General features: G+C 66.8%; 55 protein-coding genes and 2 tRNA genes (1 of these 57 running past the window's edge). 15 read left to right on the top strand and 42 right to left on the bottom strand.

Annotated elements, in window-relative coordinates:
• Nucleotides 1-1,004, top strand: partial view of a mechanosensitive ion channel family protein gene (locus NQ036_RS08745; protein WP_257058376.1) — the 3' portion only. 97 nt of this gene lie to the left of the window's left edge; the window shows 1,004 of its 1,101 coding nt (coding positions 98-1,101); its start codon lies beyond the left edge, outside the window; it ends in the stop codon at nt 1,002-1,004.
• A gap of 10 nt (nt 1,005-1,014) precedes the next feature.
• A complete protein-coding gene (locus NQ036_RS08740; RefSeq protein ID WP_257047275.1) occupies nt 1,015-1,464 on the top strand; it encodes a globin in 450 nt (149 codons plus the stop codon).
• Here the strand turns inward: NQ036_RS08740 and NQ036_RS08735 are convergent.
• From NQ036_RS08735 to NQ036_RS08705, 7 genes are all read right to left on the bottom strand, one after another.
• A complete protein-coding gene (locus NQ036_RS08735) occupies nt 1,461-2,171 on the bottom strand; it encodes a hypothetical protein (RefSeq protein WP_257047273.1) in 711 nt (236 codons plus the stop codon). The two genes, NQ036_RS08740 and NQ036_RS08735, sit on opposite strands and share 4 nt — an antisense overlap.
• The gene (locus NQ036_RS08730; protein WP_257047272.1) at nt 2,168-2,710 is read right to left on the bottom strand and encodes a thioesterase family protein; all 543 of its coding nucleotides are present in this window, start codon (nt 2,708-2,710) and stop codon (nt 2,168-2,170) included. The genes NQ036_RS08735 and NQ036_RS08730 overlap by 4 nt, the downstream gene beginning before the upstream one ends.
• Before the next feature lie 48 nt (nt 2,711-2,758).
• The gene (gene ettA / locus NQ036_RS08725; protein ID WP_257047271.1) at nt 2,759-4,441 is read right to left on the bottom strand and encodes an energy-dependent translational throttle protein EttA; all 1,683 of its coding nucleotides are present in this window, start codon (nt 4,439-4,441) and stop codon (nt 2,759-2,761) included.
• A gap of 81 nt (nt 4,442-4,522) precedes the next feature.
• Nucleotides 4,523-5,035: a hypothetical protein gene (locus NQ036_RS08720; RefSeq protein WP_257047269.1), complete on the bottom strand. Its 513-nt coding sequence runs from the start codon at nt 5,033-5,035 to the stop codon at nt 4,523-4,525.
• Nucleotides 5,036-5,085: 50 nt separating this feature from the next.
• Nucleotides 5,086-5,709: a single-stranded DNA-binding protein gene (locus tag NQ036_RS08715; RefSeq protein WP_257058375.1), complete on the bottom strand. Its 624-nt coding sequence runs from the start codon at nt 5,707-5,709 to the stop codon at nt 5,086-5,088.
• Between the two features lie 172 nt (nt 5,710-5,881).
• Complete coding sequence (locus NQ036_RS08710; protein WP_257047265.1) at nt 5,882-7,465, bottom strand: GTPase; 1,584 nt, start codon at nt 7,463-7,465, stop codon at nt 5,882-5,884.
• Complete coding sequence (locus NQ036_RS08705) at nt 7,462-9,183, bottom strand: ABC transporter (RefSeq protein WP_257058374.1); 1,722 nt, start codon at nt 9,181-9,183, stop codon at nt 7,462-7,464. Before NQ036_RS08705 ends, NQ036_RS08710 begins: the two co-directional genes overlap by 4 nt.
• Nucleotides 9,184-9,333: 150 nt before the next feature.
• On the opposite strand from NQ036_RS08705, the gene NQ036_RS08700 reads away from it, so the two are divergent.
• Entirely contained in the window at nt 9,334-9,882 is a 549-nt protein-coding gene (locus tag NQ036_RS08700) for a TetR/AcrR family transcriptional regulator (protein WP_257047260.1), read from the top strand.
• A gap of 13 nt (nt 9,883-9,895) precedes the next feature.
• Here NQ036_RS08700 and NQ036_RS08695 read toward each other — a convergent pair whose 3' ends face one another.
• The 3 genes from NQ036_RS08695 to NQ036_RS08685 all read right to left on the bottom strand — a co-directional run bounded on the left by NQ036_RS08695 (nt 9,896) and on the right by NQ036_RS08685 (nt 12,622).
• Nucleotides 9,896-11,230 (bottom strand): S1C family serine protease, encoded by a 1,335-nt coding sequence (locus NQ036_RS08695; protein WP_257058373.1) that lies wholly within the window; start codon nt 11,228-11,230, stop codon nt 9,896-9,898.
• A gap of 106 nt (nt 11,231-11,336) precedes the next feature.
• On the bottom strand, nt 11,337-12,035 hold the full coding sequence (locus NQ036_RS08690) for a hypothetical protein (RefSeq protein WP_257058372.1): 699 nt from the start codon (nt 12,033-12,035) through the stop codon (nt 11,337-11,339).
• Nucleotides 12,032-12,622, bottom strand: coding sequence for a TetR/AcrR family transcriptional regulator (locus tag NQ036_RS08685; RefSeq protein ID WP_257058370.1), 591 nt, complete (start codon nt 12,620-12,622; stop codon nt 12,032-12,034). Before NQ036_RS08685 ends, NQ036_RS08690 begins: the two co-directional genes overlap by 4 nt.
• A 151-nt stretch (nt 12,623-12,773) precedes the next feature.
• On the opposite strand from NQ036_RS08685, the gene NQ036_RS08680 reads away from it, so the two are divergent.
• Together NQ036_RS08680 and NQ036_RS08675 are read left to right on the top strand one after the other, a co-directional pair.
• The gene (locus tag NQ036_RS08680; RefSeq protein WP_257058369.1) at nt 12,774-13,133 is read left to right on the top strand and encodes a DUF488 domain-containing protein; all 360 of its coding nucleotides are present in this window, start codon (nt 12,774-12,776) and stop codon (nt 13,131-13,133) included.
• A 214-nt stretch (nt 13,134-13,347) separates the two neighbouring features.
• Entirely contained in the window at nt 13,348-14,952 is a 1,605-nt protein-coding gene (locus NQ036_RS08675; protein WP_257058367.1) for an ABC-F family ATP-binding cassette domain-containing protein, read from the top strand.
• A 17-nt stretch (nt 14,953-14,969) separates the two neighbouring features.
• On the opposite strand, the gene NQ036_RS08670 is transcribed toward NQ036_RS08675, so the two are convergent.
• The 4 genes from NQ036_RS08670 to NQ036_RS08655 form a co-directional block, all read right to left on the bottom strand.
• Nucleotides 14,970-16,016 (bottom strand): aldo/keto reductase, encoded by a 1,047-nt coding sequence (locus tag NQ036_RS08670; RefSeq protein ID WP_257058366.1) that lies wholly within the window; start codon nt 16,014-16,016, stop codon nt 14,970-14,972.
• Between the two features lie 77 nt (nt 16,017-16,093).
• Nucleotides 16,094-16,166 (bottom strand) — tRNA-Arg (locus NQ036_RS08665).
• Between the two features lie 83 nt (nt 16,167-16,249).
• Nucleotides 16,250-16,579, bottom strand: a complete 330-nt coding sequence (locus tag NQ036_RS08660; protein WP_257058364.1) for a thiamine-binding protein — start codon at nt 16,577-16,579, stop codon at nt 16,250-16,252.
• A 3-nt stretch (nt 16,580-16,582) separates the two neighbouring features.
• On the bottom strand, nt 16,583-17,767 hold the full coding sequence (locus tag NQ036_RS08655; RefSeq protein ID WP_257058361.1) for an acetyl-CoA C-acetyltransferase: 1,185 nt from the start codon (nt 17,765-17,767) through the stop codon (nt 16,583-16,585).
• Between the two features lie 272 nt (nt 17,768-18,039).
• On the opposite strand from NQ036_RS08655, the gene NQ036_RS08650 reads away from it, so the two are divergent.
• Nucleotides 18,040-19,581, top strand: a complete 1,542-nt coding sequence (locus tag NQ036_RS08650) for a cell division protein (RefSeq protein ID WP_257058360.1) — start codon at nt 18,040-18,042, stop codon at nt 19,579-19,581.
• 40 nt (nt 19,582-19,621) lie between these two features.
• Here NQ036_RS08650 and NQ036_RS08645 read toward each other — a convergent pair whose 3' ends face one another.
• Entirely contained in the window at nt 19,622-19,927 is a 306-nt protein-coding gene (locus tag NQ036_RS08645) for a hypothetical protein (RefSeq protein ID WP_257047251.1), read from the bottom strand.
• Between the two features lie 35 nt (nt 19,928-19,962).
• Here NQ036_RS08645 and nucS point away from each other — a divergent pair, with 35 nt between their 5' ends.
• Complete coding sequence (nucS, locus tag NQ036_RS08640; RefSeq protein WP_257047250.1) at nt 19,963-20,658, top strand: endonuclease NucS; 696 nt, start codon at nt 19,963-19,965, stop codon at nt 20,656-20,658.
• Between the two features lie 59 nt (nt 20,659-20,717).
• On the opposite strand, the gene murA is transcribed toward nucS, so the two are convergent.
• The 25 genes from murA to NQ036_RS08515 all read right to left on the bottom strand — a co-directional run bounded on the left by murA (nt 20,718) and on the right by NQ036_RS08515 (nt 46,843).
• Nucleotides 20,718-22,010 (bottom strand): UDP-N-acetylglucosamine 1-carboxyvinyltransferase, encoded by a 1,293-nt coding sequence (gene murA / locus NQ036_RS08635; protein ID WP_257058358.1) that lies wholly within the window; start codon nt 22,008-22,010, stop codon nt 20,718-20,720.
• Nucleotides 22,011-22,475 carry a DUF2550 domain-containing protein gene (locus NQ036_RS08630; RefSeq protein WP_257058355.1) on the bottom strand — a complete coding sequence of 155 codons (465 nt, stop codon included), beginning with the start codon at nt 22,473-22,475 and terminating at the stop codon, nt 22,011-22,013.
• Between the two features lie 14 nt (nt 22,476-22,489).
• A complete protein-coding gene (locus NQ036_RS08625; RefSeq protein ID WP_257047247.1) occupies nt 22,490-22,750 on the bottom strand; it encodes a F0F1 ATP synthase subunit epsilon in 261 nt (86 codons plus the stop codon).
• 3 nt (nt 22,751-22,753) lie between these two features.
• The gene (gene atpD, locus NQ036_RS08620; protein WP_257047246.1) at nt 22,754-24,208 is read right to left on the bottom strand and encodes a F0F1 ATP synthase subunit beta; all 1,455 of its coding nucleotides are present in this window, start codon (nt 24,206-24,208) and stop codon (nt 22,754-22,756) included.
• Nucleotides 24,209-24,244: 36 nt separating this feature from the next.
• A complete protein-coding gene (locus tag NQ036_RS08615) occupies nt 24,245-25,171 on the bottom strand; it encodes a F0F1 ATP synthase subunit gamma (protein ID WP_257047245.1) in 927 nt (308 codons plus the stop codon).
• Between the two features lie 36 nt (nt 25,172-25,207).
• A complete protein-coding gene (atpA, locus tag NQ036_RS08610) occupies nt 25,208-26,842 on the bottom strand; it encodes a F0F1 ATP synthase subunit alpha (RefSeq protein WP_257047244.1) in 1,635 nt (544 codons plus the stop codon).
• A gap of 79 nt (nt 26,843-26,921) precedes the next feature.
• A complete protein-coding gene (locus NQ036_RS08605; protein ID WP_257058352.1) occupies nt 26,922-27,728 on the bottom strand; it encodes a F0F1 ATP synthase subunit delta in 807 nt (268 codons plus the stop codon).
• Nucleotides 27,728-28,282, bottom strand: coding sequence for a F0F1 ATP synthase subunit B (locus NQ036_RS08600; RefSeq protein ID WP_257047242.1), 555 nt, complete (start codon nt 28,280-28,282; stop codon nt 27,728-27,730). The genes NQ036_RS08605 and NQ036_RS08600 overlap by 1 nt, the downstream gene beginning before the upstream one ends.
• 22 nt (nt 28,283-28,304) lie before the next feature.
• Nucleotides 28,305-28,535, bottom strand: a complete 231-nt coding sequence (gene atpE, locus NQ036_RS08595; protein ID WP_257047241.1) for a F0F1 ATP synthase subunit C — start codon at nt 28,533-28,535, stop codon at nt 28,305-28,307.
• 121 nt (nt 28,536-28,656) lie between these two features.
• Complete coding sequence (gene atpB / locus NQ036_RS08590) at nt 28,657-29,460, bottom strand: F0F1 ATP synthase subunit A (protein WP_257058350.1); 804 nt, start codon at nt 29,458-29,460, stop codon at nt 28,657-28,659.
• A 195-nt stretch (nt 29,461-29,655) separates the two neighbouring features.
• The gene (locus NQ036_RS08585) at nt 29,656-30,102 is read right to left on the bottom strand and encodes a hypothetical protein (RefSeq protein ID WP_257058347.1); all 447 of its coding nucleotides are present in this window, start codon (nt 30,100-30,102) and stop codon (nt 29,656-29,658) included.
• Nucleotides 30,103-30,104: 2 nt separating this feature from the next.
• Entirely contained in the window at nt 30,105-31,226 is a 1,122-nt protein-coding gene (locus NQ036_RS08580; protein ID WP_257047238.1) for an MraY family glycosyltransferase, read from the bottom strand.
• A 3-nt stretch (nt 31,227-31,229) separates the two neighbouring features.
• On the bottom strand, nt 31,230-31,883 hold the full coding sequence (locus NQ036_RS08575; RefSeq protein ID WP_257047237.1) for an L-threonylcarbamoyladenylate synthase: 654 nt from the start codon (nt 31,881-31,883) through the stop codon (nt 31,230-31,232).
• An 81-nt stretch (nt 31,884-31,964) separates the two neighbouring features.
• Nucleotides 31,965-32,825: a peptide chain release factor N(5)-glutamine methyltransferase gene (prmC, locus tag NQ036_RS08570; protein WP_257058345.1), complete on the bottom strand. Its 861-nt coding sequence runs from the start codon at nt 32,823-32,825 to the stop codon at nt 31,965-31,967.
• A 2-nt stretch (nt 32,826-32,827) separates the two neighbouring features.
• Complete coding sequence (prfA, locus tag NQ036_RS08565; protein ID WP_257047235.1) at nt 32,828-33,916, bottom strand: peptide chain release factor 1; 1,089 nt, start codon at nt 33,914-33,916, stop codon at nt 32,828-32,830.
• Nucleotides 33,916-35,829 (bottom strand): transcription termination factor Rho, encoded by a 1,914-nt coding sequence (rho, locus tag NQ036_RS08560; protein ID WP_257058342.1) that lies wholly within the window; start codon nt 35,827-35,829, stop codon nt 33,916-33,918. The genes prfA and rho overlap by 1 nt, the downstream gene beginning before the upstream one ends.
• A gap of 303 nt (nt 35,830-36,132) precedes the next feature.
• Nucleotides 36,133-37,095: a homoserine kinase gene (gene thrB, locus NQ036_RS08555; RefSeq protein ID WP_257047233.1), complete on the bottom strand. Its 963-nt coding sequence runs from the start codon at nt 37,093-37,095 to the stop codon at nt 36,133-36,135.
• 20 nt (nt 37,096-37,115) lie between these two features.
• Nucleotides 37,116-38,435: a homoserine dehydrogenase gene (locus tag NQ036_RS08550; RefSeq protein WP_257058339.1), complete on the bottom strand. Its 1,320-nt coding sequence runs from the start codon at nt 38,433-38,435 to the stop codon at nt 37,116-37,118.
• Nucleotides 38,425-39,858, bottom strand: a complete 1,434-nt coding sequence (gene lysA / locus NQ036_RS08545) for a diaminopimelate decarboxylase (RefSeq protein WP_257047229.1) — start codon at nt 39,856-39,858, stop codon at nt 38,425-38,427. Before lysA ends, NQ036_RS08550 begins: the two co-directional genes overlap by 11 nt.
• Before the next feature lie 55 nt (nt 39,859-39,913).
• Nucleotides 39,914-41,554 carry an arginine--tRNA ligase gene (gene argS / locus NQ036_RS08540; protein ID WP_257047228.1) on the bottom strand — a complete coding sequence of 547 codons (1,641 nt, stop codon included), beginning with the start codon at nt 41,552-41,554 and terminating at the stop codon, nt 39,914-39,916.
• A 115-nt stretch (nt 41,555-41,669) separates the two neighbouring features.
• Nucleotides 41,670-41,742, bottom strand: a tRNA-Arg gene (locus tag NQ036_RS08535).
• Nucleotides 41,743-41,790: 48 nt separating this feature from the next.
• Nucleotides 41,791-42,720, bottom strand: coding sequence for a M15 family metallopeptidase (locus NQ036_RS08530; RefSeq protein ID WP_257047226.1), 930 nt, complete (start codon nt 42,718-42,720; stop codon nt 41,791-41,793).
• A gap of 111 nt (nt 42,721-42,831) precedes the next feature.
• Nucleotides 42,832-43,881, bottom strand: a complete 1,050-nt coding sequence (locus NQ036_RS08525) for a hemolysin family protein (RefSeq protein ID WP_257058338.1) — start codon at nt 43,879-43,881, stop codon at nt 42,832-42,834.
• A complete protein-coding gene (locus NQ036_RS08520) occupies nt 43,878-45,230 on the bottom strand; it encodes a hemolysin family protein (RefSeq protein ID WP_257047224.1) in 1,353 nt (450 codons plus the stop codon). The genes NQ036_RS08525 and NQ036_RS08520 overlap by 4 nt, the downstream gene beginning before the upstream one ends.
• A 155-nt stretch (nt 45,231-45,385) precedes the next feature.
• Nucleotides 45,386-46,843, bottom strand: a complete 1,458-nt coding sequence (locus NQ036_RS08515; RefSeq protein ID WP_257047223.1) for a GuaB1 family IMP dehydrogenase-related protein — start codon at nt 46,841-46,843, stop codon at nt 45,386-45,388.
• Nucleotides 46,844-46,953: 110 nt separating this feature from the next.
• Here NQ036_RS08515 and NQ036_RS08510 point away from each other — a divergent pair, with 110 nt between their 5' ends.
• The 3 genes from NQ036_RS08510 to NQ036_RS15810 all read left to right on the top strand — a co-directional run bounded on the left by NQ036_RS08510 (nt 46,954) and on the right by NQ036_RS15810 (nt 51,430).
• Complete coding sequence (locus tag NQ036_RS08510; protein ID WP_257058335.1) at nt 46,954-50,646, top strand: multifunctional oxoglutarate decarboxylase/oxoglutarate dehydrogenase thiamine pyrophosphate-binding subunit/dihydrolipoyllysine-residue succinyltransferase subunit; 3,693 nt, start codon at nt 46,954-46,956, stop codon at nt 50,644-50,646.
• Complete coding sequence (locus tag NQ036_RS08505; protein ID WP_257058333.1) at nt 50,643-51,257, top strand: GDSL-type esterase/lipase family protein; 615 nt, start codon at nt 50,643-50,645, stop codon at nt 51,255-51,257. Before NQ036_RS08510 ends, NQ036_RS08505 begins: the two co-directional genes overlap by 4 nt.
• Nucleotides 51,258-51,355: 98 nt before the next feature.
• On the top strand, nt 51,356-51,430 hold the full coding sequence (locus NQ036_RS15810) for a 50S ribosomal protein bL37 (protein WP_104061284.1): 75 nt from the start codon (nt 51,356-51,358) through the stop codon (nt 51,428-51,430).
• Between the two features lie 90 nt (nt 51,431-51,520).
• Here NQ036_RS15810 and rsrA read toward each other — a convergent pair whose 3' ends face one another.
• Together rsrA and NQ036_RS08495 are read right to left on the bottom strand one after the other, a co-directional pair.
• Nucleotides 51,521-51,847, bottom strand: a complete 327-nt coding sequence (gene rsrA, locus NQ036_RS08500; RefSeq protein WP_373456769.1) for a mycothiol system anti-sigma-R factor — start codon at nt 51,845-51,847, stop codon at nt 51,521-51,523.
• Nucleotides 51,844-52,518: a sigma-70 family RNA polymerase sigma factor gene (locus NQ036_RS08495; RefSeq protein ID WP_373456768.1), complete on the bottom strand. Its 675-nt coding sequence runs from the start codon at nt 52,516-52,518 to the stop codon at nt 51,844-51,846. The genes rsrA and NQ036_RS08495 overlap by 4 nt, the downstream gene beginning before the upstream one ends.
• A gap of 214 nt (nt 52,519-52,732) precedes the next feature.
• Here NQ036_RS08495 and NQ036_RS08490 point away from each other — a divergent pair, with 214 nt between their 5' ends.
• From NQ036_RS08490 to NQ036_RS08470, 5 genes are read left to right on the top strand one after another with little or no spacing between them, the layout of a single operon-like run.
• The gene (locus NQ036_RS08490) at nt 52,733-53,215 is read left to right on the top strand and encodes a DoxX family membrane protein (protein ID WP_257047219.1); all 483 of its coding nucleotides are present in this window, start codon (nt 52,733-52,735) and stop codon (nt 53,213-53,215) included.
• Nucleotides 53,212-54,501: a 3-phosphoshikimate 1-carboxyvinyltransferase gene (gene aroA, locus NQ036_RS08485; protein WP_257058415.1), complete on the top strand. Its 1,290-nt coding sequence runs from the start codon at nt 53,212-53,214 to the stop codon at nt 54,499-54,501. Before NQ036_RS08490 ends, aroA begins: the two co-directional genes overlap by 4 nt.
• Complete coding sequence (rsgA, locus tag NQ036_RS08480) at nt 54,498-55,583, top strand: ribosome small subunit-dependent GTPase A (protein ID WP_257047218.1); 1,086 nt, start codon at nt 54,498-54,500, stop codon at nt 55,581-55,583. The genes aroA and rsgA overlap by 4 nt, the downstream gene beginning before the upstream one ends.
• Nucleotides 55,584-55,610: 27 nt before the next feature.
• A complete protein-coding gene (gene hisN / locus NQ036_RS08475) occupies nt 55,611-56,375 on the top strand; it encodes a histidinol-phosphatase (protein WP_257058331.1) in 765 nt (254 codons plus the stop codon).
• A complete protein-coding gene (locus NQ036_RS08470; protein WP_257058328.1) occupies nt 56,376-57,608 on the top strand; it encodes an aminotransferase class I/II-fold pyridoxal phosphate-dependent enzyme in 1,233 nt (410 codons plus the stop codon).
• Nucleotides 57,609-57,671: the final 63 nt, after the last annotated feature.

Here is a 57,671-nt window from a genome sequence, read left to right as displayed (position 1 = left end):
CGTCAACCGGTTTCGAGCGCACGGTCGACGAGACGGTGCAGAAGGCGCGTGACTTCGACTACGCATTCTGGCTGGGCACACCGTTGAAGATCGCCGTGATCATCCTCGTCGCCCTGCTGATCGCGCTGATCCTGCGGCTCATCATCCGCCGCTTCACTCGGTCGATCGCAGCCGGCGCGAACGGCCGGCTGCGCATGGGCAAGTCATCGCGTTCCGTTGAGATGTTCGGACAGGACCCGATGACCAGGGCCAGGCGGGCCCAGCGGGCGCGCACAGTCGGTTCACTGTTGCAGTCCCTGACCGCCATTGTCGTGGCCGTCATCACGGGCATGATGGTGTTGACCGAATTGGGCTTCAATCTGGCGCCGGTGCTGGCATCGGCCGGGATCGTGGGCATCGCCCTGGGCTTCGGGGCCCAGACCCTGGTCAAGGACTATCTGTCCGGCTTCTTCATCGTCATCGAGGACCAGTTCGGCATCGGCGACTCAGTGGACCTGGGCGAAGTCCAGGGCAGCGTCGAAGAGGTCGGTCTGCGGATCACGAAGATCCGGGCCATGGACGGCACCCTGTGGCATATCCGCAACGGCGAGATCCTCAAGGTGGGGAATTCCTCCCAGGGATGGTCCGTGGCTGTGCTCGATCTGCCCTTCCCCTATGAGGCGGACGATGACGCGATCAACGCTGTGATCGCCGATACGATCACCCATCTGCAGGCACAGCCGGAGCTGAAGAAGTCGTTGTTGGAGGACCCAGAGGTCCTGGGCGTCCAGCAGATGACCGGCGAGGCGGTGACGGTCCGGGTCACAATCAAGACGCGACCGGGGCAGAACGGCTCCGTCTCACGCGAGTTCCGCAAGAACTTCCGCCACCAGCTTTCGCGACGGGACCTGGCCGTGCCCTTCGAGATGCAGACGGTGCTGCGCTCCATGGGGCCACTGGGCGCCGGTGCGGTAGAGTCGACCGAGGTCGAGACGGTGTCTGGGAAGGACGATGCGCGCAAATGACGGAACTCCGATGACAACACAGGACGCTGCCGAAGCGCCCCAGAGCATGTTCGCCCTGGTCGGCGGGCACCCCACTTTCACGAAGCTGGTCGACGCCTTCTACGCCGGGGTCGCCGATGACCCCTACCTGATCGCCATGTATCCAGACGGCCGGGAACTCGTCGGCGCCAAGCACCGGCTGCAGGGTTTCCTCGAACAGTACTTCGGTGGGCCCACCACCTATTCGCAGGAACGCGGGCACCCCCGTCTGCGGATGCGCCACATGCCCTTCACCGTCACTCCCCGCGGGCGCGAACACTGGCTGGCCCATATGCGCGCAGCACTCGACACACTGGAACTGGCACCCATGTACGACGCTGCGATGTGGGACTACTTCAACCGTGCGGCGACTGCCATGATCAACAGCTTCGAAGAGCCCGGCGCCCGGGATCGGACCCCGGGTTCCAACGACCGCTCCTAGAGGCTGCGCAGGGGCGTCAGCAGATGGCCGCCGCGAGTCGTCAGGCGCAACCAGCCGGAGACCCGGAACACCGTGACCCCGGAGTCTTCGAGCACGGGTCCATGCGGTAAGAACCCCAGGACCTCACCGGCGTAGGCCATTCCTGCGGGTACGGATGGCAGGCGCTCGGGCCCCATTGCAGCGGCCGGGGCGCCCGGCTCGAGTTCGACCTCCCGGCTCCACACCAGGCGGCGCAGCCTGCTCACCGCATGCCCACCGGAACCGGAGGGGCTGCCCTGGGCGACCTCGGCGATTCCGGCGCGGGCAACCTCGACCAGGTTCGCGGCCGGGACCTCGCCCACGTTGGTCCAGCCGGTCCGGGGCGGGGTGCGAGCCGTCCAGGCGACGGGCACCTCGGTCGGAGGCAGGGGCAGACGGGCGTCGCCGGTGGTTTCCGCTCGGGCGAACCTGTCGCCGAGCGCGCGAGCCGGCACCACCCGGTCCAGCCCGTCCAGCCCGGAGTCACTCAATCGCAGCATCCGCATCGCCAGCACCAGGGGCATCGTGTCGCCCAAGCCGGCCGGATACAGGGGAGCTGTAGTGAGCACCAGCACATCGCCGCCCACGCTCAAGCGCACGGCGGCGTCCGGATCGGCCCGCAGCAGGCGGGCGGTGAACAACTGCCAGTCGGCCAGCGCTCCCGAATCGGCCGGATGCAGGGACGTCACTTGCGCCTCTTCATCCGGATCGGGCCGACCACTGCCCCGCTCAGCTCCGCGTATTCGTGCTCGCTGAGCCGGCGCGCCCGGTGGGTGATGGAGTCGACGAAGACGACGTCGGTCTCGGCCACCGAGTACTGGGCCGAGCCGTCGGGTTCTCCGATAACGTAGCCCACGGTGATGAGCACCGGCGAGACCTTCGCCAGCACCAGGTCCACGGCGATGGGGCCCTCACGGTAAGGCACCGGCGTGCGATATTCAATCGCATGGCTCGAGACCAGGATGTCGGCGCCGTCGCTGGCGGCCCGGAACACCTGTGGCAGGGCCGTGCCGAACACCTGCCGAGCAGCACCGGCGGGACCGGCCACCGGCTGGACATCGCGCGCGGCGGTGGGGGAACCGAAGGCACGCACACGTGCCTCTTCCAGGATTTTCAGCTGGGTGACGTTGTTGACGTGCCCATAGGCGTCCATATCGCCCCAGCGCAACTCGATGAGCACACGCGTGAAGGGGCCGGAGATCAGGGGGTTGACCAATTCGAAACTCATTGGCTCATTCTTTCACCCCGGACCTCCGGCCCCGGTACCCGGCCGGTGTCAGCCGCGGGTCAGACGACGGTGCGTCACCCGGTGGGGCCGCGCGGCGTCCTCGCCCAGGCGCTCGACCTTGTTCTTCTCGTAGCCTTCGAAGTTGCCCTCGTACCAGTACCACTGGGCGGGGTCTTCCTCCGTGCCCTCCCACGCCAGGATGTGGGTGGCGATACGGTCGAGGAACCACCGGTCGTGGGATACCACCACAGCGCAACCGGGGAAGGCCAGCAGGGCGTCCTCGAGCGAGCTGAGCGTCTCCACGTCCAAGTCGTTGGTGGGCTCATCGAGCAGCAGCAGGTTACCGCCCTGCTTGAGGGTCAGCGCCAGGTTCAGCCGGTTGCGCTCACCGCCGGAGAGAACTCCGGCCTTCTTCTGCTGGTCAGGACCCTTGAAGCCGAACGCCGAGACATAGGCCCGTGAGGGCATTTCGACATTGCCGACCTGGATGTAGTCCAGTCCGTCGGAGACGACCTCCCACAGCGACTTCTCCGGATCGATTCCACCGCGGTTCTGGTCGACATAGCTGATCTTGACCGTTTCGCCGACCTTGAGTTCTCCACCATCGATCGGTTCGAGACCCACGATCGTCTTGAACAGAGTCGACTTGCCCACGCCGTTGGGACCGATCACGCCGACGATGCCGTTGCGCGGCAGATCGAACGACAGTCCGTCGATCAGGGTGCGCCCGTCGAAGCCCTTGACCAGGTTCTTCGCCTCGATGACGACATTGCCCAGCCGCGGGCCCGGCGGGATCTGGATCTCCTCGAAGTCCAGCTTGCGGGTCTTCTCCGCCTCAGCCGCCATTTCCTCATAGCGGTTCAGACGGGCCTTGGACTTCGTCTGCCTGGCCTTGGCGTTGGAACGAACCCAATCGAGTTCCTCCTTGAGCCGCTTGGCCATTTTGGCGTCCTTCTTGCCCTGCACCTGGAGGCGCTCTTCCTTCTTCTCCAGATAGGTCGAGTAGTTGCCCTCATAGGGATACAGGTGACCGCGGTCGACCTCCGCGATCCATTCGGCCACGTGGTCGAGGAAGTACCTATCGTGGGTCACGGCGATGACGGCGCCGGGGTAGGAGTGCAGGTGCTGCTCGAGCCACAGCACCGATTCCGCGTCCAGGTGGTTGGTCGGCTCGTCGAGCAACAGCAGATCGGGCTTCTCCAGCAGCAGCTTGCACAGGGCGACGCGGCGGCGTTCACCACCGGAGAGGACCTTGACGTCGGTTTCCGGCGGTGGGCAGCGCAGGGCGTCCATCGCCTGTTCCAGCTGGGAGTCCAGGTCCCAGGCGTCGGCGGCGTCGATGGCCTCCTGGAGTTTGCCCATCTCCTCCATCAGCGCGTCGAAGTCCGCGTCGGGGTTGGCCATCTCCTCGGAGATCTCGTTGTAGCGGTCGAGCTTGGCCTTGATCTCACCAACGCCCTCCTCGACATTACCCAGGACGGTCTTGTCGTCGTTCAGCGGCGGTTCCTGCAGCAGGATGCCCACCGTGAAGCCGGGGGCCAGCTTGGCCTCGCCGTTCGACGGCTGGTCGAGGCCCGCCATGATCTTGAGGATCGTCGACTTACCCGCGCCGTTGGGACCGACCATGCCGATCTTGGCACCGGGGTAGAACGACATCGACACATCGTCGAGGATGACCTTGTCACCGTGCGCCTTGCGCGCCTTGTACATGGTGTAAATGAACTCTGGCATAGTGCCCTTAGCCTATCCGGTCAGCCCACACCCGGGCCAGTCCCGGCACCGTTTACACTGCGTAGGACCTGTTCGACCGACTCAGCCGTCACCGGGCAGCAGTTCGTCCGGGCCAGTCTGCTCGGAACCCCGGGGCTCCCCCGAAGGCGTGGCGACTCCCGCCGGCCGTTGCACATCGCCCACCAGGCAGGTTCCCGTACTCTTGGTCCGCGGGACCTTCTTAGCCTCGACCTTGCCGCCGCGGATCTCGCCGATCACGCAGCCGCCGGACACCCGGACGCCGAACATCTTGGCCGGAATCCCCGTATCCAGGGGCGTGGCATCGATGGTGGCCTCCAGCGCGGACTTCTTGTAGCCCGCGGCGGTCATCGTCTGGAAGAAGTCCTTGGCGCTGGGCGCCTTGTCCTTCTGCGCCAGTGGCTTCAGGGTCTTGATCACCTTCTGCACATCCGCGGGAGTCTGCTTCTTCCCCGGCGTGGGATCATCGGCGGGAGCACTGCCCGAAGGACCGAACAGGCTGCAGGCGCTCAGGGCGAGCACCATGGCACTGCCACCGAGGACGGCGACGACACGGGACTGGATGTGGGCTCTCACAGGCCCCACTCTATCCCGGTGCCGCCGCTTGCCGCCACGGCGGCGGCACCTCAGAAGGGCGCGTCGTCATCGCCGACTGCGGCATCCACGTGAGTGCTCACGGTGGTGCGGGGCGTCGTCGCGGCACCGACGGCTTGGGTGTAGGACCCGGTCTGTCCGGCGCCGAAGCCCGCCGGCTCCGAGTCCGCACGCTGTTCGGCCTGGTCCGGGGGCGGTCTCATGCCCCAGGCATTGGTGTCCTGCCCGTCCGACCCCGGTGCGGTGTCCGCCTCGAGGCGGGCGTCGCGTTCCTCCTCCCCGCGCTGCTGCTTGGACCGGGTGGTGATCGCGCCCCTGCCGAATTGCAGATTCAGACCGACGGCCTCGGCGATGATGACGAGGCTGTTACGGACATTGCCCGCGGCATCCTTCCATTCGCGATCCGTCACCCTGCCCAGCACGATGACCGGGTCTCCCTTGTCGATCGACTTCCTGACGTTGTCCGCCAGCATCCCGTTGCAGCTGACGTCGAACCAGGTCGGATCACTGTTCTTCCACTGTCCTGATTCGCGATCGAACCAACTGTGGCCGACCGCCAGGCGGAACCGGACCCAGGGCCGGTCCTCCCTGTCCTGTCCCGCGGTGGGCGGGCCGCCCACGTGTCCGATGAAATGGTTGAGCATCTTGGTGTTCATCACTGCCTCCCACAGGTATTCGTGAACACCACCAGCGAACCCGGCACGGGACCTCGGGCACAAGGGAGACACGTGTGCCTGTGGACACCGTCGACGTGTCCCCAGGCAGCGGACGCGCCGGTCCCCGGTCGGTCCACAGGCGCGCGACGCCCGATCGCCGGATGTCGGGCGCCTAGCGCAGGGAGTCGAAGACGGCCTTGTGCTCGGCCAGCACCTCGGTCACCGGGGCCAGATACGATCCGGCTGCCGCCGCGAGCACGGCCTGTTCGAGGTCACGGTGGACCCGGGCCTCGGCCTCATCGGCCCCACGGTCGCGCCCGCCCTTGGCGCTGCGCGAGGTCACTAGGGACCCGATGAGGCCCACCAACAGGGCCACGGGGCCCGCAATCCACACAGGCCATGACACACCGGTCGTTCCCACAACCGCCAGGACGATCGCGGCGACTGTGCCGATGAGGCCCACCAGGGTCAAGATGAAGAACAGCCACTGGAAGAAGCGTGCAGTGGCCCACCACCCCGGGGGCGTTGTGGTGATCTGCACTCCGGTGACCGCCTGGTCGAGCGAATCGGTCAGCTCACTGGCGGTGCTCCGTTCGGCTTCGGACACCGCGGAACGCCAACTCGACGGCAGGCTCGCCGCGGCCTCGGCAACGACTTCGTGCGCGGCCAGACCCACCTGCGCGCTCTGCGTCGGAGTGGTCGCAGGCACCGAGGCCCTGATCAACGCTGCACGGTTGGCCCCGTGCCGCGATCCCAACGGGTCGGCCTTGCCCCGCTGCATCCAGACCAGTGGCGGATATCCTGTCGCCTGGTAGGACCTGCGAGTGTAGTCGTCGTGCACCGTCTGGCCCAGTGCGTCGACGCCCGCAGCATCGGTCATCGCAGAGACCAACCGGGCCGCACCCGGCAGCGCCTGCGGATCGGCGACCGGCTCGCCCAGCTCGGACTGGATCCGTCTGGCCACCGTCCGCAGATCGGCGACCAGACGCTGGGAGGCCGCGGCCCGCTCCGACACCCGACGGACCAGGCGCTCGCGGATCTCCTTGACCCCCTCGCGGGACTTCGCCGAGGCCAGGAGGACATCGGTCTGATCCAGCCCGTCATTGGTCAGCAGGCTGCGCAAATGGGTGGCCGCGATCTCCCGGTCCTCCGGTGCCAGACGATCGACCTGGTTGAGCACCACGACCATTGAGGAGTCCTGTTCGCTCATCTGCGAGAGATACCGCGAGTGCAGGGCGAAGTCTGCATACTTCTGGGGGTCGACGACCCAGACCAGCACGTCGACCAGGCCGACCATCCGGTCCGACTCCTCCCGGTGTTCCACCGCGGTCGAATCGTGATCCGGCAGGTCAAGCAGGACCAGGCCGTGCAGGGCCCGCTCGTCGTCGCCGTCGAGCGCGGATTCGCGCCACGTCCGGTTCTCCTGGGGAACCTCCAGCCAATCCAACAGGTCCTGCGCGCCATCGCCCCAGACACAGGCAGTGGGCTTTGAGGTGGTGGGGCGGCGCACCCCGACGCGGGCCAGCTCCAGACCGGACACCGCGTTGAACAGCGATGACTTGCCAGAACCGGTCGAACCGGCGAAGGCCACGACCGTGTAGTCCTCCCCCATGCCCATCCGGGCACTGGACTTCTTGAGCACGCTGCGGGCTTCCGCAACAGTCTCCGGGCTCAGGTGCCCCGCGGGCAGGGTCAGGGCCTGCCTGATGCCCTGTGCATAATGAGCGATCTGCTCCTTGATGCCCGGCTCACTCACAGCAGTTCCTCCAATCGGGCGCTCGCCGAGCGCAGTCCGCGTCCCTGCCTGGCCGGGACCTCGGCCACCGTCAGGGCTTGTTCGAAAGGACGCCGGCAGCTGCGCAGCAGCTCACCGGTCCCGGCCTCCAGGTCCGTGCGCAGCCCGCCGAGCAGGCCGGAGACGACATCGGGGCCGAAGATCGTGTCGAGCAGGTGCTCGGCGACCTCGGCGGTATTCGCGACGACCCTGGCACGCCCCGGGGTCTGCACATCTACCCCGCTAACCAGCGAGATGAGCACGACGGCGCCCACCGCCTCGACTCCGAAGGAGAGGATACGGGCCTTCGCCTTGCGTGTCTGCGATGCCTGGGAGACCTCGGCGAACACCTTGCCGACGAACTCACGGGTGAAGTCCTTGGCCGACTCCGTGAAACTGGCCGGCACCGCCGCCATATGCCGGTTGCGGTCCAGCAGGGCCGTTCCGGCAGGGGTCTGCTGCCAGGCCAGTGCCGTGCGCCCTACCGCTTCGACGGCGTGCAGTCGGATGATCTGGTTGATAGAACTCTGCAGGGAGGCGATGAGCGGGCCGGCGGTGTCCTGTTTGCCCACGACCCGGGCGGTCAGCCGATCACGCAGACGGGCGACGGACGGCTCGAGCCCTTTGAAGAACTGGCCGGTGCCGATGAAGTCCTGCCACCGGGCCTGGACCTCGCCGCGTACCGCATCGCCGCGCCGCAGTGCTGCGGACAGTTCGTCGATCTGGCCGGCGAATGCGCCCTCGACGGCCGTGCTGAGTTCGCGGTGCGCGTCCTCCTGCCTGGTTGCATCATCGGCCAGGGTCTCGATCTGCGCACCCACCGTGTGCAGGGCCCCCAGCAGGGTTCGGTTGATCACACGCAAGCGGGCGCGGTCGCCCGTGGCCAGGTTGAACAGCCAGGACTTCACGGGGTAAACGGCCGATTCGGGCAGCAATCCGTGTTCCAGGTCGATCTCCGGAATGGTGAACAGGGGCGCCTGGCCCAGGCCCGCGGCGTGCAACAGCCCGCCTAAATGGTGACGGACCTCGCGGTTGGCATCGGCGGGGACACGGTCGAGCACGACGGCAACCGAGGTCCCCCGGTCCGAGGCCCCCTTGAGCACCTCCCACGGCGCCGCGTCGGCGTACCGGGCGGAAGTGGTCACGAAGAGCCACAGGTCAGCGGCTCCCAACAGCTCACGGGAGACCTCGCGGTTGGTCGAGGCCACCGAATCGATATCGGGCGAGTCGATCAGCGCGATCCCGGCGGGGACCTCTGTGCTTTCGACCAGTTGCATCGAGGGCCTGCCGGCTGCCGTAGATCCCCCTGCGATGCGTTTGAGACCGGGGAAGATGCGGTTACCGGTGAAGAAGTCGGCATCGGCCGGATTGTGAATGAGCACGGGCCAGGTGGTGGTGGGTCGCAGTGCCCCCGCCCGGGTGGCCTCCGTGCGCAGGATCGAATTGACCAGGGTCGACTTGCCTGCGCCGGTCGAACCGCCCACGACGACCAGCAACGGTGCACGTGGATCGGCCGCTCTGGGAATCAGGTAGTCGCCGAGTTGGGCCCGGAGCCTGATCTGCAGTTCACGTCCCGCCTCCGCCCCGGAGGCCGCCAGGGGAAACCGCGCCGCCCCGACTCGGGCAACGAGGTCGCGCAGGGCAGGGCCCAGTGCGGTCGGTAGCTGTTGGTCGCTCGTCGCGATGGTAGTCACGCTCATACTCTGACTGTTTTCTCAGTCTCCCACCAGTCGGCGCGCCGTGGGAGGCGGCAATTCTTATACCGACACCCGTAGTGTCAGAACCCTCACCCTGCGTCGTGGGGCACCGCCGGGAACCTGTGTATACGGGGTCAGACGTAAGCTGACACCATGAGCTCGCATCCCCATGCAGACCCGACACCACGGAATCCCGACTCCATGGTGCGCATCGTCACGGCCGTGCGCGAACTGGCTCTATTGGACGATCCCGACAGGTTGACCATCACCGCGATCGTGAACCGCGCAGGCGTGTCCCGCCCCACGTTCTATGCGGCATTCCCCGATGTCCCCGCCTCCCTGGCCGCCGCTGCGGACGACCTGCTGCGAGAGGTCTTCTCGGGTATCCATCCGGCACCCCCTGGCACCGTCGACGACTCTGTGATCGCCGAGCACCTGGGCACCGTACTGACCAGACTGCGCATCCACACAGCCTTCTTCAGCCGAGTTCTACCCTCACGTGCCGGTTTCCGTGTGCTGCGCGGGGTCATCGAGTTCGTCGTCGAGCGCCTGCTGGGTACCCCCAGCGCGCACACCGATGTCGAGGCGGTCGAGGCGGTGGCCGCCGGAGCCGTCTGGCTGATCTACCGGTGGCTCGACTCCGGCTGTGAGGAATCCATCGCCCACGTGGTGACACGGGTGACCGGCTTCATCACGCGCTAGCGGCCGGGCACCCTCAGGACGCCGGACCCTGGGTCAGGGTGACCGTGGCGGCGTGGGATGCGCCGGCGGAGTCCGTCCATTCGATCTTCACCCGCTGTCCGGGATCGTAGCCGGACAGCGCCTTGGTCAGGGCCGTGGGCGATGCAATCCTCGTGCCTCCCACCGAGGTGACCAGGTCGCCCTCCTCCAGGCCGGCCTTGGCCGCGGCCGTGCCGGCGATGACACCGGCCACGGGCGCACCCGAAGCGACTCCGCCGGCACTCCCCTCGGCCCCCGCTGAGTCCTGGTCTGCAGCGGCGACCTGGACGCCCAGGAAGGCCGGATAGCCCAGGGACACCCCAGCGGATTCGTCCCCGGCGGTGATCCTGTCCGCGATCGACATCGCGTCTTCTATCGGGATGGCGTAGGCGGTGATCGTACTGCTGCCCGAGGACGCCGCCGTGTTCATCCCGACGACCTCGCCCTCATCGTCGAGCAGGGCCCCACCGGAGTCCCCGGAGACCACCCGGGCGGAGATCTCGATCATCCCGTCCAGTGACTCGGAGCCGACCGTGCCCTCGGATTCGGTCGTCACAGTGGAGTCCAGGGCGGTGATGGTGCCCCTGGCCGCAGCCAGCTCTCCCCTGCCCTGGGCGTTGCCGACCGCCGTGATCGCCTGTCCCACCTTCTCCTGGTCCTCGTCGAGGGCGACGGTGGCCAGGTCCTTCGCCCCGGTCAGCTTGAGCACCGCGACGTCGTCCTGCGCCTGTGTGCCGACCACAGTGGCCGTGTACGTCTTCTCACTTGCCGGCACGGTGACCTTGATCGAGGTGGCCCCGGCGATAACGTGGTTGTTCGTCAGCACAGTGCCGTCGGACTTGACGACCATGCCGGTGCCCGCCCCTGCTGCGCCCTCGTACTTCAGGTTCGTGTTGATGATGACGACCCCTGCCGCCTGCTTCGCGGTGGCCGAGGTCGCCGCTGCCTGGCCCGAAGCTGTACCGGTGCCCGCTTCGCCGGCGGAGTCTTGTCCGCCCGGAACCTGCCGTGCGCCCCCTGCCCCATCGCCGAGGCCGTCGGACGAGCCGGGACCGGCACTGCCATCGGCGCCCTGTACTCCGGATCGCCCGGTTCCGGGTTGCCCGGTTCCGACCCCCGCCTGATAACCCGGCGCCTGCTGGACCGTGCTTCCCTGCTCCGCCACGGCCGCGAGCGCGGACTCGATGCCGAAGGTCGCCGGCACCCCCAGGACCAGTCCGGTGGCCAGACCCAGGCCGGCGGCCAGGGCGCCGATGGGTCCCGGCTTCTGATACCAGTGCCGCGCGGCGGTGGCGTTCACCGGGTACTGCGGGTGCTGCTGCACGTTCATGATGTTCTCCTCGTCGTGTGCGTTGAGACCATCACATCGTTCCGGGTGAAGGGGGTGCTTTGTGCAGCCTGTGGCGCAGCTGTGGAACCTGGGACCCTGTGACGATTCAGCCCTGCCGGCCGATCATCCGGATCTGTTGACGGCCGTCACGGTCGCGGACCATGACACCTCTGTCCCGCAGTGCTTCCAGTGCGTCCTCGGCGGCGCCTCCACGTTTATCGGCCAGGGCCCGCCGGCGGCTCCGCAGCAGCTCTTCGAGGTCTCCTTCCACCAGGCCTGCGCCGTCCACCCAGGTCGTGAAGTCCGCTTCGTGGGGGTCCGCGGGGGCGAGTCCGGGGAGCCCGTGCGCGTCCAGCGCAGCTACCAGGCCGGGGACCATCTCGGCCTCCAGTCGGCTGCGGAGGAGTTCGCGCCCGCCCGTGCCCAGTACGAGGAGTTCCTTGTGCCCCGTGCGGGCCAGTCCGGAGATATCCTCGGCCGCTATGAACCGATCGGCGTCCTCCGTGTGCACGGTGATGCCCCGGGCGGAGACCTCGATCGCACCGGCCTCGTCCATCCACTTTCCGACGATGAGGAAGCCGCCGATCGCGCCGACGATGGTCAACACCGGGAGCGCCCAGGCCAGCGGTAATTCTGCTGCAAGGCGCAGCATTCCCGGCGCGTCTCCGATGCGTCCGACCAGCCAGGAGACCAGCGGGCCGACTACGAATGCCGCCAGGAGGCCGATGAGGCCTCCTCCGACGATGAAGGCCGGTCTGTACCCCGTGGGGATGGCGACGGTGCTCGTCGGGATGGGAGCGGTCATGTGCGGGGTCCTTTCAGGTAGCCCAGGGCGGTGCGCCGCACCTCCGGCGCCGGATTTCGTCCGGGTTCGGCGTTGAGATAGCAGGCGTCGACAATGGTCAGCAACCAGCCGGCAGCGGCTTCGGGTGCGATTCCCCGGTCGATCTGTCCAGCTGCGGCGGCCCGGGCGATCAGATCGATCAGCCCGGCGCGCTGCACTGCTGACACGGCCTCCGAGGCGGCGATGAGTTCCGGATCGTGGCCCATCCGCCGCAGCGATTCGATCAGCATCCCCTGTGCATAGGGGTAGGCGGCGTCCGCGGCCAGAGTTTCGAGGATGTCGAGGATCGCGGCCAGTGGGTCGCAGGTGTGGGCGTGTCCGGCGATGAGGTCCTCTGCGGCCGGCAGGTCCGCTTCGAAGGGCGCGCGGAACAGCGCGGCCTTGTCCGGATAGTAGTAGAAGACGCTGCCGGGGCTGATGCCGACCTCCTGTGCCACTTGGGCAACGCTGGTCGCCTCGAAGCCCTGGGTGGCGAACAGCCGGGCGGCGGCCTCGGCGATCTCCGCCTTCTTCTGCGCGACCCTCTCCGGATCAACTTTCCTGGCCACCTGCAGCCCTCCACATTTATTATCTGATTGGTCAATCAGATAATACCAGGCGGTACGGCCACTGCCCCTCGCGCAGACGCCTCCCCGACCCGACGATGTCCGGAGGCGTTACGGGCTCGCGCCTTGGACCCAGCGGGTCTAGCCTGGGGCCATGGACATCCGGACGGAACGTGTGTACGACTGGTCGCCGGACGCCGGCGAATACGCGACACTGGTGGACCGACTATGGCCACGCGGAGTCAAGAAGGCGCGCTTGGCCGGGGCTTCCTGGGACAAAGAGGTTGCGCCCAGCCCGGACCTGCGGAAACGGTTCCATGCCGGAACCGTCGACTTCCCCGACTTCGCAGGCGAATACCGCGCGGAGCTGGAGGGCTCGGACGCCCCCGCAGCACTCGTGAATCGTGCCACTGCAACCGGCGCCCACACGCTCGTGCTGCTGTTCGCGTCCAAGGACACCGCGCACAATCACGCCGAGGTCCTGGCCGACTATCTGCGCGGGATCGCCGCCTGACTCCCTGCCCGGAGGCCGTCGCCCCGGGTGACGCAGATCTCTGGAGGTTCCGGCGCGCGCCTGCTATCGTCGAGCCGTCCCCGTTTTCCACATGAGGATTCCCACAATGCTGATCGACGACCGTCTGGCCGCGTCCCCACCGCGCTGACCCTGTCGATCGCCCTGCACTGAGGGCTCCGGTGTCAGCGCTCGAACTGACAACCCGGGAGTCCTCATGCTATCCACTCAGAAGCCGGCTGTGACGCTGGCCGACCTTTCCTTCACCTGGCCCGACGGCACCACCGTGTTCCGTGACCTGTCCGCCACATTCCCGCTCGGCCGCACGGGCCTGATCGGATCCAACGGCACGGGCAAGACGACTCTGCTGCGCATCATCGCAGGCGAGCTGGTCCCCGGTGCCGGTTCCGTCACGGTCACCGGACACCTCGGTTATCTGCCCCAACACCTCGTCTTGGACACCGGCGCCGGCGTCGCCGGGCTGTTGGGCATCGAATCCAAGGTCAGCGCCCTGCGCGCAATCGAGTCGGGAGACGTCGACCCGGCGCATTTCGATGCCCTCGCCGACGACTGGGACGTCGAGGCCCGTGCCAGGGCGGCGCTGGATCGCGTCGGTTTGACCGACATCGAACTGGACCGCCCGGTCGGGAGCCTCTCCGGTGGGGAGACGGTCCTGGTCGCACTGACCGGTCTGGCACTGGCCGGCGACGAAATCGTGTTGCTCGACGAACCGACGAACAACCTGGACCGCGCCTCCCGCAGCCTGCTCTACGAGGCGATCGATTCCTGGCGGGGGTCGTTGCTCGTCGTCAGCCACGACGTCGAATTGTTGGATCTGATGGATTCGACGGCGGAGCTGCGCGACGGAGCACTTGAGGTGTTCGGCGGACCCTATCGGGCCTACCAGGAGTACCTGGAGGTCCAACAGGCCGCCGCCGAACAGACCCTGCGTTCGGCCGAACAGCGGCTGCGCACCGAGGAACGCCAGCGGATCCAGGCGCAGACCAAATTGGACCGGCGCCGGCGCTACGCGCGGACCGACTTCGAAAACAAGCGCAAGCCGAAGATGATCATGAACAACCGCAAGCAGGAGGCGCAGGTCTCCGCCGGCAAGCTGCAGGGCCGCCACGACGCCTCCGTCGACGCCGCCCGGCGGGTTGTGGCCGAGCAGGAGCAACGGATCCGCGGCGATGCCGGTATTTCGATCGACCTGCCCGACCCCGAGGTGCCTGCGGCTCGCAGGCTGGCGGCTCTGCGCGACGGGCGGGGCCGTGAGTTCATCGTGCAGGGCCCTGAACGCGTGGCGCTGACGGGGCGCAACGGGATCGGCAAGACCCGGCTGCTCGAGGAGCTAGTCCACCCGGAACGGGAGGCCGGCGCCGCGCGCGGTTGCCGGGCAGAGGCCCTCACCGACCGAATCGGCTACCTGCCCCAGCGCCTGGACCATCTCGACGATGATGCGACCCTGCTCCAGACCGTGCGAGCTGCGGCCCCGAGGGCCACGGAGCACCGCCTGCGTGCGGGCTTGGCGCGCTTCCTGTTCCGCGGCGACACAGTCCAACGGCGGGTCGGCGACCTGTCCGGCGGGGAGCGCTTCCGCATCGCGCTGGCGACCTTGCTCTTGGCCGATCCGCCCTGCCGGCTGTTGGTGCTGGACGAGCCGAGCAACAACCTCGACCTGCGCAGTATCGATGAGCTGGTCTCGGCGCTGAGCGATTATCGCGGCGGACTCATCGTCGTCAGCCATGATGAGCACTTCCTGGACAGGCTGGGCATCGACACCCGGATCACCATGGACGAAGCAGGACTGTCGCTCCGGTGATCAGGGGCGCCACGGCCTCACCGGAAAGTCACGGGTGATCCGTTGCGCGCATCGGCCCAGTTGTCGATCCCGCAGTCGACGGCGAACCGGTCGATCTCCCGCAGTTCCGCTTCTGTGAAGTCGAGGTGGTCCAGCGCGTCGAGGTTCTCCTCCAGCTGGGCCACGTTCGAGGCCCCGGCGACCAGGCTGGTCACGCGCGGGTCGCGCAGTGCCCAGGACAGTGCCAGTTGGGCCAGTGACTGGCCGCGTCCGGCGGCGATGTCGTGCAGGCCCTGCAGGCGAGCGCGCACCTCGTCTGTCAGCCAGTCGGGGTTGAGCGTGCCCCCTTGGGCTGCGCGGGCGCCGTCCGGGATGCCGCCGATGTACTTGTCGGTCAGCATGCCCTGGGCCAGCGGGCTGAAGCCGATGATGCCGAAGCCCTCATCGGCGGCCGCGTCAACCAGTCCCTCGGCTTCAATCCAGCGGTTGAACATCGAATAGGAGGGCTGGTGGATCGTCAGGGGTGTGCCCAGCCCGCGCAGCAGCCCGGCCATGGTGCGGCTGTCCTGGGGAGAGTAGGAGGAGATGCCGACGTAGTGGGCGCGGCCGGAGCGCACGATGTGGTCCAGCGCGGCGGCTGTCTCCTCCAGCGGGGTGTCCGGGTCGGGCCGGTGATGGTAGAAGATGTCGACTGCGTCCAGTCCCATGCGCTCGAGCGAGCGGTCCAGGCTGGATACGAGGTATTTGCGGCTGCCGCCGATCCCGAAGGGGCCGGGCCCCATGGTCCAGCCGGCCTTGGTGGAGATCACCAGTTCATCGCGGTGCGCGGCCAGATCCTGTTTGAGGATCCTGCCGAGGTTCGCCTCCGCGGCACCCGCCGGCGGGCCGTAGTTGTTGGCCAGGTCCAGATGGAAGACACCGCGGTCGAAGGCCGCGAGCACGATCTCCCGTTGCGTCTGGATGCTGCGGTCATCGCCGAAGCGCTGCCAGAGTCCCAGGGACAGGCCGGGCAACTGCAGGCCACTGCGGCCCGAACGGCGGACGGGAATGTGTGCATAACGGTCTGCTGCCGGCTGATAGCTCATGCTGCGATCCTATAGCCTGAGACGATCTGTGGCATCCGATCGAGCCGTAGCCGCGACCCGTGCCGCATACACCTCTGCGCCCCCGGCAGGATTCGAACCCGCGGCACATGGGGTAGAAACCCACTGCTCTATCCACTGAGCTACGGAGGCCAAGGACCCGCGGAAACCGCAGGTCCAGGACTAGGTTACCCTGTGGGACCCGGGGGTTTCACCTCGGGCCCCACAGGCGCCGATCATCCCCGGTGGGCGTCCAGGCGTTCGGCCAGCGCGGCCTCGACCCGTTCTACCTTGCCGGTGATCTCCCCGGTGTGGCCGGGACGGATATCGGCCTTCATGACCAGGGAAACGCGCGGACCGTAGGCGGCAACGGCCTGCGTCGCGGCCTTGACCACGGCGAAGACCTCGTCCCACTCCCCTTCGACCGTAGTGAACATCGAGGACGTTTCGTTGGGCAGGCCGGAGGCCCGCACGACCTCCAGGGCGGCGGCGACGGCATCGTGGACCGACCCGCTACCCGAGGGGTCTTCCCCTCCCGAGGGCGAAACCGAAAAGGCCAGGAGCACGTCTCAGCCCTCCACCTTGATCACCAGCGCGTCGCCCTGACCGCCGCCACCGCACAGCGCCGCCACACCCAGGCCACCGCCGCGGCGTTTCAGTTCGTGGGCCAGGGTCAACACGATGCGCGCACCCGAGGCCCCGATCGGGTGCCCCAGGGCGATCGCCCCGCCATTGACGTTGACCCGTTCGGCGTCGATGCCCAGGTCCTGCATACTGGCCAGTCCCACCTGGGCGAAGGCCTCGTTGATCTCGTACAGGTCGAAGGAGTTCGCCGCCACGCCCTCACGCGCCGCGGCCTGCTTGATCGCCTGCGACGGCTGGTGCTGCAGAGTCGAATCCGGCCCCGCCGTCCAGGCGTGGGAGCGGATCTCGGCCAGGATCGGCAGACCAGCTGCGACTGCCTTGTCCTTGTTCATCACGACCACGGCCGCCGCCCCGTCGGAGATCGGTGACGCATTGCCCGCGGTGATCGTGCCGTCGGGCCTGAACGACGGCCGCAGACCCGCCAGGGACTCCGCAGTGGAATCCGGGCGGACGCCCTCGTCCCGGTCGACGACGACCTCGCCCTTGCGGGTCCTGATCGTCACGGGCACGACCTCGTCGACCAGGCGGCCCGCCTCCCAGGCGGCACCGGCCCGCCGATGCGAGCGTGCGGCGAACTCATCCTGTGCCAGGCGGGAGAACTCCACGTCCCCGGCGTTCGCGTCCTCGGTCAGCGCACCCATCGCCTGGTCGGTGAAGGCGTCCCACAGCCCGTCGTAGTCCATGTGGTCGCGCAGCGGCACCGTGCCGTATTTGTAACCCTGACGGGACTTCTCCAGCATGTGCGGGGCATTCGTCATCGACTCCTGCCCACCGGCGACCACCACATCGTATTCGCCGGCGCGCACCAACATCGCCGCGTGCGTGATCGTGTTGATGCCCGAGAGGCACAGTTTGTTCAGGGTTACCGCGGGCACGTTCATCGGAATACCGGCTTTGGCAGCCGCCTGACGCCCGGGCCCCTGACTCAACCCGGCCTGCAGCACCTGGCCCATGAGCACGTACTCGACGGCTTCGCCGGCCACACCCGCTTTGTCAAGGGCGCCCTTGATGGCGATTGCGCCCAGGTCGACGGCGGACAGGCCGGACAGTCCGCCCAGCAGCTTTCCCTGCGGGGTACGGGCGCCCGCGACGATCACGGCTTCGGCCATATGTTCACTCCTGTTCTCCGGTCGCGGACCAGCTGCGGTCAACGACGTTGTCAATGCATTTCGGCGCGATCGAACGAGCATGCCGGTTGGGTTCGGGTGGCACCCACGGACCGTGTGACCACGCTCGCCCAGCTTAATGCACTTCCACCATCCCGGCACCCTCCCCCACCTCCGTGGGACACGACCCGACGAATGATGGAGGTCCCAGCAATCCTCAACTTCACTCACTAGAGTTAACGGCGAAGCCAGGCCCAGACACACTAGGAGCGAACGTGACACCCCCCGAAGAGTTCCGCACGTCGATGCGCGGTTATGAGAAGAACGAGGTCGATTCCCGCATCGCGCAATTGCGCGGTGAGATCGACTCCCTGCGCAAGGCGCTGACGGATGCGCGCAGCCAGGTCATCACGGCCGATCGCGCCAAGCTCCAGATCGCAGGGGAACTCTCGGAGGCCAAGGCCCAGCTGAAGAAGGCTGCGGAGTCCTCCCCGGAGTCGCAGGGTGCACCCGGCAGCCGGATCGACCATCTGCTCAAGATCGCTGAGTCGCAGGCGAGGGAGACCCTCGCCCAGGCCACTGCGGATGCGGAGACGATCCGCAACAAGGCCCGCGCGGACGCCGCCAGTTCGCGCGCGCGGATGCGCACGGAGTCCAATGACACCCTGAATTCGGCGCGCAACGAAGCCGAAGCGATCAAACAGGCCGCCGAACTGCGCGCCAAGGAGACCACAACCGCCGCGCAGACGAAGGCGGAGGAACTGGTGGCCGCGGCACAGCGCAAGGCGGCACAGCTGCGCAGCGAGGTCGAGCAGGAGGCCTCGCAGTCCCGTGAAGCGCTCAAACGGGAGCTGTCCACGACCAGGGCGGACGCCCAGAAGGAAGTCGCCGATCTGCGCACCACGGCCAAGACGGAGGCCCAGCAGTTGCGCACCTCCGCCGCCGAGGAGTCCCAGAAAGTCAGGTCCGAAGCCGAGGCCGCTGCCAGGAAGGTCACCGAACAGGCCGAGGCCAAGGCGAAAGAACTCACCACTCGAGCAGAGAAGACGGCCGAGGAAGCCCAGCAGCGCGCCGACGCACTGGACGTCGAGCTGGCCAACCGGCGCCAGGCGCACGAAAAGGACGAACAGGCCCGCTTCGCCAAGGCGGCACAGGACAACGACCGGCTGACGAACGAGGCCAAGGCGCGTGCCGCCGAAGCGGACGAGGCCGCCACGCAGGCCGCCGCCAGGGCCGAGGCCATCCGCAAGGAGGCGCTGGACAAGGCCGACCAGATCATCGCCGATGGGAAGAAGCGCTCCCAGGAGCTCATCTCCGAGGCCCGCGCCACTGCCGAGGCGACCATTGAGGAGTCCTCGGCGGAGGCCAAGCGCAATGTCTCGGCCGCCCAGGCCCAGGTCGATCTGTTGACCAAACAGCGGCGCACCATCACAGCACAGCTCGAGCAGTTGCGCTCCATGTTCGCAGCCCCCGGGCTGTTCGACGATATCGACCTGGCCGAGGACAAGTCCGATCAGGTCAAGGCCGCGGCCTTCCCGACCGAGCGCATCGCCTCGGGTGAGGAACTCGATCAGCTCAAGGCACAGGAAGCGCCCAAGGGCGCTGCGGCACGCCCGAAGGACGCTCCCAATACCCCGTCGCCTGCCCGGGGCACCGGCGGAGTCAAGGCGAAGGGGCGTCTGCAGTCCGACGGCGGTAGCGCCAAGGACGCGGCGCCTTCCGGCGGTACCGAGGCCAAGCAGCCCCAGACGAAGCCCCAGGAGCAAGCCGACGCACCCACCGAGTCGTTGCCCCGGAACAACAATCGGAACCGCTGAGGTCCGGGCTCTCCGAACCCGGTTCCGGCTTCAACACCCGTCACCGCCTGCGGTGGCGGGCGTTGAAGCACGAGGTGTGCCAGTGTCTGCGGTGGGCCAGCCCGACTCCCACGCCGAATTCGTCCTCGGAACGCCAGGCCACCGTGTGGGGTGTACCCGCCGGCAAGTCCTGATTGCACCCGGGGCAGGTGTAGACCTTCCCCGATGAGTTCCCCCGTACCGACTGGACCACCCATTCGCCGTCGGGGCCCTCGACCACATGACGGATCGAATTGAGTGAGATACCCAGTTCGTGGGTCTCCCTTTGCCATTTGTTCTTTCTACGCGAGTTCGAGGATCGAGGCATGTCCCCTATTTTGTCATGCGGTAGAGTGGTCTGCCGTGCGTTTGGTTGTAGCGAAGTGCTCAGTTGATTATTCCGGCCGTCTGGCCGCCCATCTCCCCGCCGCGGATCGGGTCCTCATGCTCAAGGCCGATGGTTCGGTCCTGGTTCACTCCGACGGCGGCTCGTACAAGCCGCTGAACTGGATGAGCCCGCCGGCAACCGTGCGGGTCAGCGAACCGGACGCGGAACAGGCCGCCGCCGGCGCACAGGAGATCTGGCAGGTCGAGCACAAGAAGACCGGTGACAGACTGGTCATCACGATCTTCGCCGTCCATACGGACACCAGTTACGATCTCGGGGTGGATCCGGGTTTGATCAAGGACGGCGTCGAGGCCCACCTGCAGGAATTGCTGGCCGAGCACATCGAAACGCTGGGCACCGGTTTCGCAACCGTGCGCCGCGAGTACATGACGGCGATCGGACCCGTCGACATCCTGGCCAGGGACTCCGCAGGTGGCGCAGTGGCGGTGGAGATCAAGCGCCGGGGCGAAATCGACGGGGTCGAACAACTGACGCGCTACCTGGAACTGATGAACCGCGATCCGCTCCTGGCGCCGGTCGCCGGCGTCTTCGCTGCGCAGGAAATCAAACCGCAGGCCCGCACACTGGCCGAGGACCGTGGCATCCGCTGTGTGGTGCTGGACTACGATGCGCTGCGCGGGATGGACGACCCGGAGACCCGTCTCTTCTGAGGAGCCGGGCCCACGCCCCCAGCTGCGCTCTCCCCGGCCGGGGTCAGACCGTGCTCGGCTCAGTCGATGTCGAGTACGGTCGCACGCTCGATGCGCTCGATGTCGGCACCCAGGGATTTGAGCTTGTCCACGAAGAACTCATAGCCGCGGTCGATATGGCTGACCCCGGAGATCTCCGATACCCCGGTGGCGGCCAGGCCGGCAATCGCCAGTGCCGCACCGGCCCGAATGTCCGAGGCCTCCACCTCGGCACCGGAGAGTTCGGGAACCCCCGTGATGAGCGCATGATTACCGTCGACGGATACCTGTGCGCCCAGCCGGGCCAGCTCGTTGACGAACCGCCAGCGCGCCTCGAACAGGTTCTCGGTGACGTATCCCTCACCATCGGCGACCGCGTTGAGCGCGATCGCGAAGGGTTGAAGGTCGGTGGGGAATCCAGGATAGGGCAGGGTGGAGATGCGCACACTGTGTGGGCGCGTCGGTCCGGTGACCCGGAAGCCACCGCCCACGGCCTCGACCCGTTCGACCACGGCACCGGCAGTTTCGAGTTTCTCGAAGACATGCGGCAGCAGTTCGGTACCAGCGCCATGGACCTCGATCGAACCACCGGTGATAACGGCGGCGAAGGCCCACGAACCCGCCACGATCCGGTCCCCCACACAACGATGGGTCACCGGGTGCAGTTCGGAGACCCCTGAGATGGTCAGCTGGGACGTGCCGATCCCCCGGATATCCGCGCCCATTTCGACGAGCATCGTGCAGATATCGACGATTTCGGGTTCTTTGGCCGCATTGTCCAGCACGGTGGTGCCATCGGCCAGCACCGCCGCCATCACCAGGTTCTCCGTTGCTCCGACCGAGGGGAAATCAAGGTGAAAGTGCGTACCGTACAGGCCATGGGGTGCTGCCGCGACGAAGTAGCCGTGATCCAGGTGGACCTCGGCGCCCATCTCCTTCAGGCCCGCTTCATGCAGATCGAGCCCGCGCGAACCGATCGCGTCCCCGCCGGGCAGGGCGACCTGGGCCTGCCCCATCCGGCCCACCAGGGGGCCCAGCACGGAGATCGAGGCGCGCATCGCACGGACCAATTCGTAGTCCGCCCTGATCCCAGGTGCCGCGGGCACGTCGATGGAGACCTCACCGGCCTGCGCATCGTAGTCGATCGTGCAGCCCAGACGCTCGAGCAAACGGACCATGATTGTCACGTCCAGAATCGCCGGGACGTTGACGATGGTCGAGCGGCCGGGGGCCAGCAGGGTGGCGGCCATCAGCTTGAGCACGCTGTTCTTCGCACCGCGGACCTCGACCACGCCGTTCAGCCGGCAGGGCCCCGTCAACCGGAGGACCTCCATTTAAGTAAACCGTCCCATCGAATGATTGAGTCCAGGTGGCGCGGATTCCAGCCACGAGGAGAACGCCGCCAGTGGTTCACCGGCGATTGCGCAGGAAAACGTGCGGGGCGCTCCGGCGAAACCACCGGAGACGATATCGACCACGATTGCCCCGGGCTGCAGGCTCGGCTCCTCCGTCGGCTCGGGCGCGCGGCGCGCGGCGATCTCGATATCAGCGCGCGGCAGGGTCAGAGCGGGCTTGGTGTACAGCCCGAACAGCGGGAACCACTGAAAGGACTCGACGCCGAGTACGGCGAAGCCCAAACGCCAACGTGGGCGGGATTTCTCCGCGCCCACGTGCATGGTGCATTCCACAGCGCCGGGCCTTCGTGAGAGGGCCCGGCGCCGGGAAATGAGAACGGCGACGTAGACCGCTACCAGCCCTACCAACGAGAGCAGAATAATCAGTAGGTGCGTAGGGTTCACGTCGCGCGCTCTTCTTATTTGATCAGCTCGGCGGAGTCCGCGGCCACCGTGACGTCGTCACGGTTGACGGACAGGAAGCCTCCGTCCGAATGGACCTTCACCACATCGCCGGACGGAGTGGTGATCGTGACCTCGCCGGGGGCCAGAACGCCCAACACGGGCTCATGCCCCGACAGGATGCCGATCGAACCGTCCACGGTCTTCGCCGACACCCGGGTCGCCTCGCCCGACCAAACGGCGGCGTGTGCTGCGGCCACGGTGACGTTGAGAGCCATGGATCAGTTCTCCTTCTGCAGCTCGTCGTAGTTGCGCAGAACGTCTTCGATCGGCCCCACATTGAAGAAGCACTGCTCGGGAATGTGGTCGTAATCGCCGTTGCAGATGCCGTTGAAGCCGTCGATGGTGTCCTTGATGGAAACCGTCGAGCCCTCGACGCCGGTGAACTGGAGAGCGGTGTAGGTGTTCTGCGACAGGAACTGCTCGATGCGACGGGCACGGTGCACGGTGACTTTGTCCTCTTCGGACAGTTCGTCGACACCGAGGATCGCGATGATGTCCTGCAGTTCCTTGTTCTTCTGCAGGATCTGCTTGACCCTGACCGCGCAGTCGTAGTGGGCCTGGCCCACGTACAGCGGATCGAGGATGCGCGAGGTCGACGTCAGCGGGTCCACGGCCGGGTACAGACCACGCGATGCGATATCGCGGTTGAGCTCGGTCGTCGCGTCCAGGTGGGCGAAGGTCGTCGCCGGAGCCGGGTCGGTGTAGTCGTCGGCGGGAACGTAGATCGCCTGCATCGAGGTGATCGAGTGACCACGCGTCGACGTGATCCGCTCCTGCAGAACGCCCATCTCATCGGCCAGCGTCGGCTGGTAGCCCACGGCCGAGGGCATCCGGCCCAGCAGCGTCGAAACCTCGGAGCCGGCCTGGGTGAACCGGAAGATGTTGTCGATGAACAACAACACGTCCTGGTTCTGGACATCGCGGAAGTACTCCGCCATGGTCAGACCGGTCAGGGCGATGCGCAGACGGGTGCCCGGCGGTTCGTCCATCTGGCCGAAGACCAGTGCGGTCTTGTCCAGCACGCCAGACTCGTCCATTTCCATGATCAGGTCGTTGCCCTCACGGGTCCGCTCGCCGACGCCGGCGAAGACGGAGACACCGCCGTGGTCCTGGGCCACACGGGTGATCATTTCCTGGATCAGCACGGTCTTGCCGACGCCGGCGCCGCCGAACAGGCCGATCTTACCGCCCTGCACGTACGGTGTCAGCAGGTCGATGACCTTGATGCCCGTTTCGAACATCTGGGTCTTCGACTCCAGCTGGTCGAAGTTGGGCGCCTCGCGGTGGATGGACCAACGCTCGGTGATCTCGTACGGTTCGTCGATCATCGAATCGTTGAGCACGTCACCGGTGACGTTGAAGACCTTGCCCTTGGTGACATCGCCGACCGGCACCGAGATGGGTGCACCGGAGTCGACGACCTCCTGGCCGCGGACGAGGCCGTCGGTCGGCTGCAGGGAGATGGCACGGACGATGCCGTTGCCCAGCTGCAGTTCCACCTCGAAGGTGATCTTACGCGTGCCCTCGGCCAGGTCCACGTGCGTGGTCAGGGCGTTGTAGATCGAGGGAACCGCGTCGAGCGGGAACTCGATATCAACGACCGGGCCGATAACACGGGAGATCCGACCAATGGTCCCTTGGACCTGGGGGGTTTCCGAAGTTGTGGCAGTCATGTCTACTTTCTTTTCTGCTCTCTGTTACAAGCTCACTCAGTCGGCGACCCCGGACGAGGCCAGCGCATCGGCACCGCCCACGATCTCGGAGATCTCCGCCGTGATTTCCGCCTGACGCGCGTTGTTGGCCAGTCGGGTGTACGTCTTGATCAGCTCATCCGCATTGTCCACGGCGGTGTTCATGGCCTGCTGACGCGCAGCCTGCTCGCTCGCCGAGGCGTTGAGCAGTGCGGCCAGAATACGCGATTCGATGTACTTCGGCAGCAGTGCGTCCAGCACGGCCTCCGAACTCGGCTCGAATTCGTAGAGGGGGAACACCTCGCCGCCGGCCGCCGGTGCCTGATTGCCCGGAGCCTCGGGGGCGTCTACGACCTCCAGCGGCAGCAGCCGCAGGTATTCCGGGTCGTAGGCCACGCTCGACTTGAAGCGGGTGAAGACCAGGTAGAGCTCATCGACGCCGCCGCCGGCGCTGCCTGCTTCGAAAGAACCGAGCAGCGTCTGGCCGATCTCGCGGGCGTCCTCGTAGGTCGGGGTTTCGGAGATCCCGGTCCACGAGCGCTCGATGGCGCGGTCGCGGAACGTATAGTAGGTCTCCGGCTTCCGGCCGACGGTGTACAGCTTGACCTGCTTCCCCTCGGCCTGCAGCAACTCGACGAGTTCCTCGGCCTGCTTGATCACATTCGAGGAGTAGGCGCCGGCGAAACCACGGTCGGGACCCATGACGACGACAGCCGCGCTACGGACATCTTCGCGTTCCGTCGTCAACACGTGGTCCACATTCGACAGGGTCGCAACCGCCGACACCGCGCGGGTCAGGGCCTGTGCGTAGGGCGTTGAGCCCTTGACCCGCGCGATCGCCTTCTGGATCCGGGACGCAGCAATGAGCTCCATCGCCTTGAAGATCTTCCGCAAGGACGATGTGGAGCTGATCTTCGCTTTGAAGACCCTCTGCTGAGCACCCATGGAGTATTCCTTTCCTTAAGCGTCGTCGGGCAGCGCTCAGCGCTGCTTGACGATCTTCTCCTGTACGACCTCGTCCGAATCCGCGGCGTCGTGCGCCTCGGTTCCGGCTTGGACGCCAGTGGAGGATCCGGCCTGGAACTCCTTCTTGAAGTCCGTCACCGCGGTCTTGAGCTGGTCGATCAGATCACCGGACAGCTTGTCCTTGAGATCGCGGATGGTCTCCAGCAGATCCGTCTTGCGCTCCAGGTAGGCATGGAATTCCGCCTCGAAGCGCAGCACGTCGTCGACCGCCACGTCATCCAGGTAGCCTTCCGAACCGGCCCACACGGACACGGTCTGCTTCTCGGCGGGCATCGGGGTGAACTGACCCTGCTTGAGCAGTTCCATCAGACGGGCACCGCGTTCCAGCTGCTGCTTGGTCGCCGGGTCCAGATCGGACGCGAACATCGCGAAGGCCTCGAGCGAACGGTACTGGGCCAGCGAGATCTTCAGCGTGCCGGACACACCGCGCAGCGGCTTGGTCTGGGCCGAACCGCCAACACGCGAAACCGAGACGCCCACGTCGACCGCAGGACGCTGGTTGGCGTTGAACAGGTCCGACTGCAGGAAGATCTGGCCGTCGGTGATGGAGATGACGTTGGTGGGGATGAACGCACCCACGTCGTTCGCCTTCGTCTCGATGATCGGCAGACCGGTCATCGAACCGCCACCCAGTTCGTCCGACAGCTTCGCGCAGCGTTCCAGCAGGCGGGAGTGCAGGTAGAAGACGTCGCCGGGGTATGCCTCACGGCCCGGCGGGCGACGCAGCAGCAGTGAAATGGCACGGTAGGCCTCGGCCTGCTTGGACAGATCGTCGAAGACGATGAGGACGTGCTTGCCCTCGTACATCCAGTGCTGGCCGATCGCGGAGCCCGCGTAGGGCGCCAGGTACTTGAAACCGGCGGGGTCGGAGGCCGGGGAGGCGACGATGGTCGTGTACTCCATTGCGCCGGCCTCTTCGAGGTCGCGCTTCACGGAGGCGATCGTCGAGCCCTTCTGACCACAGGCGACGTAGATGCAGCGGACCTGCTTCTTCGGATCGCCCGACTCCCAGTTGGCCTTCTGGTTGATGATCGTGTCGAGCGCGATGGCGGTCTTACCCGTCTTGCGGTCGCCGATGATCAGCTGACGCTGACCACGGCCGATCGGAATCATCGCGTCGATGGCCTTCAGACCCGTCTGCAGCGGTTCCTTGACCTCTTTACGGCTCATCACGTTGGGAGCCTGCAGCTCCAGCTCGCGATGTCCCTCGGCGACGATCTCGCCGAGTCCGTCGATCGGGGCGCCCAGCGGGTCCACGACGCGGCCCAGGAAGTTGTCGCCGACCGGCACGGAGAGCACTTCCCCGGTACGGTAGACTTCCTGCTCTTCCGCGATCGTCGAGAACTCACCCAGCACGACGACGCCGATCTCGCGTTCGTCGAGGTTCTGGGCCAGACCCAGCGTCCCGTCCTGGAAGCGCAGCAGCTCATTGGCCATTGCGCCGGGCAGACCGGAAACGGTGGCAATACCGTCACCGGCGGTGACGACCTTGCCGACCTCTGTCTTGTCTGCGGCCTGCGGCGAGTACGTGTCCACGAACTTGCCCAGGGCGTCCCGGATCTCCTCCGGGCGAATTGTCAGTTCCGCCATTGCGGTTTCCCTGCTTCCTTTACGTGTGTTGCGTGCGACCGTACGCGCGGCCGCGGATCAGCGTCTATTACGTGCGGTATCAGCTGGCCAGACGGCGTTTCAGTTCGGCCAAGCGGTCCTGGATCGTCGAGCTGATGACCTCGTCGCCCACCTGGACCCGCACGCCGCCGACCACGGTCGGATCGACCTTGACGTTGAGTGCGAGTTCACGACCGTAGGACTTGCCCAGTGCCGCGGCAAGCTTCTCGGCCTGGCCCGCGTCCAGCGGTTTGGCAACGGTGACATCGGCGACCGAACGGGCCTGTCGGGCCGCCAGCACCGCGCTGTACGATTCGAGGACCTCCACCACGCGTTTGCCGCGCGGGTGGGCCACCGCCTGCTTGACCAGGCTCAGCGACTCGGAGGCCACCTTGCCGGCCAGCAGGGCATCCAACAGGCCGAACTTGGCGTCGAGCCCCGCGGTCGATTCCACCGCGCGATCCAGGTCGTGGTCCGCGGCGAGCAGCCGGGTGAAGCGGAAGACCTCTTCTTCCACGGTACCCAGCGCACCCCGTGCCTGCGCCGAGGCGGCCAGGCACGTGATACCGGACTGTTCCAAACCGGTCAGCAGGTCCTGCGCGCGCACCCAGCGCAGTGCAACGATCTGCTTCGCCAGGCCAAGCGCGTCTGCCGTGACAACGGAGGAGAACAACGAGTCCAACAGACCGTTCTTCGCGTCCACCGTCAGCGCGGCGTCGGCCAGAGAACGACGCAGCGCGTAGTTCTCCGCCAGCACGCCCACAATGCCCAGCAGATCCTGGCCCAGAGCTGCGGGGTCGCCCGCTTCGATCCGGGCCGAGGCCTGCTCAAGCGCCGTGGTCAGAGAGTTCCTGCTTGACTGCAACATCACTCATCACCGGAGACCTTCGCCGGAGTCTGGGCATCCAGATCGGCGATGAAACGATCGACGACGGCAGCCGACTTGGCATCGTCTGCCAAGGACTCGCCGACGATCTTGCTGGCGAGATCCGTGGCCAGAGTGCCGACCTCACTGCGGAGTGAAACCAGTGCGGCCTGACGCTCGGCCTCGATCTGGGCCTTGGCGTTCTCGGTGATACGATCGGCTTCCGCGCTCGCGCGGTCCTTGAGTTCCGCACGGATCTTCTCACCGTCGGCCCGGGCCTCTTCGCGCAGTCGCGCGGCTTCGGCCCGTCCTTCGTTGAGCTGCTGCTGGTACTCCTGGAGAGCGGCATCGGCCTCTGCCTGAACCTTCTCCGCCTTTTCAATTCCACCCTGAATGCGCGCTGCGCGTTCGTCCAGGGTCTTCTTGAACGAGGGAATGACGAACTTCCACACGATCAAGAAAAGGACGATGAAGATTACCGCACTCCAGACGATGTCGTAGACGGCGGGAATCAGCGGGTTCTGCGCTTCTTCCGCGGCCAAAATCATCGGAGTCATTTACGGTTTGTCCTAACTCTTATTACGGCAGGAAGAAGGGGGTGGCGATGCCGATCAGAGCCAGGGCTTCAATCAGGGCGATACCGATGAACATGAGGCCGCGCAGCTGGCCGGCCATTTCGGGCTGGCGGGCGGTGCCCTCGATGGTCTTACCGATGACGAGGCCGACACCGATGCCGGGGCCGATGGCCGCGAGGCCGTAGCCAACGGTCGAAAGCGAACCGTTCACTGCTGCTTCAGCGAGAATATCCACGTTGGATGTTTCCTTTCGGTTTGGACTCCGGAGGCTTACCGGAGCGAGTAACGTCGAGCGTTACAGATCTATGGGCCGGACCTTGTCCGACGGCTGACCGGGGTCGCATGGACCCGCGGGGTCAGTGCTCGTCGGAGATGGCCTGGTTGATGTAGACGGCGGCGAGCAGGGCGAAGATGTACGCCTGCAGGACCGCGATCAGAATTTCGAGGAGGGTGACGAAGAATCCGCCCAGGATGGTGACGACGCCGAAGACCTTGAAGCCCAGCGAGGCGTCGAAGAAGAAGAACCAAGTCGCCGAGAAGCACAGCACCAACAGCAGGTGGCCGACGATCATGTTGCACAGCAGTCGCAGCGTCAGCGTGAAGGGCTGGATGACGAACTTGGTGAGGAACTCGATCGGGATCATCAGCACGTGCAGCGGCCACGGCACACCGGGCAGGATCAGGGAGTCCTTCAGATAGCCGCCCAGGCCCTTCGCCTGGATACCGGCGATGTGGTAGGTGAAGTACACGACCAGGGCCAGCACCAGCGGCACGCCGATGACCGAGGCGCCGGAGATGTTGAGGAACGGAATGAAGCCGGTGACGTTCAGCCCGAGGACCATGAAGAAGATGGTGGCGATGACGGGAAGGAACTTCTCCCCGTTCTTCTTGCCCATCGTGTCCTGCGCGATACCGACGCGCACGAAGTCCCAGAGCATTTCCATGCAGGACTGGAAGCGTCCGGGGACCAGCTTCATCTTGCGCGTGCCCAGGAACAGCAACAGCCCGATGGCGATGGCACCGACCAAACGGACCAGACCGACGCGGTTGAGTTCGAAGGGGGTACCGGTGAACAGTACGCCGCCGGGGAAGAACTCACTGATGGCCGGCGCATGGAACTCCGCCAGAACTGTCATATTGCTCGCGATCGACAAATCCACTTTACGGTTAATCTCCCGGTATCAGGCCCGTCGACTTCGACGTGGCGGGCCTTGGTGGCACCCGACCGCGGTCACCCGCGGGAGGTGGTATGGCTGGTGCGTATGCGGATCTCCGCTACACACCGTAGAAACTCTACCAATTTACATGTTGAGTTCACAACTTGTTCTCAACACTTGGATGAGGTGACCCTGCTCTCAGTGGGCGTCCCGCCCCGCCTCGGGATCGACATAGGGAACACGGGCCTTGAGCATGGTGAGGACTTCCAACACGGTGGTCAGCAGGACCGCGGCGATGATGGTGAAGAAGGCGACGGGCCCGGACAGCCACTGTGCGTCCTTGATCGCCCAGATCATGATCATCAGGATGAACGCCTTGACGATGAAGGCCAGACCCAGCAGGCCACCCAGGATTCCCACGTCCAGGTCACGTCCGAAGTACATGATGACGACGCTGAGCAGCAGGAACACGGCGGCGATTCCCGCGCCGATCCCGGCTCCGGCCAATCCACGGGAACCGGCGAACAGGCCGCCCAGGGCCAGTGAGGCCACGGCCACGACGACCTCGATGAGGACGGCGCGCAACACCAGGGTACGCAGCACCGCACGCCAGCGTGACTGGACTTCGGTTTCGTTCTTCGGCATTCTCAGGAGTCCTTTCGGGCCAGGGCGCGTGCCACGCGCCTGCGCCGCAATAACGGGTAGAAGGTCAACAGCAGCGTCGCCAACAGGGCTATCACCAGTCCGGCGACCACATATCGTACGTCGAACAGCAGGAAGGCGACGCAGCCATAGGCGACCACGGCGGTCCACAGGTACATGATGAGCACGGCATGGGCATGGCTGTGCCCCAATCGCAGCATTCTGTGGTGCAGATGTTTGGCGTCGGCGGTGAAGGGAGACTTGCCCGCCGCCATCCGGCGCACCACCGCCAACAGCAGATCGATCAGCGGCAGCGCCATCACCGCCAGCGGAAGCAGGATCGGCAGATAGGTCGGCAGCGCCCTGGTACTGGCCAGCGCGGCAGGGTCCACCTGCCCGGTGACCCTGATCGTCGAAGCCGCGAGCAACAGGCCGATGAGCATCGAGCCAGAGTCCCCCATGAAGATTCGCGAGGGATTGAAGTTGTGGGGAAGGAAACCGATGCACGCGCCGATCAGCACGGAGATGATGAGCGAGGCGAGGTTGGCGTAGCTGTCCACCGCTGTGGCCCTGGCCAGCATGTACGAGTACACGAAGAATGCCGAACCGCCGATCGTCACCACCCCGGCGGCCAGTCCATCGAGCCCGTCGACGAAGTTCACCGCGTTGATCGTCACAAGGACCACGAGCACGGTCAGCACCAGGGACATCCTGCTCGACCCGATGATCACCGAGTTGAAGGGAATGGACAGCAGTGCCACCCCATTGAGCGCCATAAAGCCCGCGGCAATGGTCTGACCGGCCAGTTTGGTCAACCAGTGCAGGTCCCAGATGTCGTCGATGACGCCCAACAGGCACAACAGTGCTGCCGCGCCGGCGACACCGATAACGGGCCCCGGAGCCTCGAACAGGTCCTCCAGGAAGGGCGTGCAGCTGGCCATCAGCAGGCCCACCATCACACCGCAGAAGATCGCCACCCCGCCCAGTCTGGGCGTCGGCACGGAGTGGACGTCGCGGGCGCGCAGCGCCGCGAAGATCTGCCCGCGTTCGGCGACCCGCCTGACCATCGGGGTGACGAGATAGGAGACGATCGCCGAGACGAAGACGATGAACAGATATGCGCGCACGGATCAGCTGTGGTCGAGATCGAGCAGCTCGGGCACGATGGCCTTGAGCGCATCGTAGGAAATCGGGCCGGTGCGCACAATGCGCGGAGGGACCGCGGTCATGTCGACGATCGTCGAGGATCCCTGGCCGGCCACGGGTCCGGCATCCAGGTAGAGCGAGACCTTGTCGCCCAGCATCTCCTGGGCCCGTCCGATTTCCTCGGCGGCGGGATCACCCGAGGTATTGGCCGAGGACACCGCCAATGGTCCCGTTTTGGCCAGCAGTTCGAGGGTTAGTTCGTGGTCGGGCATGCGCAGCGCCACGGTCCCGTGGGTCTCGCCGAGGTCCCACTGCAGGGCGGGCTGGGCATTGCAGATGATCGTCAGGGCGCCCGGCCAGAATTCCTCGGCCAGGGCGATCGTCTGTTCGGTCAGGCCCTCTGTCAGCGCGTAGAGCGTATCGACCGATGGCACCAGCACGGGCGGGGGCATATCGCGGCCGCGGCCCTTGGCCAGCAGCAGATCCCGCACCCCGGCCGGCGAGAAGGCGTCTGCCGCGATTCCGTAGACGGTATCCGTCGGGACAACCAGCAGTTCCTCATCGCGGACGGTGCGCACGGCCTCGCTCAGGACCAGGTCGCGGATATCATCGTTGCGCAGATCGTAAGTGCGCGCCACAGTTATACATCCTCCAGTCGTGTGCCGGGCGTCCCTCCGGCGTCCACTGTGTTGTGGGCACCGCGCCTCCCGGATCGCCGCTCAGACCGGGGCGCACCCGGTCGTGAAACGGCTCCTCCCAGTGTAGTCGGCATGCGTGGTCACCTGGACGAAGCCCGCCGAAACGTAGGCATCCGCCACTGCCCTGGCCTGTTCCTCTGCGTGTTCCATCGCGAAAAACCCGCCGGGGCGCAGCAGTGTGCGCGCACGCGGAATCAACCGCAGGGGGAAGTCCAGGCCGTCTTCGCCCCCGCCGAACAGCGCCAGGGCCGGATCGCTCGCAGCGACCTCGGCGGTGACCCTGCCTGCCGGCACATAGGGTGGATTGGATACGACTGCGTCGAAGGGTCCACCCGCGTAGGTCAGCGCATCCCCGGCCACGATCTCGACAGAGGAGTCCCCCATGCCCTCGAACGCGGCCGCCAGATTGCGCCGCGTGTACTCCAGGGCCGCGGGCGAAAGCTCCACCGCGGTCACCGCCGCGGCCTCGAGTTCGCCGGCCAGTGCTAACGCGATCGCCCCACTGCCCGCACACAGATCGGCGATCGCAGGGGATGCCAGATGTTCCCCGGCACACCAGTCGAGGACCGCCTGGACCAGCAGTTCCGTCTCCGGGCGTGGGATGAAGACCCCCGGGCCGACCGTGAGTTCCGAATAGCGGAAGGGCGCGGTGCCGGCAATGTACTGCACGGGTTCACCATGCTCCCGACGGCCCAGATAGCCGGTGAACGCGGTCACCACGGGATCGGGGACCGGTTCGCCCAGGAGACGGGCGCGGTCCAGGCCGTGCCCGTCACGGTCCCAGGCGTGCGCCAGCAGCAACCGTGCATCCGCGGGTCCGGACGGGTGCCCGGCAGCGGCCAGGCGTTCGGCTCCGGCGGCCAGCAGTGTGCCGACGTCCACGCTCAGCCGATCGATTCCAGCCGCGCGGCGCGTTCGGACGCGCGCAGGGATTCCACGACCTCGTCCAGGCGCCCGTCGAGCACCTGATCGAGGTTGTAGGCCTTATAACCCGTCCGGTGGTCGGTGATCCGATTCTCCGGGAAGTTATAAGTCCGGATCCGCTCCGAGCGATCCACCGTGCGGACCTGTGAGCGCCGCTGGTCGTTCGCCGCGGCGGCCGCCTCCTCCGCCTGTTTGGCCAGCAGACGGGCCCGCAGGATGCGCAGCGCCGCCTCCTTGTTCTGCAACTGGGACTTCTCGTTCTGGCAGCTGGCCACGATCCCCGTGGGCAGGTGGGTGATGCGCACGGCGGAGTCCGTCGTGTTCACCGACTGCCCGCCGGGTCCAGAGGACCGGTAGACGTCGACGCGCAGATCGTTCGGATCGATCTGCACCTCATCGGGTTCGTCCACTTCGGGGAACACCAGCACCCCGGCCGCCGAGGTGTGGATCCGGCCCTGCGATTCCGTCACCGGAACGCGCTGCACCCGGTGAACGCCACCCTCGTACTTCGTCCAGCCGTAGACCCCGCCGTCCTTGGACTTCACGGCCAGCTGGATGTCCTTGTACCCGCCGAGCGCGGATTCGGTCGAATCGAGCACCTCGGTCGACCAGCCGCGGTGCTCGGCCCAGCGCTGGTACATCCGCACCAGGTCGCCGGCGAACAGGGCGGATTCCTCTCCGCCCTCCCCCGCCTTGACCTCGATGATCGCGTCGCGCGCATCATCGGGGTCGCGCGGGACCAACAGATCGCGCAGGTGCGCGAGCAGCCGCTCCGACTCCTCTGCCAGGGCCTCGGCCTCCGCGGCGAACGCCGGATCCTCGGCGGCCAGTTCCCTGGCCGCCTCTATGTCATCGTCCACCGCGTGCAGCCGATGATAGGTCTTGGCGATCTGGTCCAGTTCGGCATACCGCCTGCTGAGCTTGCGGGCCCGGCCGGCATTGGCGTGCACGGCCGGGTCGGCGAGCTCCGATTCGATCCGGGAGTGTTCGTCCAGCAATGACCGGACACTGGTCTCCAGGGATTCGAGATCGCCCTGCCCGGTGCTCATCAGTCGTCCGTCGCCGACTTCGGCAGCGGCGTCGTCTTCTGTACCTGCAGCAGGAATTCGGCGTTGGAGCCGGTTTCCTTGAGCTTCGAGATGAGCAGTTCGATGGCCTGCTGCTGTTCCAGTCCGGACAGCAGGCGGCGCAGCTGCCACATCACCTTGGTCTCGGTGGGCGTCATGAGGTTCTCCTCGCGGCGGGTCCCGGAACCGTTGACGTCGATGGCGGGGAAGATGCGCTTATCGGCCAGCTGGCGCGACAGGCGCAGTTCCATATTGCCGGTGCCCTTGAACTCCTCGAAGATGACCTCGTCCATCTTCGACCCGGTCTCCACCAGTGCGGTCGCCAGGATCGTCAGAGAACCGCCGCCTTCGATATTGCGCGCTGCGCCGAAGAACTTCTTGGGCGGGTAGAGCGCATTGGCATCCACACCACCGGAGAGGATCCGGCCCGAGGCCGGCTGGGCCAGGTTGTAGGCGCGGCCCAGGCGGGTCAGGTTGTCCAGCAGCACGACGACGTCCTTGCCCATCTCCACCAGGCGCTTGGCCCGCTCGATGGCCAGTTCGGCGATGGTCGTGTGGTCGTCGGCCGGCCGATCGAAGGTCGAGGCGATGACCTCGCCCTTGACGGCCCGCTGCATGTCGGTGACCTCTTCGGGGCGTTCGTCGACGAGCACGACCATCAGGTGGACCTCGGGATTGTTCGAGGTAATCGCATTGGCGATCTGCTGCATGATGGTGGTCTTGCCGGCCTTGGGCGGGGCGACGATCAGGCCGCGCTGCCCCTTGCCGATCGGGGACACCAGATCGATCAGCCGGGTGCTCAAACCCTTCGAGGTGGTCTCCAGGCGCAGCCGCTCCTGCGGGTACAGCGGAGTCAGCTTGCCGAATTCCACGCGGCGCTTGGCGTCTTCGGGATTGAGTCCGTTGACGCTGTCCAGGCGCACCAGGGCGTCGAACTTCTCCCGCTTGCCGCTGCGTTCGCCCTCGCGGGCCTGGCGGATCGCGCCGACGATCGCATCGCCCTTGCGCAGTCCATTGCGCTTGACCATGTTCGCCGAGACGTAGACGTCACCGGAGCCGGGCAGGTAGCCCGAGGTGCGCAGGAACGCGTAGTTGTCGTGCACGTCGAGGATGCCGCCGACGGGGATGAGCACGTCATCGGGCCGGATGTCCTCATCGCCGCGCTCGCGGCGGTTACCGCGCTTGCGATCGTTGCGGCCCCGGTTGCGTCCGCGGCGATCGTCGTCGCGGTCGTTGTTGTGCCCGTTGCCGCGCTCATTGCGGTCCCCACGGTCGTTGCGGTCTCCGCGCTCATTGCGGTCATTGTCCCGGCGATTGCGGCCGTTGCCGCGCTCGTGGCGGTTGCGCGGCGCTTCCTCGGCGGGCTTGTCGGCCTCGGCCTGCGCGGCTTCCTGCTTCGCGGGCTCGGTCTTGGCCTCCTGGCGCCCTGCATCCTCGCGGCGGTCGCGGCCGTTGCGACTGCGCGAACGGCGGCCGCGCTGCGTGTCCTCGGTGGGCTGGGCGGGCTCTGCCGGGGCTTCGGATTCGGCCACGGCTGCGGGCGCGGCTTCGGCGGCCGGAGCCTCCTTGGCCGACTGCCGGGGCTTGCGCGCGCGGGTCGGCGCTCCCTCGACGGGTTCGGCGTCGGACTGCGGCTGTGCGGCCTCGGCCTGAGCCGGCTTGCGCTCGGCCCGCTTCGGGGCGGCCTGCTTGGCGGGTGCCTGCGCCGCCGGAGCGGAGGTCTGCTGGGGCTTGGCGCCGGAATTGGCAACCTGGATCGCGGCGATGAGTTCGCCCTTGCGCAGGCGGCGGTATCCCTTGATGCCGAGGCCGGCGGCGATTTCCTGCAGCTGCGGCAGGCGCAGCCCGGTCAGGCTGCCCGTGGGCGCGGATTCGGCATGAGTAGCTTCTGTCACGAAGGTTTCCTTCTCCCTCGTAGGCCGTCGCCCGCAACATATGGCCGGGCACGGCGGTGGACTCCACGCGTAATGCGTGATTGTGAGAATGGTTTGGAACATGGGTCATGTTCGAAACGCTAAGAGAAGTTCCCGTACGCCGGGCGAAAGTACCGTGGCAGAAACAACGGGGCTTGAAAGGGCTCATCCGTAGATCTTCGACGGGAACGCTATAAGTTTAACGCCTCTTGCGCCGAATAGGCGAATCGCGGTCATCACAGGTGCCTGTGATGACCGCGATCCCATACACACGACCGCCCGAGCTCAGGCCCGCGGGCCCACACTCAGTGCGGTGGCCTCGACTCCGGCCTGGCTGATTCCCACCGGCAGGAACTGCGCGGTGTCCCCCGAGAGCACGGTGACGACCTGCTCGAACAGGTCCTCCTGATCACCCAACACCGCCACCGTGGGTCCGGCCCCGGAGATCACTGCTGCCAGCCCGGCCGAGCGCAGTGCGTCGACCCGTTCCAGGGAGCGGGCCATCGCCGGCCGCCGGTAGTTCTGGTGGAGCCGGTCGACGGTCGCCTCGAACAGCAACGCGGGATCATTGCCGATCGCATGGACGAACAGACCCGCCACCGCGGAATTCGCTGCGGCGTCCGCATGCGGGACCGTGGTGGGGATGAGCGAGCGGGCAACTGCCGTGTCGAGCCGCTCGGCCGGCACGATGAGCACCGTCGAGACATCCTCGTGCACGGGGATCGACACCGATTGCGGCGCCCGATGAGAATCGATGAAGCTGATCGTCACCCCTCCGAACAGAGCAGGTGCGGCGTTGTCCGGGTGGCCCTCGAACTTCGTCGCCCAGGCCAGGCGCGCGGCAGCGCCCAGCTCCCCCAGTCCGCGGCCCTGCAACAGGGAATCCGCGACGGTGATGCCCGCTACGACTGCCGCCGCGGACGATCCCATTCCGCGCGACTGCGGGATCCGGTTGCGGCACTCCAGACTCAGCCGGGCTGCAGCGTCCAGGCCCCGCGAGGCCATGACCTCGCCGGCGACCCGGTGGATCAGGTGTGAGGTGTCGGTGGGCAACTGGCCCTCCCCCTCGCCGCGCACCCGCACCGCTTCGCGCGGGTCGATCGGCTCCGGGTGCAGGGTCGCCGATACCTCATCGCACAGGTCCAGTGCCAGGCCGAAGCTGTCGTAGCCGGCGCCCAGGTTGGCCGAGGTGGCCGGGACCCTGACCTGGACGCGCTGCGCCGCAGAGCCCACCCGCTGTGTTTTCATGGCGTCCTCCACGTGCCGTCCTACAGACCCTCGATACGAAGCACCGAGAGCACTCCGTTGACGGCGTCGAGTCCCCGCAGGGCGTCCACCGTCGCGGCCAGGGCGGACTCCCGCGCCGAGTGCGTGGCGATGACCAGCTTCGCCGCGTGCAGGTCCTCCGGGGTCCCCGGCTCGGTCAGGCGGGTCTGCTGGACCAGTTCGATCGACACGTCGTGGGCCGCGAACACCTCGGTGATCCGCGAGAGCACACCGGGCCGGTCCGCCACGTCGAGCGTGATCTGATAGTGGGTGGTGATCTCGCCGATGTCCAGCACCGGCAGGATCCTGCCCTCACCGTGCTCGTACATTCCGCGACCGCCCAACACCTTGCGGCGGGCCACGGACACGATGTCGCCGAGCACCGCCGAGGCGGTCGGGGCACCGCCGGCACCCTGGCCGTAGAACATCAGCTGCCCGGCCGCCTCGGCCTCGACGAAGACCGCGTTGAAGGCCCCGCCCACCTGGGCCAGGGCGTGATCGGCCGGGATCACCGCCGGGTAGACGCGGGCCGATACGCCCTGTGTGCCATCGGCCGCCACGATGCGCTCGCAGATAGCCAGCAATTTGATGGTGAAGCCCTGGGCCGCTGCGGTAGCGATCATATCCGGGGTGATCGAGCTGATGCCCTCGACGGGCACCTGATCGATCGACACCGGGGTGTCGAAGGCCAGTGAGGCCAGGACGGCTGCCTTGGCGGCTGCATCGTGTCCTTCGATGTCGGCGGTCGGGTCGGCCTCGGCGAAACCCAGCTCCTGGGCGGTGGACAGGGCGTGGGAGAAGTCCCACCCCTCCTTCTCCATCTGGTCGAGAATGTAATTCGTCGTGCCGTTGACGATCCCCATGACCTTCGTGATCTCATCGCCGGCCAGCGAATCGCCGACCGGGCGGATGATCGGAATGGCACCGGCGACCGCGGCCTCGTGTTCCAGACGCACCCCGGCATCATCCGCTGCTGCCATGAGCTCCGCGTAGTGTGCGGCCAGCAGGGCCTTGTTCGCCGTGACTACCGAGGCGCCGGCGGACAGGGCCTTGAGGATCAGCGTCTTGGCCGGTTCCATCCCGCCCATCAGTTCCACCACGATGTCGGCACCGGCGATCGCGGATTCCGCATCGGTGGTCAGCAGCTCCCGGGGCAGTCCGGGGCGCTCGGCAGCGAGATCGCGCACGACCACGGCGCTCAGTTCCAGCTGGGCTCCGATCCGCGAACCGATGGCCGTGCGGCGGTTGAGCAGCCGGGTCGCGACCTCGGTGCCGACGACACCACAGCCGAGCAGGGTGACCTTGAGCGGATCAGTTGTCATGGATTGCATTCCTCATTCCGGGATCGGCTGCGAACAGCTGCACATAGGTTTCCGGTTCCAGCACCCACTGGACGCCGTCGGGGGCCACTCCGAGGATTCCCGGACGCAGCGCCATATTGTAGTTCGAGGCCAGTGGTCGGCAGTACGCTCCGGTGCCGGGGACCGCCACCAGATCGCCGGCACGCACATCGGCCGGAAGGTATTCATCGCGTACGACGATGTCCCCGGATTCGCAGTGCTTGCCGACGACGCGCACTACGACCGGCTGTGCCGCAGAGGCACGCGATGCGAGAGTGCACGAATAGTCCGCGTCGTAGAGCGCTGTGCGGACATTGTCGCTCATTCCCCCGTCGACCGACACATACGTCCGGATGCCGGTATCCGTGGTCACCGGTTTGACCGTGCCGACTGTGTAGAGCGTGCACACGGCCGGGCCGATGATGGACCGGCCGGGTTCGAAGGACACCACGGGCAGATCCGTCTGCGCCTCCGCGCACACCCGGGAGATCACCGCAGCCAACTGCTCGGCCATCTGCGCGGTGGGGATCGGGGTGTCCTGAGAGGTGTAGCGCATCCCGAAGCCACCGCCCAGATCGATCTCCGGCACACCGACCCCGTGAGTGCTCTGCACCTCGGCGCGCAGCTGCGCGATCCGGGCTGCGGCGATTTCGAAACCGGCCTTGTCGAAGATCTGTGAGCCGATGTGGCTGTGGAAGCCCAACAGCTCGAGGTTGGCGGCCGCAACGATCCGGGCCGCGGCCTCGTGCGCGGCCCCGGTGGTCAATGACAGCCCGAACTTCTGGTCCTCGTGAGCTGTGGCGATGAAGTCGTGCGTATGCGCCTCGACGCCCACGGTGACCCGCACCATCACCCTGGCGCGCACACCCCTGGCCGCCGCCAGTCGGTCGACCCGGTCGATCTCGGCCAAGCTGTCGACTACGATGCGCCCGATCCCCCAGTCCAGGGCCAGGGCGATCTCGGCGTCGGATTTGTTGTTCCCGTGCAGTCCCACGCCCGCCGGATCGACCCCTGCAGCTCTGGCCGTCAGCAGTTCACCGTAGGAACAGCAGTCGATGCCCATGCCCGATTCCGCTACCCAACCGGCGATCTTGGTCGTCAACAGGGCCTTGCCCGCGTAATACGAACGAGCCGAGGTGCCGATCGCGGCGAACGCGGCGGCGAAGTCCGCAACGAAACCCCGCGCACGCTCCTGCAGGTCCTCGATGTCGAGCAGGTACAGCGGGGAGCCGTACTGTGCGGCCAGTTCGTCGACCCGGTGCCCTGCGATCCGCAGGACTCCATCGGCTCCCTTCACCGCGTGCCGGGACCACAGTGAGGGCATCAGGGCGTTGACGTCATCGGGATAGGGCAGCCACACGGGCGAGGGCCCGGCGTGCATAACACCGGAGATATGAGCGGGCATGGGGGTTCCTTCTGCACGGGGCCCGGACCCCGGCCGCCGGGGCCGGGGAACCGGATTACATGTGGTCGGGGGCGCTGACGCCCAACAGGTCCAGGCCATTGGCCAGCACCTGTGCCGTCGCCCGGTCGAGTACCAGGCGCGAGGCGTGGGTCGCAGTGATCTGCTCATCCTCGCGGGGGGTGACACGGCAGGCGTCGTACCATTTGTGGAAGTTCCCGGCCAGGGCCTCGAGGTAGCGGGCGATGCGGTGGGGTTCGCGCAGTTCCGCGGCCTGGGCCACGACTCGCGGGAAATCGGCCAGAGCGGCCAGCAGCACCGCTTCGCTCGGATCGTTCAGTGTTTCCGCTGCGAAATCGGCGGCGTCGATACCCGCGGCCACTGCCTTGCGCTCGACACTCTTGGCACGGGCGTGGGCGTACTGCACGTAGTACACGGGATTGTCGTTGCTGGCAGAGCGCAGGACCTCGGGATCCAATGTCAGCGGGGAATCCGCCGGAATGCGCGCCAGCGAATACCGCAGCGCGTCCTTGCCCAGCCACTGGACCATATCCCGCAACTCGATGATATTGCCCGCGCGCTTGGACAGCTTGGCCCCGTTGACGCTGATCAGCTGGCCGATCAGGATCTCGATGTTCTTCTCCGGATCGTCTCCGGCGGCCTCCACAATCGCCTTGAGGCGTCCCACGTAGCCGTGGTGATCGGCCCCGAGCAGGTAGACGGCCCGGTCGAAACCGCGATCGCGCTTGTTGAGGTAGTAGGCCGCGTCCGCTGCGAAGTAGGTGGGAGCGCCGTCGCCGCGGATCAGCACGCGGTCCTTGTCATCGCCGAAAGTGGTCGTGCGCAACCACACGGCGCCGTCCTTGTCGTAGACGTGCCCCTGCGCCCGGAGCCGGGCCACGGCGTCCTGCAGAGCGCCTGATTCGTGCAGGGTGGTCTCGGAGAACCACACGTCGAAGGCCACATCGAAGTCCCGCAGAGTGGCCTGGATGTCGGCCAGCTGCACCCGGTAGGCCTCGGCACGGACCTCGGCGTGAATCGCGTCCTCGTCCGCTGTGGCGTATTCCGGATGGGCGCGCAGCAGTTCATCGGCGATGTCCTGGATATAGGCGCCCGGATAGCCGCCCTCGGGAACCTCGCGGCCGTGCATGCGCGCCAGGACCGAATTCGTGAAGGTGTCCATCTGGGAACCGGCGTCGTTGATGTAGTACTCGCTGGTGGTCTGGGCCCCTGCCGCGCGCAGAGTCCTGGCGATCGCATCGCCCAGCGCGGCCCAGCGGGTATGCCCGATGTGCAGGGGCCCGGTGGGGTTGGCCGAGACGAATTCCATGTTGATCTTCTGTCCGGCCAGGCTCTCGCCATGTCCGTAGCCGTCGCCGGCTGCGACGATGTCGGCGGCGAGCTTTCCGGCAGCACCCGCGGAGACGGTGATGTTGAGGAATCCGGGACCGGCGACGTCCACCCGCTCGACGCCGGGGACGCCACCGAGGATGTCGGCCAGCCGCTGGGCGAGTTCGCGCGGGTTCAGCCCTGCCTTCTTCGCCGTCTGCAGTGCGACGTTCGTCGCCCAATCGCCGTGTTCGCGGTTCTTCGGTCGTTCGACGACCAGTTTGGCCGGGACCTCGATCGGGGTTTCCAGCGTGGGATTGAGGTCAGAGATGGCCGCGACGATGGCGGTTTTGAGTTCTTCCGGAGTCACAACACCCTAGGGTATTACCTGGAGTGCGCGCAGGTCTATTCCCACCCGGGGAAGTGTCCGTATCCGGAGATGCAGAAGTCCCCCGGAACTGTGTTCCGGGGGACTTCTATCACTGTGCCCGCGAAAGGATTCGAACCTTCGACTTTCTGCTCCGGAGGCAGACGCTCTATCCACTGAGCTACGCGGGCAACAACCAGACCAGTGTATCCATAAGGTCCGGCCGATGGCAAATCGGGTCAGTGACCCTTGATGTCCTTACGTGCGGGGACGTACTCCCAGTGCCAGGGCTCATGGCTGTTGCGCTGCGCCCAATCCGGATTCTCCCAGCCGTATTCCGCGGCGTGCTTCTGCAGCCAGTCCCACTGTGCGCCCGATTTGTCTGGCACTCCCCCCGCCATGTCGAGGGCGATCCCCCAACCGTGCAGGGAGGTGCCGGCCTTGGCCGCGAATCCGGGCTTGCGCTGGGCCACTGAGATCTGCGATTCCAGGGACCGGTAGGAGTCGGTGATCTTCATCGACTTACCCGTGTCCTTCTTGTACGCCGCGTTCATCCGGGCGAAGGACACCGCCGCGTCGGCGCGCAGCTTGTGCCCGCCCACGCCGATCTTGCACAGCCAGTCGGCGGGCAGCTGCCCATTGGTGACCTGCTGGCCGGCCGGCACCTTCCCTGAGCATCCGGGCAGTGTCTTCTTGACGACCAGCCGGGATGCGGCCTCCGCCTTCGAACCGCTCTTGCCGACGATCGAACCACTGCGATCCACTGCGCCGCCCGCCGTGCTGCCCTCATTCGAACCGGCATCCACCGCCTCGGCCTTGAGCGTGATCGTGTCGGCACCCTTGGCGGCCTCCGCCACCCGGTCGACGGTCGTGACCGTCTCCGGTTCCTTCAGGCCGCCGCCGGTGAGCACCACCGCGGCAAGGGCCGCGCCGGCCACCACGACGGTGCCGGCTGAGGCGACGCCGATCCGCTTGCGCCGCTTGAGGCGGCGCACCAGTGACCCATCGGAACCCCGGAAACCCGGCCGATCGGCCACGGTGGCACGGACGATCTGCACATCCTCCGCCGCAGGGGACGCCTCCGTTGAAAACGATGCTGGCACCCCGGCATCCTGCGCCTGGCGCTGCTTACGAAGGTCACGCCTGCGCACGATCGGCGAATCGTCCACCTCAGTTACTCCAAACCTCGACACGGCACCCGAACCAGCGGCGCCACACAACTTTATAACGGTAGCATAACGGTTCTTCCCGTCATTGTCACCGGATTGTTATCGACACCATCAATTCACCCTCGGCCGCTGCATCACATCGTGGACTTCGCCCACCAGTTCCTCCAGCACGTCCTCGAGGAACAGCACGCCCACGGCGCGGTGATCGGCGTCGAGCACCCGGCCCACGTGATTGCCCTCGGCCCGCATCTGATCGAGGCCGTCCTCGATCTCGTCCGCGGCCCGCAGCGTCACCAGTGAACGGAAGCGCTTGTTCTGCACCGGAGCCCGGTAGAGCTCCGCGGTATCGGCGTAGAGCACGTCCTTGATATGCAGATATGACACGGGGTCACCGGTCTCATCGACCTCGATATAACGTGAGAAGCCCGTTTGGGCGACCAACCGTTCGATGTCCGCCGGGGTCACTCCGACGTTGATCGCCACCACCTGATCCATCGGAACCATGACCTCGGCGACGGTTTTATCCGAGAACTCCAGGGCGCCCTGCAACAGTCCCATATCGTCGCGCAACAGCCCCTCTGCCTGCGATTCGGCGACGATGGCCTGCACCTCCTCGACGGTATAGGCGGCGTTGACCTCATCCTTGGGCTCGATGCGCATCAGGTGCAGAACCAGGTTCGCGAAACCGTTCAACGGTGTGATCACGAAGCTGAACACACGTGACAGGAACACCAGCGGCGGTGCCAAGACCATCGCGGCCCGCCCGGCCATGGCCAGGGAGATGTTCTTCGGGACCATCTCTCCGACCACCACGTGCAGATACGTCACAACCGCCAGCGCCAGCACGAAGGCGATGACCCCCGAGGCGGCCTCCGGCAGGCCCAGCATGTGCAGCGGCCCTTCCAGGAGATGATGGATCGCGGGTTCGGCGACATTGCCCAGGAGCAGCGAACACACCGTCACGCCCAGCTGGCAGATCGCCAGCATCGCCGAGACGTGCTCCATCGCGTGCAGGGCGATGCGCGCGGACTTCTTGCCGTCCTCGGCAGCCGGTTCGATCTGTGAGCGCTTGGCGGATACGATGCCGAATTCCGCCGCGACGAAGAACGCGTTGCCCAGCAGCAGAACAACCAGCCAGATCAGACCCCACCAGTCGTTCATGCCGGCTCCCCCGTCGTCGTGGCGCGGGCGGCGGAATCGAATTCGCGTGCCCGCTGTGAGTAGTCAGGGATCAGCCGCAGCCGCTCGATCCGATGGCCGTGCATCCGCTCGACGACGAACCGTCCATCGGGAATCGGCACGACGTCGCCCACTTCGGGAATGCGCCCGCACAGCAGCAGCACGTATCCCGCGACGGTCTCGTAGTCCGGATCCTCGGGGATGTCCATGCCGACCAGCGGGCCGACCTCGTCGGGACGCAGCCCGCCGGGCACCAGCCAGGAGCCGTCTCTGGCAGGGCGCGGGCGGACCCGCAGACGATCGTGCTCATCGGCGACCTCGCCCACGAGTTCCTCGACCACGTCCTCCAGGGTGACGACTCCCGCCGTGCCCCCGTACTCGTCGATCACCACGGCCATCTGATTGCCCCGGGCGCGCAGACGGCGCAACAGCGGGTCCAGCGCCATGGTCTCCGGGACCTCGGCCACCGCGGTCAGCAGACCACCGGCGAAGGCCTCGGCCCTGTGTTCCAGCGGCACCGCCAGAGCCTGTTTGACGTGGACCACGCCCACGATATCGTCGCGGCTGTCGACGATGACGGGGAAACGGGAGAAACCGGTCTGCCGCGCCACTTCGATCACCTCGGCTGCCGTGGCGCCCTTCTCCACCGTCACCATCCGGGTGCGCGGGGTCATCACGTCCTCCGCGGTGCGCTCGGAAAAGCTCAGCGTGCGGGTGACCAGGTCCGCCGTCTGTTCGTCGAGCGTGCCCTCCTGGGCCGAATGGCGCACGAGTGCGGTGAGCTCATCGGCCGACCTGCCCGCCGAGGACTCCTCCTGCGGCTCGATCCCCATCGCGGCCAGGATCTTGTTGGCCGTGCCGTTGAGGGTAGCGATGACCGGCTTGAAGACGACGGCGAACCAGTACTGCAATGGCACGGCCAACTGCCCGGCGCGCAGCGGCGCGGAGATGGCCATGTTCTTCGGCACCAGCTCGCCGATGACCATCGAGAGGACCGTGGAGACCGCCAGCGCGATGAACAGTGCCACACCGTCGGCCAGTGCGTCGGGGACCGGCAGCAGTTCCAGCAGCGGCGCCAGGATCTTGCCCAGCGACGGCTCCATCAGATAGCCGGTCAGCAGGGTTGTGATGGTGATGCCGACCTGGGCCGCGGACAGCTGGGTCGACAGGTGGTGCATGCCCAGCTCAAGGTATTTCGAGCCCTTGAGACCGCGGGCCACCGCGTCGTCGACGGTGTGCTTGTCCAGTGTTAAAAGGGCGAATTCCCCGGCGACGAACACGCCGGTGCCCAGAATCAGGATGAGGGCGAGTCCGAGATAGAGCCATTCCATCAGGCGGCTCTCAATCGACGTTCGCGAAGGACTGGGGTGAGGACCCCGGAATTATGTGGGTTGTGTGTTGGGCCGGCCGCAAGCCGGCCGCGACTGTCACTCGACATAGCGTTAGTGTAACCGACGCCGCGGCCCGCTTCCAGACGGCTGCACAGCTACCAGCCCTGGGACACCGGCCGACCCTCTTCATAGCCGGCGGCCGTCTGCACACCCACCACTGCGCGCTGGGCGAACTGCACGAGGTCCGCCGCACCCGCATAGGTGCACGATGAGCGGACTCCCGCGGTGATCTCGTCGAGCAGGTCCTCGACACCGGCCCTGGCCGGATCAATGGGCATGCGCCCGGTCGAGATGCCCTCCTCGAACAGTCCCTTGCGGGCCCGATCGAACGGGGATTCGTCCCTGGTCCGGTTGGCCACCGCCCTAGCCGAGGCCATGCCGTAGCTCTCCTTGTAGCGGTGTCCCTGCGCATCGACGAACAGATCGCCGGGGCTCTCCAGGGTGCCGGCGAACCAGGATCCGACCATCACCTGGGAGGCACCTGCCGCCAGGGCCAGGGCGATATCGCGGGGGAACCGCACGCCACCGTCGGCCCAGACGTGCCCACCGCATTCGGCGGCTGCCGCCGCGCATTCGGCGACTGCGGAGAACTGCGGGCGACCCACCGCCGTCATCATCCGGGTCGTGCACATGGCACCGGGACCCACCCCGACCTTGACGATGTCGGCACCGGCGCCGAGCAGATCGCGCACCCCGTCCGCGGTGACGACGTTGCCCGCCACGATCGGCACGCCCAGGTCTGCGCCGGATACCCGGCGCAGCGCATCGAGCATCTTCTCCTGATGACCGTGCGCGGTGTCGACGACCAGGGTCGAGGCACCATCGGCGACCAGGGCAGCCGCGTGGGCGGCCACGTCCCCGTTGACCCCCACCGCCGCGGCCACCCGCAATCTGCCCGAGGCGTCGACATTGGGCCGGTACACCGCGGCGCGCAGCAGTGAGGTCGGGGTCAGCGCGCCCTGCAGCCGTCCCGCTTCGTCGACCACCGGAGCGAAGTCGACCCGGGCCTCGGTCAGCGCATCGAAACCACGCCGGCAGGAGTCCCTGTCGCCCACGTGCAGATCGGCGGCGGATATCAGGTGGGCGGGCTCGCTCATCACCGCGGAGACAGAGCGGAAGCGTTCGACCCCATTCAGCTCGGCTTCGGCCAACACGCCCAGCACCCTGTGCGCATCGTCGACGACGACCACATGCCCATGCGCACGCTTGGACATCAGGTGCAGTGCGGAGAGCACCGTGTCATCAGGGCCCACCACCACGGGGGTTTCGAACAGTGGGTGGGCGCTGCGGACGCGCTCGATGGTCGCTGCGGCCACCGAGCGCGGCAGATCCTGTGGCAGCACGGCCAGGGCTCCCCTGCGCGCCAGGGTCTCCGCCATCCGGCGCCCGGTCACCGAGGTCATATTCGCCGCGACCACCGGGGTCGACCCGCCCGTCGGATCGGCCGGGCTCAGATCCACTTCGAACCGAGAGGACACGGCAGAGCGGCAGGGAATCAGGAACACATCGTTGTAGGTCAGATCATGGTCCGGCCGTTCGGTCGAGAATCGCATGCCCCCATTATCGTCCCCGTGGTGTGTGCATCCGCCATCCGGGTTAGGCTATTGGCTAGGCTAGTAGTAGACGAAACCCATCAGACACTAGGAAGAGGGCGAATACCGCCGTGTCCGAAACGCACATCGCCGAATCGGTCGAGGATTTTGGCTCGAACGAATGGCTGGTCGAAGAGCTCTTCGACAAGTACCAGCAGGACAAGAATTCAGTCGACCCCAAGTGGTGGCCGTACTTCGAGAAGTTCGCCGCAGAAGACCGGGCAGCGGCTCCCGCCGCCTCCGGGCCCGCCGCACAGCCGGCGGCCCCGGCCGCTGTCCAGCCGGCACCGGCCCGCGGCGTCGATCCCTCGGTCCAGGTCAGCGAGACCCGCAAGGCCGAGTCCAAGTCGGCGGCCTCGGCGAAGAAGCGCTCCACCGCTCCCGAGCCGGCCCCCAGCACCGAGGACGTCGCCGATGTCGTCACCAAGCTGCGCGGTCCGGCCAAGGCGCTGGCCACGAACATGGACGAGTCGCTGACTCTGCCGACGGCCACCAGCGTCCGCGCCCTCCCTGCCAAGGCGCTCATCGACAACCGCATCGTCATCAATTCGCACCTCAAGCGCACGCGCGGCGGCAAGGTGTCCTTCACGCACATCATCGCCTTCGCGGTGATCCGTGCGCTCAAGGAGTTCCCCAGCCAGAACGTCTACTACGACGTGCGCGACGGCAAGCCCGTGGTGGTGGCCCCGGGCCACGTCAACTTGGGCATCGCAATCGACGTGCCGAAGAAGGACGGCAGCCGCGCCCTGTTGGTGCCGAACGTCAAGAAGGCCGAGACCCTGAGCTTCAAGGGCTTCGTCGACGCCTACGACGACCTGGTGGCCCGCGGCCGCGACGGAAAGCTGGGCGCAGCCGACTTCGCCGGGACCACCGTGTCCCTGACCAATCCCGGCGGGATCGGCACCGTCCACTCGATGCCACGACTGACCAAGGGCCAGGGCTGCATCATCGGTGTGGGCGCGCTGAACTACCCTGCGGAATTCCAGGGCTCCAGCCAGGAAACCATCAACCGGCTGGGCGTCTCGAAGGTCCTGACACTGACCTCGACGTACGACCACCGGGTCATCCAGGGTGCCGGCTCCGGCGAATTCCTCAAGCTGGTCCACGAATTCCTGCTGGGCAAGGGCGGCTTCTATGACGACATCTTCGCCTCCCTGCGCCTGCCCTACGAACCGGTTCGTTGGGTGCCCGACGTCGATGCTGACGACCAGGACGATGTGTCCAAGGTCGCACGCGTGATCGAACTGATCGACGCCTACCGCAACCGCGGCCATCTGATGGCCAATGTCGATCCGCTGGTGTACAAGCAGCGCACGCACCCGGACCTGGACATCACCACGCACGGGCTGACCCTATGGGACCTGGAGCGCACCTTCCCCACCGGCGGTCTGGGCGGGAAGTCCACGATGCCGCTGCGCGACATCCTGGGTCTGCTACGCGACTCCTACTGCCGCAACACCGGCATCGAGTACATGCACATCGCCGATCCGGAACAGCGGGCCTGGTTCCAGGCCAAGCTGGAGGTCCCCCACGCCGAGCTCACCCGCGTCGAGCAGGGCCACATCCTGGGCCGGCTGAACGCGGCGGAGGCCTTCGAGACCTTCCTGCAGACGAAGTACATTGGGCAGAAGCGCTTCTCCCTGGAGGGCGGCGAGTCCGCCATCGTACTGCTCGACGAGGTGCTGAACCTGGCAGCCGACTCCGGAATGGTCGAGGTCACTATCGGGATGGCCCACCGTGGCCGCCTCAATGTGCTGACCAATATCGCCGGGAAGAGCTACGGACAGATCTTCCGCGAGTTCGACGGCATGCTCGACCCCGACAGCTTCCAGGGCTCCGGCGACGTGAAGTACCACCTGGGCACCCACGGTTCCTTCACCTCGCCCGAGGGCAACACGACCGAGGTCTACGTCGCAGCCAACCCCAGCCACCTGGAGACCGTCGACCCGGTACTCGAGGGCATCGCACGGGCCAAGCAGGACCGTCACGACCTGGGCGAGGAGGGCTTCACCGTCCTGCCCGTGCTGGTCCACGGCGATGCGGCATTCGCGGGGCAGGGCGTCGTCTACGAGACTCTGAACCTCTCCGAGCTGCGCGGATACCGCACCGGCGGCACGATCCACCTGATCATCAACAACCAGGTGGGCTTCACCACTCCCCCGGCGTCGGCCCGGTCCTCCTTCTACTCCACCGACGTGGCCAAGTCGATCGGCGCGCCGATCATCCACGTCAACGGAGACGATCCCGAAGCCGTGTTCCGCGCAGCGCAGCTGGCCTTCGCGTACCGTCAGGAATTCAACCGCGACGTCGTCATCGACATGGTCTGCTACCGCCGCCGCGGCCACAATGAGGGCGACGATCCATCGATGACCCAGCCGGTCATGTACTCCCTCATCGAGGCCAAGCAGTCGGTCCGCAAGCTGTACACGGAATCCCTGGTGGGCCGCAAGTGCATCACCCCGGAAGAGGCACAGGAAACGGTTAAGGACTACCAGTCCAAACTCGAAGCAGCCTTCACGGAGACCAAGGAGGCCGAGAAGGCCGCCGGCGACCCCGACTTCGCACTGCCCTCGCCCGAGGTCACGGATCTGGAGGCGGACAACGACTTCCCGACCGCAGTGTCCAAGGAGGTCATCGAACACATCGGCGACGCCTTCATGAACGTCCCGACCGGCTTCACCGTCCACAAGAAGCTGCGCAGCCTCCTGGAGAAGCGTCACGAGATGACCCGCTCCGGCGGCATCGACTGGGGCTTCGCGGAACTGCTGGCCTTCGGCTCACTGCTGATGGAGGGCGTGCCCGTCCGCCTGGCCGGACAGGATTCGCGCCGTGGCACCTTCACCCAGCGCCACTCGGTCCTGATCGATCACGTCAACGGCAATGAGTGGACCCCGCTGTCCAACCTCAGTGACGACCAGGCGAAGTTCTGGGTCTACGATTCGCTGCTGAGCGAATACGCGGCCATGGGCTTCGAATACGGCTACGCGGTGGAGAACACCGAGGCGCTGGTGGCCTGGGAGGCCCAGTTCGGCGACTTCAGCCAGGGTGCCCAGTCCGTCATCGACGAGTTCATCTCCTCCTCCGAGCAGAAGTGGGACCAGCGCTCCGGCCTGGTGCTGTTGCTGCCCCACGGTTTCGAGGGCCAGGGCGCCGACCACTCCTCGGCTCGCATCGAGCGCTACCTGCAGCTGTGCGCCGAGTCGAATATGACCGTCGCCCTGCCGTCCTCCGGCGCCAGCCACTTCCACCTGCTGCGCCGCCACGCGCACTCCAAGGTCAAGCGCCCGCTCATCGTCTTCACGCCGAAGTCGATGTTGCGTCTGAAGGCCGCGGCCACCCAGGTCGAGGACTTCACCACCGGCCGGTTCGAGCCCGTCATCGCGGACACCACTGTGGACGCCGCCAAGGTCGACCGGGTGCTGTTCGTCTCCGGCAAGCTGTACTGGGACCTGGTCGCCAAGCGGCAGAAGTCCGGGGACCAGACCACCGCGATCGTGCGCGTCGAGCAGCTCTATCCACTCGACGAGGACGCGATCGCCGCGACCCTGAGCCGCTACCCGGCGTCCGCAGAGCTGGTCTGGACGCAGGAGGAGCCGGAGAACCAGGGGGCTTGGCCGTTCATGCAGGCCCACCTCCCGCAGCTGCTGAACGGCCGTGCGATCCGCGTGGTCTCGCGCGCCGCCTCGGCTGCTCCGGCCACCGGCCTGAAGAAGGTCCACGAGGCCGAACAGGCCGATGTCATCGAGCGGGCCTTCGCACGGTGACCAGCCGTACGCACACCGCGATCGTCGTGGCCGGGGACGCGCTCGTCGCCGGCCACGGGGACGGTCGCGGCCTGGGATGGACCGGCCGCATCGCCGCCCGTACCCTGCCCTCGCTACCGGGTGCCCAGTTCTACTCGCTCGGCATCCACGGCGAGGACACGCAGACCTTCGCAGCCCGGGTGCTGCCCGAGGCCAAGCTGCGCTTCTCCGAGGAGACTGAGAATCGCCTGGTGCTGGCCCCCGGTTGGTTCGATGCGGTGGCCGGCATGTCCGCGGCCCGCTCGCGGCTGAATCTGGCCAACGTCCTCGACGCGGCGCTGTCGCTTGAGGTCTCGACCTTCGTGGTGGGCCCCACCCCGACGATCGATCAGGATCTCAACCGGCGGATCGGGGAGTTGAGCGCCAGCTTCTCCGATGTCGCCCTGCGACGTGGTGTGCCCTATGTCGACGCCTTCACACCTTTGCAGACGCATCCGGTGTGGCAACGCGAGCTGGCCGCCTCGCGGGACGGTCTGCCCTCCCAGGAGGGTTATGGTCTGATCGCCTGGCTGGTCCTGCACCGCGGCTGGTACGACTGGCTGGGCGTCACCGATGTACTGGGCGATAACTGACCATCCCCAGGTGACGAACGCCTCATTGACCACTTCCGAGTGGCTAAACGGCGGGTCCGTATGCGAACATTGTCAAGCAGAGCAAGGAGGAGAACACAATGAGCAAGCGCGCACGTAAGCGTCGTGACCGCAAGCGCGGTGGTGCGAACCACGGCAAGCGTCCCAACGCATGATCGTCCCAGGACGATAGACGAAGAGCCCGGTTCGAAGGATTTCCCTTCGAACCGGGCTCTTGTGTTGCGCTCCAGGTCTGTCCGAGTCCCTCAGTACGACTCGTGGCCGACCCGTGTGACCACGGTCGTCCGCGTGTGGCCGGCAGTGCGTTCCACCAGGATCTGCCGTTGTATGCGTTCGCGCAGACCCGCCGGGGCCTGTTCGTCGCGACACGAGCGGCGCACGAGTTCCTTCAGTGCCGCCTCGATCGAGTATTCGCGCATACAGCCCGGGCATTCCGCCAGGTGTTTGCCGATGGCACTCAGGGCCTCCTGGTCCAGCTCGCCGTCGAGGTAATGGTAGATGCGTTCCAAGGACACAGCGCGCTGCGCTTCGCAGCACCCACTCGCGGCGGGTGCGACCTCTTCCCTCTTCACTTCTTCTTCACCTCCGTATCCTTCTTCACGAATCCCCGCTGGGCGGCGTAGTCGGCCAGCATGTCCCGCAATTGCCTACGGCCCCGATGCAGCCGGGACATGACCGTACCGATCGGGGTGTCCATCACCTGTGCGATCTCCTTATACGGCATGCCCTCGACATCTGCGTAGTAGACCACCATCCGGAAGTCCTCCGGCAGCTGGGACAGCGCCCGCTTCACATCGGAATCCGGGAGATGGTCCAGGGCCTCCAGCTCGGCCGAGCGGCCGTCGGAGGAGGAATGCCCCTGGGCGCGCGCGATCTGCCAGTCCTCGATGTTCTCGCCCGAGGACTCCTGCGGCTGTCGCTGCTTCTTGCGGTAGGTGTTGATGAACGTATTCGTCAGGATCCGGTACAGCCATGCCTTGAGGTTCGTCCCCGGCGTGTACTGGTGGAAGGCGGCGTATGCCTTGGCGTAGGCCTCCTGCACCAGGTCCTCGGCATCCGCCGGGTTGCGCGTCATGCGCAGGGCGGCGGCGTAGAGCTGGTTGACGTATTCGAGCGCATCGCGTTCGAACCTGGCCGAGCGTTCCTCATCGGTCTCGTCTGTCTGCGTCACTTTAGTCATTACCGTCAATGGTACTTCCGGTGTCGCCGCGCCCCCACGCGACCGGGTCGGGCTCTTCACCATATATTCGACCACTTCCCCTCACTGGCCTGCCGATTCCGTGCCCTGGCGTCTGCGGCCCCGGGCTCACACCGGTGCAACGGAGTACGGCGGCGGCTTATTCCAGGACCACCACGAGCGTCGCAGTGATATGCGACCCGGCGCGATCGCAGCGCGCCCACTATGCTGGAGGGAGTCCAGGTGCGCTAAACCACCGTGTCCGTCGAAGGGATCAACCGTGTCACTCATCCGGCTCCTCGCCCGCCCCATGCTCGCCTCCGCGTTCGTCGCCAACGGCATCGCACGTCTGCGCCGGCCCCAGAACGCCGCACAGGCCGCCGCGCCCGTCCTCCGCCTGTTCGAAGACCGCCTGCCCAAGGCGGTTGACGCCACCCTGGTCGCACGCAGCACCGGCGCCGCTCAGATCCTCGCAGGTTCGCTCCTGGCCGTCGGCCGGGCTCCGCGCACCTCCGCGGCGATCCTGGTCGGCACCTACGCCTTCGACCTGATCGGCGAACGTCTCGCCGCGCCCGAGGACCGCCGCGCCGACGGCGGTCTGGTGGTCAAGACCTCGCTGCTGGGCGGCACCCTGTTGGCCTCCGTCGACACCGCGGGACGGCCCGGACTCGCCTGGCGGGCGCAGAATGCTGCCGGCCACCTGCGCCGCGAGGTCGAGGCAGCCGGGGCGAAGACCCTGGACAAACTGGGAGTCCAGAACTGAACCCCGCCGCCTGGCCGGCGCCGCAGCATCCGGCTCCCGTCGTCGCCACTGTCGCCGTTCCCGGCTCGAAGTCGCTGAGCAACCGGTACCTGGTGCTGGCTGCTTTGGCCACGGGCCCGTCGGTTCTCGACGGACTGTTGCACAGCCGTGATACGGCGCTGATGATCGGTGCGTTGCGAGCCCTGGGCGCACGGATCGAGACAGACGATTCCGGGCGCGTGCGGGTCGAACCGATCCGGCCGCTCGACTCCGCCGGCGAACCCGTGCATGTGGAGTGCGGGCTGGCCGGCACCGTGATGCGCTTCGTCCCGCCCCTGGCCGCAGTACTGGGCATCCCCGCGGTATTCGACGGCGACCCCGCTGCCCGGACGCGTCCGATGGACACCGTCGCAGACGCCCTGCGCCAGCTGGGCTGCGCCGTCACAGGCGATGCGCTTCCCCTCGAGGTGATCCCACCGGACACCGCCGAATCCACAGCTGCTCCCGTGCACGTGCGCATCGACGCTTCGGCGTCCAGCCAGTTCGTCTCCGGTCTGCTGTTGGCCGGCGGCGCGCTGCCGACCGGTCTGATCATCGAGCACACCGGCGCGACCGTACCATCGCGACCCCATATCGACATGACGGTGGAGGTGCTGCGTGCCGCCGGGGTCGCAGTGACCGAACCTCTGGACCACACGTGGCATGTGGCCCCCGGCCGCCCCCGGGGTCTGCAGGTCACGGTCGAACCCGACCTGTCGAATGCAGCGACCTTCTTGGCCGCGGCGCTCATCACCTCCGGTACGGTGACGGTGCCCGCCTGGCCGGACCACACCACACAGGCAGGGGACGCCATTCGTTCGATCGCCGAGGCCTTCGGCGGCTCCTGGGAACTCACCCCGGCCGGTTTGAGTGTGATGGGACCCGACAGGCTGCGTCCGGTCGACCTCGACCTGTCCGCGGTCGGTGAACTGACCCCTGTGGTCGCCGCCGTCGCCGCACAGGTCGAGGGCACAAGCCAGCTCACCGGCATCGGGCACCTGCGTGGCCATGAGACCGATCGGCTGGCGGCCCTGGCGCGGGAATTGACGAAGACGGGCGTCGATGTCGTCGAACAGCCCGCCGGGCTGACGATCACCGGACCGCCTTCACACGGCACCCGATGGGACACCTACGCCGACCACCGCATGGTGATGGCCGGGGCGCTCCTGGCCCTGTTGGTTCCCGAAACGGTGATCGCCGATCCTGGCACCGTCGCCAAGACGCTGCCGGAGTTCACCGAGCTGTGGTCGGCCATGGTGGGCAGATGAGCCGTCGGTACACGAACTTCACAGAGGACGACTACCGGGCCCGCCCGAACCGCCATGGCTCGCGCCCGCGGACCAAGGACCGGCCCCGCTTCGCCGACGCACTGGCCGCCGTCGTCGTCGCGGTCGATCGGGGTAGGTACCGCGCACGCCTGCTCACGCCGGAGCACGGCGGCAGCCGGACCGGGCCCGTCGGTCCCGGAAACCTGCGAGCCGGTGCCGCGCTGACCTGTGTGCGGGCCTCGGCGCTGCGGCGCAACGCGATCGTCCCCGGCGATGTGGTCAGGGTCGTCGGCGACACCTCGGGACGTCCGGACACACTGGCGCGGATCGTGCTGGTCGAACCGCGCGCGACCGTGCTACGACGCAGCGCGGACGATTCCGATGACAGTGAACGTGTCATCGTCGCCAATGCCGATCAGCTCGTCATCGTCACGGCAACCGCCGATCCCGAGCCCAGTGACGGGCTGATCGACCGGGCGCTGGCGGCGGCCTTCGACGCCGGCATCACCCCGATACTGGCCGTCACGAAGACCGACCTGAAGCCCGCCGACGAACTCACCGCCAGATTCTCCCAGACCGGTGCCGATATCATCGAGTGCGGACTCGACGCACAGGGGCTGCCGCGCGTGGACGAACTGCGCACGCGGCTGACCGGCCACCTGAGCGTGTTGCTGGGCCATTCCGGTGTCGGCAAGTCCACCCTGATGAACCGCTTGGTGCCCGATGTGGATCGAGCCACGGGCGCGGTCAACGACGTCACGGGCAGGGGCCGACACACCTCTTCGTCCGCGCTGGCCAGTCCCCTGCCCGGCGGCGGATGGGTCATCGACACCCCCGGTGTACGGTCCTTCGGGCTCGCCCACGTCGACCCCGACAATGTGCTGGCGGCCTTCACCGAACTGGTCCCGGCCACGGCCGGCTGTCCCCGCGGCTGCACGCATTTGGCAGACGCACCGGGCTGTGCCCTTGACGAGTGGGTAGCCCAGGGCAGAGCGGGCGTCGCCGGCGTCGCCCGGTTGGCTTCGCTGCGCCGTCTCCTGGCGAACCTCGCGCCGGCCCAATGGGATCGACCCCGCAACTGAGTCAGCCGGGCTCGCTAGAGTTGGGGTATGACAGATCTCGCATTGGCCCTCGAGCTCGCACAGCGGGCCGACCGGCTGACCCTGCCCGCATTCCGGGCCCATGACTTCCACAGCCAGACCAAACCCGACCTGACTCCGGTGACGGATGTGGACCGGGCCGTCGAGGCGATGATCCGCGGGGTGCTCGAACAGGAGCGGCCGGCCGATTCCGTCCTGGGAGAGGAGTACGGTGCCAGGGGCACCGCCAGTCGACGCTGGATCGTCGATCCGATCGATGGGACCAAGAACTTCGTGCGTGGCGTACCGGCCTACGCCACCCTCATCGCGCTCTACGACGGCGACACACCCCTGGTGGGCGTCGTGTCCGCTCCCGCACTGGGCCGGCGCTGGTTCGCTGCCCGTGGCCAGGGTGCCTTCCTCAGCCTTGACGGCGGCGCCCCCCAGCCCATCCACGTCTCCGGTGTCGCATCCCTGGCCGATGCGTCCCTGTCGTATTCATCGCTGGGCGGCTGGGCAGAACTCGGCCGCAGGGAGAACTTCTTGTCCCTGTGCGACGCCATATGGCGAACCAGGGCCTTCGGGGACTTCTGGTCGTATATGTTGGTCGCCGAGGGGGCAGTCGACCTGGCGTGCGAACCCGACCTGGAGCTCTACGATATGGCCGCGCTGGTCCCGATCGTGTTGGAGGCCGGTGGCCGCTTCACGAATCTGCAGGGTTTCCCCGGCCCCGTGGGCCCAGGCGCCCTGGCCAGCAATGGGAAACTGCACGACGACGTTTTGGAGATGATCTAGGTGCCCGATATCAACGCCTCACCCCTGTGGATGGACTTGGCCCGCTCGGCCGGACTGGTCGGGCCCGACGGAACGGTGGGCGAAACGGTGTTCGGGCAGATGACCCAGCTAGCAGCGGCCAGCTCGGCGGTCAATCTGGGACAGGGGGCTCCTGGTACCAACCCACCGGAGTTCCTCCTCGAGGCCGCTGCGCTGGCATCTCGCGCTGGTGCCAATCAGTATCCGCCCGGGCAGGGCCAGCCCGCCCTGCTGGAAGCGGTCTCCGCCCAGCGCGCCCGCGACTTCGGGCTCGCAGTCGACCCCGCACAGGTGCTGGTCACCCTGGGCGTCACGGAGGCGATCACGGCGACGGTCCTGGCCCTGGTGCCCCGGGGTGGGACAGTGGTGACCTTCGAACCGTTCTACGATTCCTATGCTGCGGCGACCGAACTGGCCGGCGCCACTTTGCGCACGGTCCCCATCCGCTTCGCCGGAGAGTCCGGATTCGCGCCGGACTGGGACGCCTTCGCCGAGGCGACCGCGGCAGGGGTCGATGCCGTCATCGTCAACAGCCCGCACAATCCCACGGGCTTCGTCTTCTCGCCCGAGGATCTGCTGCGCATCCACGCGGCAGCGCAGGCCCACGACTTCTGGGTCATCACCGATGAGGTCTACGAACACCTGGCCTTCGCGCCCAACCGGCACGTTCCGCTGGCCGCCCTGGTCCCCGACTCACAGCGAATCATCAGCACCAGCTCGGCCGGGAAGACATTCAATATCACCGGGTGGAAGATCGGGTGGGTGGTCGCCCCTGAACCGGTCCGTCTGGCCATCCAGACGGTCAAGCAATTCCTGACCTTCACCGCGAATCCCGCCTATCAACTGGCAGTCGCCCAGGCCCTGGTCGACGACCGCGGGTTCATCGCGGAAAACCACGATTCGCTGCTCGAACGCGCGCACCGACTCGCCGCGGCTCTGCGCGCAGTGCCCGGACTGCGGGTGAGCACACCACAGGGCGGGTACTTCATCATCGCCGACTTCTCCGGGCTCACGGACGATGACGCCTTTACGATCAATGAGCGGCTCAGCCGTGAGTTCGGCTTTACCGGAATCCCCGTGGCAGGGCTGTGCCGGGCTGATTCTCCTGCGGCAACCGAGTTCCGCAGCGCGATCCGCTATTCGTACTGCAAGTCACCTGCCGATGTCGCGCTGGCAGTGGAGCGCATCGGCGAGCTGGCCACCCACGGGTTCTAGAACCGCCTCGCGCCGGATCCTCACAACGCTAAGAGAGCCGGGGCCGGCGAGGGGGGGATCGTC

Origin of the sequence: Brevibacterium sp. 91QC2O2 (assembly GCF_024580695.1) — a bacterium.
GTDB classification, from domain to species: Bacteria; Actinomycetota; Actinomycetes; order Actinomycetales; family Brevibacteriaceae; genus Brevibacterium; species Brevibacterium moorei.
Note: the sequence above shows the minus strand (reverse complement) of the source record. Positions and strands in the feature narration are given on the sequence as shown.

Coding starts and splice junctions, on each gene's coding strand:
- NQ036_RS08585 (WP_257058347.1), bottom strand. CDS start 30,102: ATGCCGAAGAACGAAACCGAAGTCCAGTCACGCTGGCGTGCGGTGCTG.
- NQ036_RS08550 (WP_257058339.1), bottom strand. CDS start 38,435: ATGACAACTGATCCGCTCAAGGTCACCCTGCTCGGCTGTGGTGTCGTC.
- NQ036_RS08680 (WP_257058369.1), top strand. CDS start 12,774: ATGGACATCCGGACGGAACGTGTGTACGACTGGTCGCCGGACGCCGGC.
- NQ036_RS08615 (WP_257047245.1), bottom strand. CDS start 25,171: ATGGGTGCTCAGCAGAGGGTCTTCAAAGCGAAGATCAGCTCCACATCG.
- prfA (WP_257047235.1), bottom strand. CDS start 33,916: ATGAGCACCGGGCAGGGCGATCTCGAATCCCTGGAGACCAGTGTCCGG.
- NQ036_RS08740 (WP_257047275.1), top strand. CDS start 1,015: ATGACAACACAGGACGCTGCCGAAGCGCCCCAGAGCATGTTCGCCCTG.
- NQ036_RS08705 (WP_257058374.1), bottom strand. CDS start 9,183: ATGAGCGTGACTACCATCGCGACGAGCGACCAACAGCTACCGACCGCA.
- murA (WP_257058358.1), bottom strand. CDS start 22,010: ATGGAGGTCCTCCGGTTGACGGGGCCCTGCCGGCTGAACGGCGTGGTC.
- NQ036_RS08525 (WP_257058338.1), bottom strand. CDS start 43,881: ATGAACGACTGGTGGGGTCTGATCTGGCTGGTTGTTCTGCTGCTGGGC.
- atpA (WP_257047244.1), bottom strand. CDS start 26,842: ATGGCGGAACTGACAATTCGCCCGGAGGAGATCCGGGACGCCCTGGGC.
- NQ036_RS08690 (WP_257058372.1), bottom strand. CDS start 12,035: ATGACCGCTCCCATCCCGACGAGCACCGTCGCCATCCCCACGGGGTAC.
- NQ036_RS08700 (WP_257047260.1), top strand. CDS start 9,334: ATGAGCTCGCATCCCCATGCAGACCCGACACCACGGAATCCCGACTCC.
- NQ036_RS08495 (WP_373456768.1), bottom strand. CDS start 52,518: ATGGTGAAGAGCCCGACCCGGTCGCGTGGGGGCGCGGCGACACCGGAA.
- NQ036_RS08625 (WP_257047247.1), bottom strand. CDS start 22,750: ATGGCTCTCAACGTCACCGTGGCCGCAGCACACGCCGCCGTTTGGTCG.
- NQ036_RS08655 (WP_257058361.1), bottom strand. CDS start 17,767: ATGGCCGAAGCCGTGATCGTCGCGGGCGCCCGTACCCCGCAGGGAAAG.
- atpD (WP_257047246.1), bottom strand. CDS start 24,208: ATGACTGCCACAACTTCGGAAACCCCCCAGGTCCAAGGGACCATTGGT.
- NQ036_RS08515 (WP_257047223.1), bottom strand. CDS start 46,843: ATGCGATTCTCGACCGAACGGCCGGACCATGATCTGACCTACAACGAT.
- NQ036_RS08675 (WP_257058367.1), top strand. CDS start 13,348: ATGCTATCCACTCAGAAGCCGGCTGTGACGCTGGCCGACCTTTCCTTC.
- NQ036_RS08605 (WP_257058352.1), bottom strand. CDS start 27,728: ATGTTGCAGTCAAGCAGGAACTCTCTGACCACGGCGCTTGAGCAGGCC.
- lysA (WP_257047229.1), bottom strand. CDS start 39,858: ATGCCCGCTCATATCTCCGGTGTTATGCACGCCGGGCCCTCGCCCGTG.
- ettA (WP_257047271.1), bottom strand. CDS start 4,441: ATGCCAGAGTTCATTTACACCATGTACAAGGCGCGCAAGGCGCACGGT.
- NQ036_RS08600 (WP_257047242.1), bottom strand. CDS start 28,282: ATGACTCCGATGATTTTGGCCGCGGAAGAAGCGCAGAACCCGCTGATT.
- rsgA (WP_257047218.1), top strand. CDS start 54,498: ATGAGCCGTCGGTACACGAACTTCACAGAGGACGACTACCGGGCCCGC.
- thrB (WP_257047233.1), bottom strand. CDS start 37,095: ATGAAAACACAGCGGGTGGGCTCTGCGGCGCAGCGCGTCCAGGTCAGG.
- hisN (WP_257058331.1), top strand. CDS start 55,611: ATGACAGATCTCGCATTGGCCCTCGAGCTCGCACAGCGGGCCGACCGG.
- NQ036_RS08715 (WP_257058375.1), bottom strand. CDS start 5,709: ATGAACACCAAGATGCTCAACCATTTCATCGGACACGTGGGCGGCCCG.
- NQ036_RS08520 (WP_257047224.1), bottom strand. CDS start 45,230: ATGGAATGGCTCTATCTCGGACTCGCCCTCATCCTGATTCTGGGCACC.
- NQ036_RS08730 (WP_257047272.1), bottom strand. CDS start 2,710: ATGAGTTTCGAATTGGTCAACCCCCTGATCTCCGGCCCCTTCACGCGT.
- NQ036_RS08695 (WP_257058373.1), bottom strand. CDS start 11,230: ATGAACGTGCAGCAGCACCCGCAGTACCCGGTGAACGCCACCGCCGCG.
- NQ036_RS08645 (WP_257047251.1), bottom strand. CDS start 19,927: ATGCCTCGATCCTCGAACTCGCGTAGAAAGAACAAATGGCAAAGGGAG.
- NQ036_RS08670 (WP_257058366.1), bottom strand. CDS start 16,016: ATGAGCTATCAGCCGGCAGCAGACCGTTATGCACACATTCCCGTCCGC.